Annotated in this window: 52 protein-coding genes (2 of these 52 cut by a window edge); 17 read left to right on the top strand and 35 right to left on the bottom strand. The window is 59.5% G+C overall.

Annotation, left to right across the window (positions count from 1 at the left end):
- From C5J22_RS21820 to C5J22_RS21745, 16 genes are all read right to left on the bottom strand, one after another.
- Positions 1-328 carry the 5' portion of an acetyl-CoA carboxylase gene (locus tag C5J22_RS21820; protein WP_105439957.1) on the bottom strand. The gene continues 74 nt to the left of window position 1, outside the view, so the window shows 328 of its 402 coding nt (coding positions 1-328); the start codon lies at positions 326-328; the stop codon falls past the left edge of the window.
- Entirely contained in the window at positions 325-1,704 is a 1,380-nt protein-coding gene (gene accC / locus C5J22_RS21815; RefSeq protein WP_105439956.1) for an acetyl-CoA carboxylase biotin carboxylase subunit, read from the bottom strand. The genes C5J22_RS21820 and accC overlap by 4 nt, the downstream gene beginning before the upstream one ends.
- On the bottom strand, positions 1,704-2,147 hold the full coding sequence (locus C5J22_RS21810; protein ID WP_105439955.1) for a biotin/lipoyl-containing protein: 444 nt from the start codon (positions 2,145-2,147) through the stop codon (positions 1,704-1,706). Before C5J22_RS21810 ends, accC begins: the two co-directional genes overlap by 1 nt.
- Before the next feature lie 200 nt (positions 2,148-2,347).
- A complete protein-coding gene (locus tag C5J22_RS21805) occupies positions 2,348-3,604 on the bottom strand; it encodes an FAD-binding oxidoreductase (RefSeq protein ID WP_105439954.1) in 1,257 nt (418 codons plus the stop codon).
- Positions 3,605-3,638: 34 nt separating this feature from the next.
- Positions 3,639-5,138, bottom strand: a complete 1,500-nt coding sequence (locus tag C5J22_RS21800) for a tripartite tricarboxylate transporter permease (RefSeq protein ID WP_105439953.1) — start codon at positions 5,136-5,138, stop codon at positions 3,639-3,641.
- Between the two features lie 9 nt (positions 5,139-5,147).
- Complete coding sequence (locus tag C5J22_RS21795; protein ID WP_105439952.1) at positions 5,148-5,606, bottom strand: tripartite tricarboxylate transporter TctB family protein; 459 nt, start codon at positions 5,604-5,606, stop codon at positions 5,148-5,150.
- A complete protein-coding gene (locus C5J22_RS21790; protein WP_105439987.1) occupies positions 5,603-7,978 on the bottom strand; it encodes a molybdopterin-dependent oxidoreductase in 2,376 nt (791 codons plus the stop codon). Before C5J22_RS21790 ends, C5J22_RS21795 begins: the two co-directional genes overlap by 4 nt.
- A 2-nt stretch (positions 7,979-7,980) precedes the next feature.
- On the bottom strand, positions 7,981-8,952 hold the full coding sequence (locus C5J22_RS21785) for a tripartite tricarboxylate transporter substrate binding protein (RefSeq protein ID WP_105439951.1): 972 nt from the start codon (positions 8,950-8,952) through the stop codon (positions 7,981-7,983).
- Between the two features lie 95 nt (positions 8,953-9,047).
- Complete coding sequence (locus C5J22_RS21780; RefSeq protein WP_105439950.1) at positions 9,048-9,827, bottom strand: SDR family NAD(P)-dependent oxidoreductase; 780 nt, start codon at positions 9,825-9,827, stop codon at positions 9,048-9,050.
- Between the two features lie 10 nt (positions 9,828-9,837).
- Entirely contained in the window at positions 9,838-10,785 is a 948-nt protein-coding gene (locus tag C5J22_RS21775; RefSeq protein ID WP_105439949.1) for a 4-hydroxy-tetrahydrodipicolinate synthase, read from the bottom strand.
- Positions 10,786-11,082: 297 nt separating this feature from the next.
- Entirely contained in the window at positions 11,083-11,766 is a 684-nt protein-coding gene (locus C5J22_RS21770) for a TetR/AcrR family transcriptional regulator (protein WP_105439948.1), read from the bottom strand.
- A 160-nt stretch (positions 11,767-11,926) separates the two neighbouring features.
- Positions 11,927-12,394, bottom strand: a complete 468-nt coding sequence (locus tag C5J22_RS21765; RefSeq protein ID WP_105439947.1) for a hypothetical protein — start codon at positions 12,392-12,394, stop codon at positions 11,927-11,929.
- Between the two features lie 133 nt (positions 12,395-12,527).
- Positions 12,528-13,187, bottom strand: coding sequence for a transcriptional regulator (locus C5J22_RS21760; protein ID WP_105439946.1), 660 nt, complete (start codon positions 13,185-13,187; stop codon positions 12,528-12,530).
- Positions 13,188-13,359: 172 nt separating this feature from the next.
- On the bottom strand, positions 13,360-14,598 hold the full coding sequence (locus C5J22_RS21755; protein ID WP_105439945.1) for a D-arabinono-1,4-lactone oxidase: 1,239 nt from the start codon (positions 14,596-14,598) through the stop codon (positions 13,360-13,362).
- Between the two features lie 8 nt (positions 14,599-14,606).
- Positions 14,607-15,374 carry an SDR family NAD(P)-dependent oxidoreductase gene (locus tag C5J22_RS21750; protein WP_105439944.1) on the bottom strand — a complete coding sequence of 256 codons (768 nt, stop codon included), beginning with the start codon at positions 15,372-15,374 and terminating at the stop codon, positions 14,607-14,609.
- 279 nt (positions 15,375-15,653) lie between these two features.
- The gene (locus C5J22_RS21745) at positions 15,654-17,750 is read right to left on the bottom strand and encodes a carboxy terminal-processing peptidase (protein ID WP_105439943.1); all 2,097 of its coding nucleotides are present in this window, start codon (positions 17,748-17,750) and stop codon (positions 15,654-15,656) included.
- Positions 17,751-18,054: 304 nt separating this feature from the next.
- On the opposite strand from C5J22_RS21745, the gene C5J22_RS21740 reads away from it, so the two are divergent.
- The 6 genes from C5J22_RS21740 to C5J22_RS21715 all read left to right on the top strand — a co-directional run bounded on the left by C5J22_RS21740 (position 18,055) and on the right by C5J22_RS21715 (position 25,435).
- Positions 18,055-19,953 carry an ABC transporter substrate-binding protein gene (locus tag C5J22_RS21740; protein ID WP_105403308.1) on the top strand — a complete coding sequence of 633 codons (1,899 nt, stop codon included), beginning with the start codon at positions 18,055-18,057 and terminating at the stop codon, positions 19,951-19,953.
- A 64-nt stretch (positions 19,954-20,017) separates the two neighbouring features.
- Entirely contained in the window at positions 20,018-21,025 is a 1,008-nt protein-coding gene (locus C5J22_RS21735) for an ABC transporter permease (protein ID WP_105439942.1), read from the top strand.
- Positions 21,022-21,882 (top strand): ABC transporter permease, encoded by an 861-nt coding sequence (locus C5J22_RS21730; protein ID WP_105420262.1) that lies wholly within the window; start codon positions 21,022-21,024, stop codon positions 21,880-21,882. The genes C5J22_RS21735 and C5J22_RS21730 overlap by 4 nt, the downstream gene beginning before the upstream one ends.
- Positions 21,882-22,949 carry an ABC transporter ATP-binding protein gene (locus C5J22_RS21725; protein WP_105439941.1) on the top strand — a complete coding sequence of 356 codons (1,068 nt, stop codon included), beginning with the start codon at positions 21,882-21,884 and terminating at the stop codon, positions 22,947-22,949. Before C5J22_RS21730 ends, C5J22_RS21725 begins: the two co-directional genes overlap by 1 nt.
- On the top strand, positions 22,946-23,842 hold the full coding sequence (locus C5J22_RS21720) for an ABC transporter ATP-binding protein (protein WP_105439940.1): 897 nt from the start codon (positions 22,946-22,948) through the stop codon (positions 23,840-23,842). The genes C5J22_RS21725 and C5J22_RS21720 overlap by 4 nt, the downstream gene beginning before the upstream one ends.
- Before the next feature lie 45 nt (positions 23,843-23,887).
- A complete protein-coding gene (locus tag C5J22_RS21715) occupies positions 23,888-25,435 on the top strand; it encodes an alpha-N-arabinofuranosidase (RefSeq protein ID WP_371412659.1) in 1,548 nt (515 codons plus the stop codon).
- Positions 25,436-25,475: 40 nt separating this feature from the next.
- Here the strand turns inward: C5J22_RS21715 and C5J22_RS21710 are convergent, their stop codons facing one another.
- On the bottom strand, positions 25,476-26,402 hold the full coding sequence (locus C5J22_RS21710; protein ID WP_105439938.1) for a transcriptional regulator: 927 nt from the start codon (positions 26,400-26,402) through the stop codon (positions 25,476-25,478).
- Between the two features lie 269 nt (positions 26,403-26,671).
- Here C5J22_RS21710 and C5J22_RS21705 point away from each other — a divergent pair, with 269 nt between their 5' ends.
- Complete coding sequence (locus C5J22_RS21705; RefSeq protein WP_172746741.1) at positions 26,672-27,550, top strand: glycosyltransferase; 879 nt, start codon at positions 26,672-26,674, stop codon at positions 27,548-27,550.
- A 79-nt stretch (positions 27,551-27,629) separates the two neighbouring features.
- Here the strand turns inward: C5J22_RS21705 and C5J22_RS21700 are convergent, their stop codons facing one another.
- Entirely contained in the window at positions 27,630-28,985 is a 1,356-nt protein-coding gene (locus C5J22_RS21700) for an ATP-binding protein (RefSeq protein WP_105439936.1), read from the bottom strand.
- Between the two features lie 196 nt (positions 28,986-29,181).
- On the opposite strand from C5J22_RS21700, the gene C5J22_RS21695 reads away from it, so the two are divergent.
- Entirely contained in the window at positions 29,182-30,093 is a 912-nt protein-coding gene (locus C5J22_RS21695; protein WP_245440495.1) for a MipA/OmpV family protein, read from the top strand.
- A gap of 255 nt (positions 30,094-30,348) precedes the next feature.
- Here the strand turns inward: C5J22_RS21695 and C5J22_RS21690 are convergent, their stop codons facing one another.
- The 3 genes from C5J22_RS21690 to C5J22_RS21680 all read right to left on the bottom strand — a co-directional run bounded on the left by C5J22_RS21690 (position 30,349) and on the right by C5J22_RS21680 (position 35,466).
- Positions 30,349-31,071, bottom strand: coding sequence for a response regulator transcription factor (locus tag C5J22_RS21690; protein ID WP_040124382.1), 723 nt, complete (start codon positions 31,069-31,071; stop codon positions 30,349-30,351).
- Between the two features lie 217 nt (positions 31,072-31,288).
- Entirely contained in the window at positions 31,289-34,345 is a 3,057-nt protein-coding gene (locus C5J22_RS21685; protein WP_105439934.1) for an efflux RND transporter permease subunit, read from the bottom strand.
- Positions 34,342-35,466, bottom strand: a complete 1,125-nt coding sequence (locus tag C5J22_RS21680; protein WP_105439986.1) for an efflux RND transporter periplasmic adaptor subunit — start codon at positions 35,464-35,466, stop codon at positions 34,342-34,344. The genes C5J22_RS21685 and C5J22_RS21680 overlap by 4 nt, the downstream gene beginning before the upstream one ends.
- Before the next feature lie 490 nt (positions 35,467-35,956).
- On the opposite strand from C5J22_RS21680, the gene C5J22_RS21675 reads away from it, so the two are divergent.
- The 3 genes from C5J22_RS21675 (at position 35,957) to C5J22_RS21665 (ending at position 38,690) form a co-directional block, all read left to right on the top strand.
- Positions 35,957-36,226, top strand: a complete 270-nt coding sequence (locus tag C5J22_RS21675; RefSeq protein WP_105439933.1) for a hypothetical protein — start codon at positions 35,957-35,959, stop codon at positions 36,224-36,226.
- Positions 36,227-36,486: 260 nt separating this feature from the next.
- Positions 36,487-37,209, top strand: coding sequence for a response regulator (locus C5J22_RS21670; RefSeq protein ID WP_105439932.1), 723 nt, complete (start codon positions 36,487-36,489; stop codon positions 37,207-37,209).
- The gene (locus C5J22_RS21665) at positions 37,206-38,690 is read left to right on the top strand and encodes an ATP-binding protein (protein ID WP_105439931.1); all 1,485 of its coding nucleotides are present in this window, start codon (positions 37,206-37,208) and stop codon (positions 38,688-38,690) included. Before C5J22_RS21670 ends, C5J22_RS21665 begins: the two co-directional genes overlap by 4 nt.
- Positions 38,691-38,815: 125 nt before the next feature.
- On the opposite strand, the gene C5J22_RS21660 is transcribed toward C5J22_RS21665, so the two are convergent.
- The 4 genes from C5J22_RS21660 to C5J22_RS21645 form a co-directional block, all read right to left on the bottom strand.
- The gene (locus C5J22_RS21660; RefSeq protein WP_105439985.1) at positions 38,816-39,793 is read right to left on the bottom strand and encodes an aliphatic sulfonate ABC transporter substrate-binding protein; all 978 of its coding nucleotides are present in this window, start codon (positions 39,791-39,793) and stop codon (positions 38,816-38,818) included.
- Between the two features lie 41 nt (positions 39,794-39,834).
- Positions 39,835-40,605, bottom strand: a complete 771-nt coding sequence (locus C5J22_RS21655; RefSeq protein WP_105439930.1) for an ABC transporter ATP-binding protein — start codon at positions 40,603-40,605, stop codon at positions 39,835-39,837.
- Positions 40,602-41,342 carry an ABC transporter permease gene (locus C5J22_RS21650; protein ID WP_205837214.1) on the bottom strand — a complete coding sequence of 247 codons (741 nt, stop codon included), beginning with the start codon at positions 41,340-41,342 and terminating at the stop codon, positions 40,602-40,604. Before C5J22_RS21650 ends, C5J22_RS21655 begins: the two co-directional genes overlap by 4 nt.
- Before the next feature lie 115 nt (positions 41,343-41,457).
- Entirely contained in the window at positions 41,458-42,894 is a 1,437-nt protein-coding gene (locus C5J22_RS21645) for a sulfatase (RefSeq protein WP_105439928.1), read from the bottom strand.
- A gap of 153 nt (positions 42,895-43,047) precedes the next feature.
- Here C5J22_RS21645 and C5J22_RS21640 point away from each other — a divergent pair, with 153 nt between their 5' ends.
- Positions 43,048-44,097 (top strand): LacI family DNA-binding transcriptional regulator, encoded by a 1,050-nt coding sequence (locus tag C5J22_RS21640; protein WP_105439927.1) that lies wholly within the window; start codon positions 43,048-43,050, stop codon positions 44,095-44,097.
- 107 nt (positions 44,098-44,204) lie between these two features.
- Here the strand turns inward: C5J22_RS21640 and C5J22_RS21635 are convergent, their stop codons facing one another.
- Both C5J22_RS21635 and C5J22_RS21630 read right to left on the bottom strand, forming a co-directional pair.
- Positions 44,205-45,743 carry an ATP-binding protein gene (locus tag C5J22_RS21635; protein ID WP_105439926.1) on the bottom strand — a complete coding sequence of 513 codons (1,539 nt, stop codon included), beginning with the start codon at positions 45,741-45,743 and terminating at the stop codon, positions 44,205-44,207.
- Complete coding sequence (locus C5J22_RS21630; protein ID WP_105439925.1) at positions 45,740-46,459, bottom strand: response regulator; 720 nt, start codon at positions 46,457-46,459, stop codon at positions 45,740-45,742. The genes C5J22_RS21635 and C5J22_RS21630 overlap by 4 nt, the downstream gene beginning before the upstream one ends.
- A gap of 459 nt (positions 46,460-46,918) precedes the next feature.
- On the opposite strand from C5J22_RS21630, the gene C5J22_RS21625 reads away from it, so the two are divergent.
- Positions 46,919-47,305, top strand: coding sequence for a cytochrome c family protein (locus tag C5J22_RS21625; RefSeq protein ID WP_105439924.1), 387 nt, complete (start codon positions 46,919-46,921; stop codon positions 47,303-47,305).
- 59 nt (positions 47,306-47,364) lie between these two features.
- Here the strand turns inward: C5J22_RS21625 and soxA are convergent, their stop codons facing one another.
- From soxA to C5J22_RS21585, 8 genes are read right to left on the bottom strand one after another with little or no spacing between them, the layout of a single operon-like run.
- Positions 47,365-48,147 (bottom strand): sulfur oxidation c-type cytochrome SoxA, encoded by a 783-nt coding sequence (gene soxA / locus C5J22_RS21620; protein ID WP_105439923.1) that lies wholly within the window; start codon positions 48,145-48,147, stop codon positions 47,365-47,367.
- Entirely contained in the window at positions 48,144-48,461 is a 318-nt protein-coding gene (gene soxZ / locus C5J22_RS21615; RefSeq protein ID WP_105439922.1) for a thiosulfate oxidation carrier complex protein SoxZ, read from the bottom strand. The genes soxA and soxZ overlap by 4 nt, the downstream gene beginning before the upstream one ends.
- A 1-nt stretch (position 48,462) precedes the next feature.
- The gene (locus C5J22_RS21610) at positions 48,463-48,921 is read right to left on the bottom strand and encodes a SoxY-related AACIE arm protein (protein ID WP_105439921.1); all 459 of its coding nucleotides are present in this window, start codon (positions 48,919-48,921) and stop codon (positions 48,463-48,465) included.
- Positions 48,918-49,370, bottom strand: coding sequence for a sulfur oxidation c-type cytochrome SoxX (gene soxX, locus C5J22_RS21605; protein WP_105439920.1), 453 nt, complete (start codon positions 49,368-49,370; stop codon positions 48,918-48,920). The genes C5J22_RS21610 and soxX overlap by 4 nt, the downstream gene beginning before the upstream one ends.
- Positions 49,354-50,622 carry an NAD(P)/FAD-dependent oxidoreductase gene (locus C5J22_RS21600; RefSeq protein ID WP_105439919.1) on the bottom strand — a complete coding sequence of 423 codons (1,269 nt, stop codon included), beginning with the start codon at positions 50,620-50,622 and terminating at the stop codon, positions 49,354-49,356. The genes soxX and C5J22_RS21600 overlap by 17 nt, the downstream gene beginning before the upstream one ends.
- Positions 50,619-50,921 (bottom strand): cytochrome C, encoded by a 303-nt coding sequence (locus tag C5J22_RS21595; RefSeq protein ID WP_105439918.1) that lies wholly within the window; start codon positions 50,919-50,921, stop codon positions 50,619-50,621. Before C5J22_RS21595 ends, C5J22_RS21600 begins: the two co-directional genes overlap by 4 nt.
- A 50-nt stretch (positions 50,922-50,971) precedes the next feature.
- Positions 50,972-53,152 carry a molybdopterin cofactor-binding domain-containing protein gene (locus C5J22_RS21590; RefSeq protein ID WP_105439917.1) on the bottom strand — a complete coding sequence of 727 codons (2,181 nt, stop codon included), beginning with the start codon at positions 53,150-53,152 and terminating at the stop codon, positions 50,972-50,974.
- 10 nt (positions 53,153-53,162) lie between these two features.
- The gene (locus tag C5J22_RS21585) at positions 53,163-53,621 is read right to left on the bottom strand and encodes a (2Fe-2S)-binding protein (protein ID WP_105439916.1); all 459 of its coding nucleotides are present in this window, start codon (positions 53,619-53,621) and stop codon (positions 53,163-53,165) included.
- Positions 53,622-54,097: 476 nt separating this feature from the next.
- Here C5J22_RS21585 and C5J22_RS21580 point away from each other — a divergent pair, with 476 nt between their 5' ends.
- The 4 genes in view from C5J22_RS21580 to C5J22_RS21565 are tightly spaced (each overlapping or abutting the next) and all read left to right on the top strand, a layout consistent with a single transcriptional unit that may run on beyond the window.
- Positions 54,098-55,270, top strand: a complete 1,173-nt coding sequence (locus tag C5J22_RS21580; protein WP_105439915.1) for an acyltransferase — start codon at positions 54,098-54,100, stop codon at positions 55,268-55,270.
- Entirely contained in the window at positions 55,255-56,358 is a 1,104-nt protein-coding gene (locus tag C5J22_RS21575) for a glycosyltransferase family 2 protein (RefSeq protein ID WP_105439914.1), read from the top strand. Before C5J22_RS21580 ends, C5J22_RS21575 begins: the two co-directional genes overlap by 16 nt.
- On the top strand, positions 56,358-57,377 hold the full coding sequence (locus tag C5J22_RS21570) for a glycosyltransferase family 2 protein (protein WP_105439913.1): 1,020 nt from the start codon (positions 56,358-56,360) through the stop codon (positions 57,375-57,377). The genes C5J22_RS21575 and C5J22_RS21570 overlap by 1 nt, the downstream gene beginning before the upstream one ends.
- On the top strand, positions 57,371-57,671 hold the 5' end (the start) of the coding sequence (locus tag C5J22_RS21565; protein WP_105439912.1) for an ABC transporter ATP-binding protein. It continues 1,493 nt past the right edge of the window; only the first 301 of its 1,794 coding nucleotides appear in the window; its start codon is at positions 57,371-57,373; its stop codon lies beyond the right edge, outside the window. The genes C5J22_RS21570 and C5J22_RS21565 overlap by 7 nt, the downstream gene beginning before the upstream one ends.

Below are 57,671 nucleotides of genomic sequence, written 5' to 3'. Positions count from 1 at the left end.
TCAGAATACCCGTGCGGCCGGCACAAAGTGGAAGCAGGACGGGGCCGACGCGAAGGAAGCCGAGGATGTCTGTGGCGGAAACCGATCGCGATGGGCTGCCTGGGTAAAAATGGCCGGCCATCGGCGCCTTGACGACCACCGGCGGCTGAGCCGTCGGCGCTGGCCGAGAGGTCACGGACACATCGATCCCGGCTTCATTCCCCGTGGCAATGACGATGCGTAACCGTCCGCTGGGCCAGGAGATTTCCAGGCCACTTACCCCGGCTGCTGTCAGCGCCTCGGTGAGGAACGCGATCGTCGCGGGATCGCTGAAATCGATCGCGCTCATGGCGCTCTCCGTTGTTTCAGCCATTGCTCGAGATAATGGATATCCGTCTCGCCGCGCGCAAACGCGCTGTCCTCGAAGAGCGCACGCAGGAAGGGAATATTCGTGGAAATTCCGTCCACCTGCGTTCCGGCAAGCGCCTCGCGCATCCTTGCCATCGCCTCCGCCCGCGTCGGCGCATGAGCGATCAGCTTGGCGATCAGCGAGTCGTAATAGGGTGGCACCTTGTACCCCGCATGGATATGGGTATCGACCCGGATGCCCATCCCTTCGGGAAAGGCGAGACTGGTGATGACACCGGCCGACGGCAGGAACGTTTCGGGATCCTCGGCATTGATGCGACATTCGAAGGCGTGACCCTCGCATTTAACGTCAGCCTGGGCCAGTTCGAGCGGATCGCCCTGAGCCACTTTGATCTGCGCCTGCACGATGTCGATCCCGCTTGTCATTTCGGTGACCGGATGTTCGACCTGAAGCCGGGTGTTCATCTCGATGAAATAGAAAGCGCCATCCTCGTAGAGGAATTCGAAGGTTCCGACGCCCCGGTAGCCGATCTGGCGGCAGGCCTCGACACAGGCTCTCCCGACGGGCCGGATCACGTCCGGCGATATCCCCGGTGCCGGCGCCTCTTCCACGACCTTTTGATGGCGGCGCTGCATCGAGCAATCCCTGTGCCCGAGCCAGACTGCATTGCCATGGGTGTCGCAAAGGACCTGGATCTCGATATGGCGCGGATGCTGGAGGAATTTTTCCATGTAGAGCGACGGCGAGCCGAAAGCCTGCCGCGCCTCCTCCCGGGTGAGCGCGACCGCCTCTTGCAGCAGACCGGCCTCCGGCACGACACGCATGCCCCGCCCGCCGCCGCCGCCGGCAGCCTTGATGATGACGGGATAACCGATCTCAAGGGCCAGGCGCTCGACGGCGGCCGGATCGTCGGAAAGCGCCGTATCCGGTCCCGGGACACAAGGAACTCCAGCTGCGATCATTGCCCTCTTTGCCGAGATCTTGTCGCCCATCGCCTCGATCGACGACGCGCTCGGACCGATGAACGCCAGTCCGGCCCTTTCGACCGCATCGGCGAATGCGGCATTTTCCGAGAGAAAACCATAACCGGGATGGATGGCGCCGGCGCCCGTCAAGCGCGCCGCCAGAAGAAGAGCATCCTTGTTGAGGTAGCTTTTTGCCGCGCTCGAAGGGCCGATGCACAGGGCGCTATCGGCGGTCTTGCCATAGGGTGCCTGCCGATCCGCTTCGGAATAGACGACGACGGTCTTGAGACCCAGTTCCCGGCAGGCCTTCTGGATCCTGGTCGCGATCTCCCCGCGATTGGCAATGAGAACCGTATCGAAACGCGGGCGATTGTCGAATGTCTCCGGCATCACGCGATCTCCGCGAGCAGATCACCCGTCTCGACTTCACCGCCGTCGATTTCGGTCAGGCTGACAATGCGCCCGGACCGCGATGCGGCGATCTTGTTGAAGACCTTCATCGCTTCGATAATGAAGAGAGTCTGCCCCTCCGTCACCTCATCTCCAGGCTTGACGAACGGCCCCTCGCCCGGTGCCGAACTGCGATGCAGCACGCCGGAGACCGGCGCTTTTACGGGAATGGCCGACGCGTGACCGACAGCCGACAGTTCATCAGGCCCCATCGACACACCCGTAACCGGCTGTTGCCCGCGCGCCAAATCAACGGAGGCCTCCCCCGCCATTGGCTGCGACCGGAAGATTCGAACCGTCAGGTCCTTCTCGGTCACGGTGAGTTCGGTGATGCTCGATCGACCGACAAAGTCGATCAGGGTCTTGATCTTCGAGAGGTCCATATTCGCGCTCGGTATTTCGAATGCCGCCGCGCGATTTCGGAGATCAAGTCGCGTGATACGGTAACGTTGCGTAACACGATCGCGCCGCCGATGGGGTCAGACGAACTTTTGATGGACCGGTTCAGTTCCGAAATCCGTGCGGACGATCGGGCACCCCGTCGAGTTTCGGCCGTTGCTCATGGCGCGTCAGCCGTTGCAGATCAGCGAAAACGGGCGGCAGACAACGCTGATAGATCGATGGCACATTCGCGCCCGGCGATCAGGTCGGCAACAAGCGCGCCGCTAACCGGTCCGGCTGCAAGGCCGACGTGACCGTGACCAAAGGCATGAACGATATTTTCGGAAGACCGCGAAAACCCGATCACCGGAAGGCCGTCCGCTGTCGAGGGACGATGCCCCATCCACCGGTCGATATTCCTGTCCTCGGATATATCCGACAGCGCGGGATAGGTGTCCTTCGCGTGTTTCAGCAGAATGTCGGCGCGGATCCAGTTCGGTCTTTCCTCGACACTTGCCAGCTCGACCTGTCCGGCAATGCGAAGTCCGGCAAGTGTAGGATTGTTGCCCATCCTGCCGTCGCTCGGCATGATCGGCATCTCCCCCTTCGCCAGATGATAGGGAACGACCACGTGGTAACCGCGCTCGCTCTGCATCGGGATTGTCTCACCGGCGAGCGCCGCTAGCTTTTTCGAATGTATTCCGGCAGCGATGACGGCCTTGTCGCATGCCACGATGCCCGCCTCTGTCCGGACGCTCGAAAGCCGGTTGCCGGTAAGATTGAAACCGGTCGCCCTTGCATTGATGCGCTGGGCGCCAAGATCCACCGCGTGATCCACCATCGCCGCGACATAGCCTCCCGGATCCACGCAATGACCGCCATCCTCGACGAAGGCAGCAAAGGAGTAGCGGGGTGAAAGGTTGGGCTCGAGTTCGTGCAGTTCGGCTGAGGATAGCTCTCGATAGGAAACGCCGTTGTCGCGCCGCAGGCGCCACGCAAAAGCCTCGGCCTCGAAAGCCGCGCGATCCCGGTACACGTAGAGCAGGCCCCTGCGCCGGATGAGATCCGGCCGTCCGATTTTTTCCGCCAGTGCCGCATGCCGGGTTGGCGCATCATGCAGGAGGCTCGCCAGAATTCTTGCGGTCCGTTCGACCTTGGATCCAGTCGAGCCGGCCAGCATGAACCGCAGCAACCAGGGTGCGAGGCGTACCAGATGCCGCCAGCGGATGGTCAGCGGTCCGGAAGGATCGGCAAGATAGCCGGGCACCTTTCTCCAGAGGCCGGGCATCGACATCGGGATGATCGAGGCAGGGCTCAGCCAGCCGCTGTTACCATAACTCGCCGCGTGGCGACCGCCGGGCTGTTCCGGTTCGATAATGGTGACCTCGTGCCCGTCGTTCAACAGTTCGAGTGCCGTCGATGCACCGACGATACCCGCTCCGATGACCACTACATGCATGGCGTTTCACTCTGCGTGACTGGAATAAGCCGGTTCATTCCTGAAACGCCTCTTCGCGGACGGCCTTGATCTTCGGCAGGGCGACCACGGCGATGGCGACCACAGCAAGGACAAGCAGACCTGCCGAAATCGGACGATCGACAAAAACGCTGGGATTGCCGCGTGCGAGGAACATCGCTCTACGGAAATTTTCCTCCATCATCGGCCCCAGAATGAGGCCCATCACCAGTGGTGCAGCGTCGCAATCGAGCTTGGCGAAGACGTAGCCGGCGACGCCGAAGGCGCCGAGCAGCCAAATATCGAAGACCGAGTTGCCGAGCGAGAACGCGCCGATCGAGCAGAACACCACGATAGCCGGAAAGAGATAATGGAAAGGCATCGTCAGCAAGCGGGTCCAGATGCCGATCAGCGGCAGGTTCAAGACCAGCAGCATGAGGTTGCCTACCCACATCGACACAATGACGCCCCAGAAAACGTCAGGATGTTCGGAAATCAGCGTCGGCCCGGGTGCGATACCCTGCATGATCAGGGCGCCGAACATCAGGGCCATGACGGCATTGGCCGGTAGGCCGAGCGTGAGCAGCGGGACGAACGAAGTCTGGGCGCCGGCATTGTTGGCGCTCTCGGGCGATGCCACGCCTTCGATCGCACCACCGCCGAAACCTTCGGGCGGGTTGGCAACGCGTTTCTCGACGGCATAGGCGGCAAAAGCGGCGAGAAGCGCGCCGCCGCCCGGCAGAAGTCCCAGCGCTGAACCGATCCCCGTGCCACGAAGAATCGGCGCAACCATCCGCCGCCAGTCTTCCCGCGACGGGATCATCGAGAAGAATGGTGCGTTGATGGCGGTGCGGCTTTCCGGGGTTTCCAGATCCTTGATCAACTCGCCGATGCCGAATAATCCCATCGCTACAACGACGAAATTGATACCGCTCGACATCTCTTCAAAACCGAGCGTGAAGCGCGGTACGGCAGTTTGCACGTCTTGGCCGACAAGACCGACCAGAATGCCGATGAAGACCATGGCGAGTGCCTTCGGCAGCGATCCGCGCGAAAGCACGACCGAAGCGACAAGCCCGAGGATCATCAGGGAAAAGTATTCCGCCGGGCCAAACAGCAATCCGATTTCGGCAAGCGAAGGCGCAAACAATGCCAGCAACAGCGTGGCGACGGTGCCGGCAAAAAAGGAGCCGATCGCTGCTGTCGACAGTGCCACGCCCGCTCGTCCGTTGCGGGCCATCTTGTAGCCGTCGATCGCTGTAACCACGGACGATGCTTCGCCGGGCAGGTTGAGAAGGATGGCCGTCGTCGAACCCCCATATTGCGCACCATAATAGATACCGGCCATCATGATCAGCGATGTCACCGGCTCAAGTCCGATGGTGAAAGGCAGGAGGATGGCCATGGTCGCGGCAGGCCCGAGGCCTGGCAGGACTCCGACAAGGGTTCCGAGCAGTGTGCCGATCAGGCACCAGAACAGGTTCGTCGGCAGGATTGCCTGGTCAAACCCGAGCAGCAGGGCGTTCAGCGTGTCCATGTGATCTTCCTAAAACCCGAACCAGGGGCCGATGATGGCAATCGGCATACCGAGCCCCTTGATGAAGGCGAGGCTGCAGGCCGCACCGAGTCCGAGCCCGTACAACGCCGATTTTGCCGGCTGCAAAGGACGTGAAGCAAACGAGGAGATGAAGCAGCAACAGAAGATCGCCGGCAGCAACCCGCCGCCGCGAACGACCAGTCCAAACACCACGATCGCTGCAATGATGAACGTGACCTTCGAGGAATAAAGCCTCGGTTGCTTTTTGCCGGCGTCATGTTTTTCGGCCGTGAAGGCGACGATAAGGCCCATGGCGATCAGGGCCGAGGCGATCAGGCCCGGAAATGCACCGGGGCCGATTTTGCGCCAGGTACCATAGGAGAGATCGAGGCTGCCCGACAAGAAAGCGGCGCCGATCAATACGAACAGGAGCCCTGCAATCAGTTGCGGATTGAGACGTGAGGTCATGGGCATTGCTTTCCGTTGGACGCTTTCGATCGCGGATCGGGGACCAGATCCGGCGGGCGATAGGCCCGCACCTCCGGCGGCGTGCCGATGAAGCGGGAAATCTCGACAAGGCATGAGTTCGGGCTTGGCCCTTGTGCGAGACGGGAAGTTCCATGATCCGGCGTCAGTACATTCGGATTGCCGTTCAGTTCCAGCGAACCCGGCTTCAAGGAGTCCGCCGGATCGAACCAGGCGCCCGTCGCCAACTGCACAACACCGGGCATGACGGCGTCGGTAATGGCAACGACCGCCAGGCACGCACCGCGGGCGTTGGAAATGGTGACCACCTCGCCTTGCGCCAGCCCGCGAGCCGACGCGTCATCGGGATGAATGCGCACCGGCTGACGGCCGCCGCTTTTGGTCCGGCGCGACGGTGCTGCATGGTCCCACTGGCTGTGTAGCTTGTCATGCGGCTGGCAGGACAGGAGATGCAGTGGATAGATGGCCGCCAATTCGCCCCCCAGCCATTCGGCCGGTTCCACCCATGCCGGATGGCCGGGGCAATCGGCATAGTCGAAGCCGGCAATGAGCTCCGAGGAGAGCTCGATCAGACCGGACGGCGTGCGCAGCGGATGGGCAACCGGGTCCGCGCGAAACGCAGAAAGGAACGGCCGGTCAGCGCTTTGGCTTTCCACTTCGATCAGCCCCGCATTCCGGAACGTGGGAAAATCCGGTAGGGAAATGTCGCGTAACACAGCGTTCGCCTGCGCGTCGGCATAAAGCTTCTCCAGCCATTCTGGTTCGCTCAATCCGCCCGTGAATGCCGCTTCAGTCCCCAGCTTTTTGGCAATGCGGCGCAGGATCTCGTGATCCGAGAATACGTCCGCAGGTGGTGCGGCCGCGTGTGTCGAATATCCGAAAAAACTCTCGCGGCCGCTGGCAACCAGATCGTCGCGTTCCAGGAATGTCGCGGCCGGCAACACGATGTCGGCATGCCGGGCGTTGGCATTCCACCAGTGCTCGTGAACGATGATCGTTTCCGGCTTCTGCCAAGCTTCGACCAGCCGATGAAGATCCTGATGATGGTGAAAAGGATTGCCACCAGCCCAATAGATCAGCCGTATGTCCGGATAGATCCGTTTCCGGCCGTTGTAGTCGTATTCCGTTCCCGGCGAAAGCAGCATGTCTGCAATCCGCGCAACCGGAATGTAGTCGGAGATGGCATTCTGCCCTTGCGGCAGCGACGGCCATTTCACGGCCGGTGCCGGCTGGCCGATGCCCGATATGGATGCATAACCGAAACCAAATCCTCCGCCAGGCAGACCAATGCGACCGAGCAGCGATGCCACCGCGATTGCCGCCCAATAGGCCTGTTCGCCATGGTCGGCGCGTTGCAGCGCCCATGCCATCATGATGAAGGTTTTTTTCGAGGCCATGGTCCGGGCAAGGGTGAGGATATCCTGCGCTTCAAGGCCGGTAATGCCGGCTGCCCACTCGACATCCTTGACGACGCCGTCCACCTTACCGAACAGATAATCCCGCAATGTCTCAAAGCCGACGGTATAACGTTCGACGAAAGCCGCGTCGTGACGATCCTCCTGGATCAGCACGTGGGCGATGGCCAGCAGCAGGGCGGCGTCGGTACCGGGTCTCAGAGCCATCCATTGGGCATCGAGTTCGCTTGCGGCATCATCCCGGACGGGTCCGATGTTGATGAAATGCGCGCCTGCCTTCTTGCAGTCGAGTAGATACCGTCGGGTTTCATGGCGGGAAACGCCGCCGGCATTGACCTGAGCGTTGCGAAGCGGCGTGCCACCGAACATCACGATCAGGTCCGTATGGCCGACGATCTGGCTCCATGGGCTGTGGCCGGAGATCAGTCCATCGGTGGAACCGATGACGTGCGGCAGGATGACCTCGCCGGCGGCATAACTATAGGTCTGGACGGAACGAACCGAACCGCCATTCATGTTGAAAAAGCGCTTCAGCTGGCTTTGCGCATGATGAAATCGCCCGGCGCTCGACCAGCCGTAGGAGCCGGAAAAGATCGCGCCGTTGCCATGCTCGTCCCTGACGCGGCGGATTTCGCCGGCAACCAGTTCGATTGCCTCCTCCCAGGAAACCTCGACAAATGCCTCGGCTCCCCGCCGGCCGGCACGACTACCCGGTCCCTGCTCAAGAAAGGATCGCCTGACTGCTGGCCTCAGGATTCGGCACGGCGCAAGCCTGTCGGCTGGAAGCTCGCCACCGAATTGAACAGGATCGGGGTCGCCCGCCATCGGACGAATGCCGCCATGCAAGCCATCATGAGTGTAGAACCCCCAATGGGTTCCGACATGGTGCTGGCCTGCTGAAGGCTCCGAATGTCGCGTCGTTTTCGGAGCCTTCGTCATCTTCATTCCACCTTGATGCCGGCTGTCTTGACGATCTCACGGTAACGCTTTGTCTCGTCCACCACGAAGGTCCGCAGATCGGCGCTGCTCTTGTACATCGGCTCGAAGCCGAAGACCGTCAGCTTGTCCTTGAATTCGGTGGAGGTGACAACGTCCTGCAGGACCTTGCCGAGATATTCCCCCGCCTTTGGATCAAGATTTTTCGGCGCCCAGACGCCGTACCAGGAGAGCATTTCCAGTGCAGGCATGCCGCTCTCGGCAACGGTCGGCACATCCGGCGCCAGAGGCGAGCGGGTCAGGCTGGTCACCGCAAGCGGCTTCAGCCGGCCTGCCTTGACATGCGGCAGCGACGACAGGATCGGGTCGGCGATCAGCTGCACCTGGCCGCCAATCATGTCGGTCAGTGCCGGACCGGCTCCCTTGTAGGTGACCACTTCAGTATCGACGCCAGCTTCGCCCTTCAGGACTTCCACAGCCAGATGACCGGCCGAGCCATAACCGGAGGTGGCGAAGTTGTAGGAATCCGGATCCGCCTTCACCTCGGCGAAGAATTCCTTCAGCGTGTTCGCCTTGTCCGACGGATTGGTGGTGATCAGCAGCGGGCCGGCCGCGATGCCGCTGATATGCGTGAAATCGTTGACGACATCGAAAGGCACGTTCTTGTTGATCAGCGGCGTGACCACATGGATCGACGCATTCAGCAGCAGGGTGTAGCCATCGGGAGCAGCCTTGACCACATCGGACGAACCGACCACCCCGCCGGCACCGCCCGCACGGTTATCGACCACGAAGGTCTTGCCGGTCTTGACCGAAAGCGCGGCGGCAAGAACGCGTGCAACGCCATCGACTGCACCGCCCGGCGGATAAGGCACGACGATGGATACAGGCCGGCTGGGATAGTCGTCCGCCTTGGCAAGGCCGGCCACCGGCAGCGTCATCGAAAGAAAAAGCAATGCTGTTCCGAAGCGGTTCATAGATGGATTCCTTCTGGCTCCAAGAGGATGTATGCAGTCGAAAGTCATTTTATGCATCGCGGATTCTTCACGGCGAGCAGCAATCCGCTCCGACCTCAGAACGTTCCGGGATATTGCCCGCCATCGATCAGCAGGTTCTGAGCAGTGACGAAACCGGCATTCGCCGAGCAGAGGAAGGCAATGTAGGCGCCGACTTCTTCGGGGCGTCCGTAGCGGCCAGCCGGATTCTGTGCCGCACGGGCGGCCCAGATTTCGTCGAAAGAGCGACCGCTTTCCTGAGCAAGTACCCCGACATGCTGGCGCTGGCCATCCGAAGCGACAATGCCCGGGAGCATATTGTTAATCGTCACATTGTGGGCGATCGTCTGCCGGGCCAGGCCCGCGACGAAACCGACGAGGCCGGAGCGTGCCGCATTTGACATGCCAAGCTCAGCCTGGGCGATCTTGACGCTCCGAGACACGATATTGACGATACGGCCGAACTCGCGCTCCATCATTCCGTCGACAGTCAGGCGCATCATGTCGATCGGTGTCAGCATCATCCGATCGATGCCCCGCAACCAGTCCTCACGAGACCAGTTGCGGAAATCACCGGGCAGTTCGCCATCGGCGTTGTTGACCAGGATGTCCGGTTTTGGGCAGACAGACAGAACGGCTTCACGACCGGCAAGCGTGGTAATATCGCCGACGACAGCGGTGACGCGGGCGCCGGTAGCCGCTCGGATTTCTGCGGCTGTCGCCTGCAGTGTTTCGGGCGTGCGGGCGATGATGGTCAGATCCACATTCTCCCGCGCGAGAGCCATTGCGGCGGCCTTACCCATGCCCCGGCTTGCGCCGGTAACGATAGCATTCCGACCGGAGATCCCGAGATCCATCGGCCGAGCCTCAGGCGGCCAAGGCCGAAGCGGGCTTCAGCTTCCAGCCGTATTTCTTGTCGAGGCCGAGATCCTGGACGATGCGAATGCCCTTTGCGAGCGCTTCGCCTTCAAGGCCGGTCAATGGCCGCCGCAGTTCGCCAGCCGGCAGTCCGACAGCCTTCATCAGCGATTTCACCGCCACCGGATTGATGGCCGAGTAATTGTAGTGCAGCAGCGGCAGAAGATTCAAATAGGTGTCGCGGAACCCTTCGGCTTCGACATAGCTCGTCCACGGACGTGACATCACCGCCACTTCGGCCGGGGCAATATTGCCGCCCATATTGGCGGTGCCATGACCACCAAGGCTCATTGTTGGCACGACGAGGCCGAGATTGGGGCTGTCGCAGCACATGACCGAAACATCCGGACGCGCGGCGAGAACCTGGGCAACTTGGCCGACACGCGCGGTGGATTCCTTGTGAATGACGTAGTTGGGATGCTTGAAGATGCGCAGCAGGTGATCCCAGTGCAGGTCGCTCTTGACGCGCGGTGGGTTGTTGTAAAGCCCGAGAGGCAGGTCGGTCGCGTCGGCGACCTCCAGGAAATAACCTTCGATGTCGGCTTCCGGGGCGCAGATATACGCTGGAGCAGCGAGAATGGCGCCGTCTGCGCCGTTATCCCTGGCGAACTTCACATTTTCAATCGTAACGTCCGTGTTGTTGCCAGTGCAGCCAAAGAAGATCGGCATCTTAGCCGTTTTCATCTTCGACGTCTCGACGATGATTTTCTTCTTCTCGTCAGCCGACAGCATGGATACCTCGCCGGTCGAGCCCATGATCAAGACGGCAGAGGTGCCGTTCGCCTGGTGGAAGGAAAGCAATGCGCGGAATGCGCCCATATCGACGGCGCCCGACTTGTCGAACGGTGTGATCAAGGCAACGAAGGATCCGGTGATCTTGGGGGCAGCAGCAGTCATTGCACGACTCCAGGAATGTTAAACGATGTTTGAAACATAATTTGAGACGAGGCGGAGTCAATGACTTTAATCGGTCATACCGCCCAAGAATCAAGCAGCGGCCGGCGATTTTGGAAAAGCCCGCATGCGATCGAAGTGATAACCGGAAAGACAGTCTAATCTTGAAATATATGCCCCAACCTTTTTCTCAAAAGGCAATAAAAAAGATTATTATCCAGCGTAGACCCGATTTTGGATAGAAACTGAAGTATATCTCATCGTGAGCAGATTCCAGCTGTAAGTCGAAATCCGGTATCATCACCCGGTGGCAGGTGCCTGGAATCCAGTGCAGATAAACCGCGAGAGCTGACGGATAATCTCTTCGTCGTCATCGGTATCGCAAAGCCCGCCGGACAGCTGCTTGAGGCGGTACGATGCCGGGTCTGAATCGATCAGGACCTGCATGATGGCGCCGATCGAGAAATTGTAACGCCAGAAAATGTCGCGGCGCTGCATATCCGGTAGTGCTCGACTGAAGGCATCGATAAAACGGAACACGGCAGGATCGACGCGGCGTATGAAAAAACGGTTGGTCGATTCACGCGGCCGCGAACGGACCTGCAGGATCAGCCGCGTCAAAGGACGGGCGCCCGAGGCATCGCGGCTGAACTGTACCATCGGCCGGACAAGAGCCCCGACGACGTCCTCCAAAATCGGGAATCCCGGCCGGGCCGAAGCCTCGCATTTTTCCAGAGCTTCTATCCGGGCATGGGTATAGGGCTCCATCATCAGGTTCAGCACCTCGCTGATGAGCTCTTCCTTGGAGCCGAAATAATAATTGACGGCAGCAACATTCACATCGGCCCGCCTCGTGATGTCGCGAACGGTCGCCAGATCAAACCCCTGCTCGATAAATACTTCGCGCGCGGCCGCAACAATCCGCTCCCGCGGCTCATCCGCGCGATCGACTTTGGACGTTCCGCTATCTGCCTTTTTTGCCATGCATCCCAAATTCTTTGCTTCGTGGCTATCGTCGTCGTTTTGTAGCGGACCGACGGGGGCCATCAAGTGCAATTTTGGGGAGCATGAGGATTTGTGGGATCGTCCATGAAGCTTGGCCAAGTTGCATTGGCTGGGTTAGGTGCGGTGGACAACGGCACGTTCAGCGTTCGAACCGCTCCAGCATTCTCTTCAGTTGTGCATTCTGCAGCTGAAGCTTGCGCGCCAGCTGGTCCCGCAGCAGCCTGATCTCTTCATCAAGACGGATTGCATCGTCAGAAACGGCGGGAACGCCTAGAGAGGGTGGCGGAACGGCTTCAATCGGTTCCGTTTTCTTGTGCCGCGTGCTGCGTTTTCGCGTCGCACCTTCGCCAGTCTGGGAAGATTTCAATGCGTCGTGTGCGGCCGCACCGGGATCCGGGGCCGCTGGCACCGCCTCCGATTGTTCGTAAGCGACCGGCTTTTCGTCGACCTTAGGATCGGTGGCGTTCAACCCGTTGTCGGCAGCCGTTTCAGTCGGTTTGGCGATGGCCAATACGTCCGGCTTCACGTCATCGGTCGAGCCGTGTTCTCGGCGCTGCTGACGTCGCGGTGACACAAGCCGGGCAAGAAGTTTCCATGGAGACGCCATTGTATTCGACCTCGTATTCTACCTCGCATGCAGGCTGCGAGCAAAAGCGTTGGCGGCAGGACCAGCCGCCGCCAAGATATTCATCTCGATATAGCCTTGAGAATGCGGCCCGCGCTTGACCGACGGCTGCCGATCAACCGAGGTTGAGCCGCTTTCGCAGATCGGCATTTTCAGCACGCAACTTCTCGGCCAGTTGCTTGCGCAGTCTTTGGTTTTCCTCTTCCAGCTGCAGGAGATCCGCAAACTCGTCGACCGCCGCCGCCGACGGAGCGGTCACTGCCTGCACCGCCTTCGGAGCCCGTTTGACAGGCGCACGCTTGGCGCTTGGCGCACCTTCGTCGGACTTTGCCTTGCGTCCTCTCTTCGGCTTGACCGCTGCGGCATTCGAAGCCGCTGCCGGTTGCGCCGAAACTGCGGCTGAGGCCGTCACAGCGGCCGCCTTTTTGGCGCGAGGTTTGCGCTCCTTCTTCGGTGCGGGCGCCGCAACCGTCGGCGTGTCAGCATCCGTCATCGTATTGTTTTCGTCGGCCATTATGGTCTCCTGTAAAGCCGATGCATTTGTCTCCTGCTCGATCGGCGGTGTCAACAACGCCGCGACCTGTTGTTCGCCGGGTAAAGACACTCCGGCGCTGTCAACCTGAGACGTTTCCGGAAGGAATGGCATTGCCTCGTCCTGCAGATCCTGTGCAACGGACTTGAGGTCCATGTCTCCCCAGATCGAGTTCGGATTGGAATTGAGTTTTCGCCGACCCGATCTGTACTCGACGGCAAAGCTGCGCTGGACTTTTTTCACTTTGAGAGGCCTTGGGTGTCTGCGGTGATGTTTCGGCGACGCTTTCAGCATCGCAACAAGCCCTGCAGATAACCTCTATCGCCCCGCCGGTCCATACCCATGGCGATACCCGGCCCGAACGAGCCTATTGGATCGGCCGAAGCGCCAAGTCGAGGCCCGTCTTGCTTGGCTCTTATCCAAACAACATCTTCAAATGATCGTTTAGGAACCGGCCCTTCGGATCCAAATCCCGCCTCAGTGCTCGAAACTCTTTGGCGCGAGGGTAAAGCCTTGTCACGTCGTCCGTGTCGAGGAAATGCATCTTTCCCCAATGCGGGCGGGAATTGTATCCGCCTAGAATTTGATCCACATCCTTCAGGAAGGGCCAGTAATCAATACCCGGACCACCCGACACCGACAGGGTGATGCTGTCCTGGCGATGAAAGGGGCTCATCCATGCCGGATCGCCGGCCGTGAAGCGGTATTCGATCGGATAGATGCAGTTGGTGTGCTTGTTCAGCATCAAATCCCGGACAGCCCTGATCGCGGCCTTGCCGTGTTCGAGAGGAACAGCATATTCCAGTTCGACGAAATTCGGCACGTATTCGATCGGATAGACCTCGGAACTGTAGGCGATCTTTTCGAATTCGCTCTCCATCGGAGCGGCGTCGGTGATGTCCATCACCTTCATCTCGCAGACATCGGCCAGCTTGTTCGTGCTCGACACCGCAGACGTGTCGGGAAGGCAGTACAGATGGCGGCTTTCCGGCGTCGGGCACCAGAAGAAGCCGAAATGGCGGTGCCTCGAGGCCAGTTCGTCGTGACGCTCCATGCAGGTCTCGAAATCGTCCCGCCAGAGACGCTCGTGCAGACTATAGGCGTCCATGACGTTGAGCGTCAGCGAGGAGATAACGCCGAGCGTTCCCACCGAGACCTGAGCTGCGTGCAGCCTGTCACTGTCGCGACCGTCGATATCGAGGACATCCCCGGCCGCGGTGACGATACGCATGCCGGCAATCGATGAGGCCAGATTTCCGAGCTTGATCCCCGTGCCGTGGGTTCCGGTCGTAAACGCACCGGCAACAGCCTGGCTGTCGATGTCGCCCTGGTTGATCAATGAAAGGCCGTGTTCTTTCAGCGTCCTGCCCACTTCGTTGATGCGTGTTCCCCCTGCCACGGTGATCTGTTTTCGATCACGGTCGATGTTCTGCACGCCGCGCAGATTTGCGAGCGACAGCAACAGCCCGTTGGTGCCGACGACGGGTGTGAAGGAATGTCCCGAGCCCGAAACACGCACCGCCAGATCACGCCTGTCGGCTTCGTGGACAAGCTCCGCCACTTCAGCTTCCGTTTCCGGCGAAGCCTTGAATTGTGAAACGCAATATTGATTGCCGACCCAGTTGCGCCATAGGCCGCCTTTTTCCAGAGCCATGTTTTCCCTCACATCGCTGTAAAACAATTATCGACAAACAGATGGGTACCGCTGACGAAGCTGGCGTCGTCGCTCGCCAGGTAGAGCGCCGCCTTGGCGACCTCGTCCGGCCGGCACATCCTGCCCTGCTGAGCCGCGATCGCCGCATCCGAGACGTCCACGCCGTAGCGGGTCAGTTCGTCGACCTCCTTCTGGCCATGTGGCGTCTGGATGAAGCCGGGGCAAACCGCGTTGCAGCGGATGTTGCGGTCGCGAAACTCGACCGCGATCGCCCGCGCAAACATGTGACAGGCGCCCTTGGTCGTATCATAGAGAACTTCCATCGGTGTCGCGGCGACCGCCGAGATCGACGACGTGCAGACGATGGACCCGCCACCCGCCTTGATCATGTGCGGCAGGACCGCACGGGTCATCAGAAACATGCTGCGGACATTGATGGCCATCAGCCGGTCCCAGTCCGCCACCGAAGTTTCGAGGAATGGCCGGACGATGATCGTTCCGGCATGATTAAACAGCACCGTTATCGGTCCCAGTTCACCGGAAATTGCGTCTACCGCCCGATTCACCTGCAGTTCGTCAGAAACGTCGGCAGGTGCAAATGCTACCTTCAGGCCTTCTTCACGCAGGCGGGCGGCGACAGCCGCCCCCTGGCTATGGGGGAGATCGACAATCCCCACCGCCGCCCCCTCTCGCGCGAAAAGCTCGGTGGCGGCAAGGCCGCACCCACCCGCGCCGCCACTGATGAGCGCGATCTTACCGTCCAGACGACCAGCCATTCAACCTCCAACGATTGCTGATAACGGCCGATCGATGGCTGAGTGGGGCTCTTTTCGAGCCTCTTATTCTCCGGCCGATGAAGGGCAGCTATACTCCTGCTTGATAGCAAACTGGCCTAATTTTGCGCCGTGGTCTATTGCTGACTTGGTCCATCTGTTCAGGTGCGTCGGGTGGCCGGTCAATCTGACTTCGTCCCCCTACGAAAGGACTTCTCCCAAGGCGGAACGCTTTCCGTTCGGGGTTTGGAAGCCCACGCTCTGAGTGTAGGCATTCCCCATTTACCGAGTGCCGGTCTTTCGCGCATTTTCCGCCAAATCGGCCTGATCGGCAACAATGGAGGCTGCTTCGTTTCTCAAGACGTCCTTGGCGTTCTTGCGGGCATTTTCAATCGCGATATCGGCATTCAGGCTCCGCTCATTTGCTTGCAGGCCATCGTCTTTATCGGGAACCAAACCATCGTTTGCCTGCTCGCGCGCCTTGAGACGGGTCGTAAGGGCAGTGAGTTCGTTCCGACGTTCAACTTCATTGAGGGAGATGACACGCTTTTCGCGTTGCACCTTCAGCTCTGCGGCGTCTTCTGCGAAACGTTGAAAATCCCGATCGCTTTGTACCCGAGCATCATGCCGGCTTTGCAGTTGCTGCAGCAACCCGCTCCTGTTGCCTGCGGCCGCATAATTCGCAGGCTTGATCTGACCCCATGGCAGCGCATTGTCATAACTCGCTTCACCAAGGGTCTTGGGGTCCGAGAGGCCCGGCAAGCTGATGTCGGGTGTCACGCCGCGCAGCTGTGTCGTGCCGCCGTCGACACGGAAGAATTGGGCGATCGTCAGTTTCAATTGGCCGAATTTTGGTTTGCTGTTGTGGGCCACCTGATCGAGATCGACGACCGTTTGCACGGTACCTTTACCGAAGCTAGGTTCGCCGACGATCACGCCGCGACCGTAATCCTGTATCGCTGCGGCAAAAATTTCCGAGGCCGACGCTGAGCCGCGATTGATCAATACCCCGAGCGGACCCGCCCACGCGGGCGTCGGCAGATCATCGCTTTCTACCTTGATCTTGCCATCGGCGTCGCGCTGCTGAACCACAGGGCCTTTCCCGACGAACAGGCCTGTCAAATCAATCGCTTCGGCCAACGAGCCCCCACCGTTGTCGCGCAAATCGATCAGAACGCCGTCGACCTTTTCCCGTTTCAGTTCGCCAAGAAGCTTGGCAACGTCTCGGCTTGCGCTTCTGTAGTCTTTCTCGCCTTTTCGCCGCGCTTCGAAGTCCTCATAGAACGCCGGCAAGGTGATCACACCAATTCTGCGCGCGACACCGCGGTCCTCCAAGGGCAGGATGGTCTTTTTTGCAGCCTGTTTTTCGAGGCTGATCTTGTCTCGCACCAGGCTGATGACGCGGCGGCTTCCGTTCTCTCCACCATCCGCCGGCAAGACATCCAGGCGCACAACGGAATCTTTCGCCCCGCGGATCATTTGCACGACTTCATCAAGGCGCGTGCCCACGACTTCCTTTATGGCGCCATCATCACCTTGACCGACACCGACAATGCGGTCGCCGACGGCCAGCATTCCGGACAATTGCGCAGGTCCACCCGGCACGAGCTCACGGACCGTCGTGTAACCATCTCGCTCCTGCAACACCGCGCCGATACCGACCAGCGAGAGCTTCATCGAAATGTCGAAATTAGCCGAAGCGGCGGCACCAAAATAGTCCGTATGCGGATCAACGGACGTGGTGTAGGCGCCCATGAATGACTGGAACGCGTCGTCGCTCTTGTAGGTATAAACGCGCTCCAGGATATTCTTGTAACGTTTGTCGAGGGTATCGCGAATAGCTGCGTCGGCTTGGCCTGCCAGTTTCAATCGCAGCCAGTCGCCTTTGACGCGCTTGCGCCAGAGGTCATTGCTCTGCTCTTCGGATTTCGGCCAGGGCTCTTTGTCGCGCGACAGGGAATAGTCTTCCCGCACGCTGAAATCGAAGCCCTGTTTGAGCAGGTTGCGCGCATACGTCATGCGGTCCACCACTCGCTGCGAATAGACGTTGAAGATCGAAAACGGAACCTTCAGGTCTTCGCCGACGATGGCATCGTCGATCTTGGTGCTGTCGGCCGCGAACTTGTCGATGTCGGCTTGCAGGAAAAAGCTCCGGTCGGAATCCAGAGACTCGATAAACCGATCCATGATTTTAGCCGACAAGGCATCGTTAAGCGGAACAGGCTTGTAAGCATATCGCGTCAGGAATTGTGCACTCAAATGCGCGGCTTGCGCCTGCTCCTGCAGTGGCGACAGGACCGGCGGCGGTCCAAGTTCCAAGGAGTAGGCCGACGGTGCGATTGCAAGGAACAGGCCAAGGAAACCATATCGTATGCGCATTCAGCTTTGATCCCATTTGCAAAATCGAGTCTATACTACGCAATGGTGGTGCAACAATGATGCCCTCTTGGCAACCGGATGAATAAGCAACATCTCGTGTTCATCATGGAAAATGAGACTATGCCTTTGGCCATAGTTCGCTTGCTCGTCCCTTCCACGCACTCGTGACCTTTGCCGTGCAAAATGGCACTATATCCGTAAATATGATATAGATCACAAATTCGGTTGACATTTTTAGTCTCTCAGGCAGTATCGAGGCCATTCGGATAGCCGATTAGCACGCTGGAACTGGGAGGATAACGGCATGCTTTCGAGAAGGACGTTTATGTGGCTCGCGGGGACATTTCTCGCGACCAGGCCGGCGCTTGGGCAAGTGCCGAGCAACGATTTGCCCCGAGAACAGCTGCTGATTCTCGAAAACCCGGAAGGGACGATCAAAAACGCCGGATGGTTCAACATTTGGGCCATCAACGCCGGCGGTCAGTCGACGGGTCTCCATCAGAACGTGATGGACACTTTCTGGTACATCGACCCCGATCACGGCATCGACGGTGTCTGGGACAATTCCCTTGCGACCGAAAAGCCGATCTATAACAAGAATTTCACGGAGATGACCGTGAAGCTCCGCTCCGGCGTCTTCTGGAGCGACGGCATCGAGTTCACCGCGGACGACGTGGTGTTCACCATCGAGACCCACATGAAGACCAGCGGCCTGCGCTGGAGTGCACCGGTCCAGATCAACGTCGCGGCGATCGAGAAGAAGAGCCCGACGGAAGTGCTCTTCAAACTCAAAAAGCCCAATTCACGCTTCCATGCGCTGTTTACGGTTCGCTGGAACGCCATGTGGATGATGCCGAAGCACGTGTTTGAGAAGGTCGGCGACGTTCTCAAGTTCGACTTCAACCCGCCGGTTGGGCTGGGTGCCTATACGCTCCACAATTTCGACCGCGGCGGCAAGTGGTTCATCTGGAAGAAACGCGAGGATTGGAAGCGTACCTCGGTCGCCCGGTTCGGCGAACCCGGCCCCGGTTACCTCGCCTATATTGACCCGGGACCGCCCGAAAAGCGGGTTATCGAGCAGCTCAATCATCGTCTCGACGTCATCCATGACCTGTCCCCCGAGGGCATGTTCACGCTCGCCAAGGACTCGCCCTCGTCGGTCAGCTGGTTCAAGGGGTTCCCCTATGCACATCCTGATCCGACATTGCCTTCGGTCATCTTCAACAATCGGCTGGAAAAATTCCAGAACAAGGACGTCCGCTGGGCGCTGGCGCTGCTGATCGACATCAAGGCCGTCAGCATGGCCTCCTATCGCGGCGCAGCCACTATCTCCGCGATCGGGGTGCCGCCCACCGGACTTTATCCGAAATACTATTTCGCACCCATGGAGCAGTGGCTGACTGGTTTCGAGCTCGACACGGGCAAGCGGAAGATCAAGCCCTACGATCCGACGATCGGCAAACAGATCGCAGAAATGCTGCGTCCGTCCCTCAAGGACCAGATACCAACGGACCCGGCAGATATTGCGACCGCGTTTGGCAGGGGATGGTGGAAACCTGATCCGGAGGCGGCAACCGAACTTCTCCAGAAAGCCGGCTTCACCAAACAGGGGGACCGCTGGTTTCAACCGAACGGGCAACCGTTCTCGGTGAAGGTCATGGTCGAAGGCGATCTCCGGCCGGTCATGACGCGCGCCGGATCGATCATCGCGCAACAATGGCGGCGTTTCGGCATCGATGCGAATATCGACGTCGCCCAGGGAACGATGCTTGACCGGCGAGGCGTCGGCGACTTCGACACCTTCATAGGCTGGAGCGTCGAGACCTGGGGTGGTCACCCTGACCTGTCGTTCTTCCTCGACAGCTGGCATTCCCAGTTTGTTGTCGATGTCGGCAAGGTGCAACCGCCGAGAAACTGGCAACGTTGGAAAGAACCGAGGCTGGACAAGATCATCGAGGAGATCCGCACGATCGATTTCGACGATCCCCGTGGGGTCGAGCTTGGTCTCGACTATCTGAAGCTGGCCGCGGAAGAAATGCCGATCATTCCGCTCATGGCTTACAACGTCTTCGCGACCATGGACACGACCTACTGGACCGGTTTCCCGAGCCTCGCAACGAAGCCATACACGAACCCGGTCGCCAACTGGGGCAACACTAAATACATGATGGTCAATTTGAAGCCGACCAAGCCGGCAAAGTGAGAAACTGCCGCCCGGAGCCTCCAAGGCACCGGGCGGAGACCTCATCCCGAAATACGAGGCATCAATGCGATCCTATGCCATCTACGTGGCCAAGCGCGTCCTGCAGCTCGCGCTGGTCGTTTTCGTCGGCATCAGCATCACGTTTCTGATCACGCATCTTACGCCGATAGATCCGGTCGAGCATGCCGTCGCACAAGTGAGCACATTTGGCTTTTCCAGCCCCGAATCCATCGAGCTTCTTCGGCAGTCCCTCAAGGAACTCTACGGCGTCGGAGACAATCTGTGGGAGGAGTATCTGATTTTCTGGCGTCGACTTGCCATGCTCGACTTCGGCCCCTCACTGTCGGCATTTCCGACGCCCGTGAGTGAACTGATCGGGAGAGCCATTCCCTGGACGATTGGTCTCCTGACAGTGTCCACCATATTGAGCTGGTTTATTGGCAATATCCTTGGCGGACTGGCGGGCTACTACAGCCGCAATCGTATCCTTCGGATCCTTGGCATGATCATGATGGGGCTCCATCCGGTGCCCTATTACATTGTTGCCTTCGTCCTGTTGATCGTCTTCACATTCCTCCTGCCGATCCTGCCGAGCAGCGGCGGCTATGAGATGAACCTTGCGACCGGCTGGACGCCACAATTCGCGGGCAGCGCGCTGTTGCACTCCATTCTGCCATCGCTTTCCCTCATCCTCGTCGGTGTCGGCAGCTGGTTCATGGGAATGCGGGCGCTGGTCTCGAATATCGTTACCGACGACTATGTCACCTACGCTGCACTCGCCGGCGTACCGGACAAAAAGCTCGTAACGTCCTACGTCATGCGCAACGCCTTCCTGCCGCAGATCACCGGCCTTGCGATGTCGATCGGCGCAATCTTCAACGGTGCGGTGATCACGGAACAGGTTTTCGGCTACCCGGGCATCGGGCGCCTTCTGGTCGAGGCAGTTCATGCAGCCGATTATTCGCTCGTTCTGGGGATCACGTCGATTGCCATCATCGCGGTCTCGGCAGCCGTCTTCATCATCGACATCATCTATCCCCTGATCGATCCGCGCGTACAGGTGACCCAATGATTGCCGTCCTGAGAGACCTGTTCCGCTATAACGGCGAGTTCGCGATCGGATGCATGATCATGGCGATCATCCTCGGCATCGCCGCCGCCTCCTTCTTCTCCCCCTACGAGCCGATCGACTCCTATCTTGTGGCCTTGGATGCGCCACCGTCGCTGGAATATGTATTCGGCACCAATTCGCGCGGTCAGGATATTTTCTGGCAATTGACCTTTGCGATTCGCAATACCCTCGCCTTCGGCTTCATCGTGGCGCTCATCAGCCGGATACTCTCCCTGGTGATCGGGCTGATCTCCGGTTATATGGGCGGAATCGTCGACCGCATCCTGATGTCGATCAACGATACGTTTATTGTCATTCCGCTCTTCCCGCTTCTGGTCCTGCTCTATTTCGTATTGCGGGACGACATGACCTGGTTCGTGCTTGCGCTCGTCATGGCGGGCCTCGGATGGGCCTATGACGCGCGGCTTATTCGATCGGTGATGATCAGCCTCAGAACCCGTGAATTCACCAACACCAGCGTTTTCTCCGGCATGTCCATGCCGAGGATCGTCACGCAGGAACATCTACCCTATGTGCTGCCGATCGTCTTCTCGACATTCATGAACAACATGAACTGGTCGATCGGGCTCGAAGTCACGCTTGCTGTCCTGGGGTTTACAGATGTCGACACCCCTACCATCGGCGGCATGATCTTCTGGGCCAACCAGCACAGCGCAATGGTGTCCGGAGTCTGGTGGTGGTACTTCTTTCCCACCCTCTTCGTGACGTTGACGTTCATCGGGCTCTTCCTGCTGGCCATCTCGATGAATGAATATATCGATCCGCGAAGCCGGCTCGATCGGATGGGGAATTCCTGATGACGCAAATCTCAGCCTCAGCCGGCCGCGAGCACGCCCACGTTCTGGAAACGAGCGATCTTCGCGCCTACTACCGGATGAAATATTTTGGGATCGACCGCGAGGTAAGGGCTGTCGACGGGATCTCGATGCATGTGCGCAAGCACGAGATCTATGGCATTGCAGGTGAATCCAGCTGCGGCAAGACCACGTTCATCAAAGCGATCGCGGCTGCGATCAGGCCTCCGTTGGAAATTGTCGGCGGCCAGGTGAACTACAGCTTCATCGACGATGATCTCTATGCGTTGCCCCCGGCACGACGCACGGCCATACGCTGGCGGCACCTCTCCTACATCCTGCAAGGCTCGATGAACGTGCTCAATCCCGTTCGTCGCATTCACAAAACGTTCGAGGATTTCGCCTTCCGGCACATGCATTTGCCACGCGCCGAGTTCGACCAGGAGGTGCGCCGCCATCTGGAACGGCTGCGCCTTCCTGCTGAGATCCTCCGCTCCTATCCGCACGAACTCTCGGGCGGGATGCGACAGCGCGTTTGCATCGCGCTCGCAACGCTTTGCAAGCCGGAGTTCATCATCGCCGACGAACCGACGACCGCGCTCGATGTTGTCGTCCAGAAAGACGTCCTGGCGATGATCCGGGAAACACAACATGAATTCGGATCGTCAATGATCTTCGTGACCCACGACCTGACGGTTCATGCAAATATCGCTGACAGGCTCGGCATCATGTATGCCGGCCGGCTTGTCGAAGAAGGGCGAACCGCCGACGTTTTTGCCAACCCTTTGCATCCGTACACGGCCCATCTGATCGCCAGCCTGCCGACGCTCGGCGACAGGCATACACGCGACGGGCTTCACGGAACCCCGCCGAACCTCGCCGATCCTCCAAAAGGATGCCGCTTCCATCCGCGATGTCCACTGGCGATGGAGATTTGTCGACATGAGAATCCCGCCCTTACCACCCTCGCCAAAGATCACAGGGTGGCATGTTTCGCAGCGAGCTCGGACGTCCTACCGACACTTGATGGAAAACCAAACCGGCACGAGGAATTGGAGATAGAGCGATGACGGCTCCTCTTCTGCATCTCGACGGCGTCACCAGGCTCTACAAACGAGGCGGCCTGCTTGGCCGTCAGGAATTCCGGGCCGTCGACAATGTATCATTCCGCCTGGAGGGCGATGAACCTCAGGTCTTCACGATCATCGGCGAATCCGGAAGCGGCAAGACGACACTTGCGAGGATGATCCTCAACATGGTCCGGCCAAGCGCGGGGACGATCTTCTTCAAGGGCGGCGACCTGGCTTCGATCCGTGGGACGGGAGCGCGGCGAAGATTCATGAAAGAGGTCCAGCCGATCTTCCAGAACCCCTTCGAAGCGTTCAATCCACTGAAACGCGTCGATCGCTATCTGTTCATGACGGCAAAAAATTTCACTGACGCCCATTCACCCGCGCAGCTGGAAGCCGTTGCCGACAGGGCGCTGAACAACGTCGGCCTGTCGATTGCCGAAGTCCGCGGCCGGTTTCCCCATGAGCTCTCCGGAGGTCAGCTCCAGCGGGTGGCGATTGCCCGGGCGCTTATCCCCGGCCCGTCGATGCTGGTCGCGGACGAGCCGGTTTCGATGGTCGATGCCTCGCTGAGAATGTCGATCGTCAATCTGTTTCGTGCCCTGCGCGATGATCTCAAGGTTTCGATCATCTACATCACGCACGATCTTGCGACGGCCTATTACGTCAGCGACAGGATCATCATCATGCGCAAGGGTGAAGTCGTCGAAAGCGGCGAGGCTCGCTCGGTCCTTGACAACCCCCAGCATCCGTATTCGCAACTCCTGAAGTCCGCCATCCTGTCTCCCGACCCGAACGGTCGCGGCGTGCTGACCGGCGACAGCGCCGCGTCCCAGCAAGCGCGCGCATCACCCCAGCCGTCGATCGAAGAGACAGAGCTGCAGTCGCACTAGCGGCGAATTACCCATTTCCTGAAGCAAAGTGAGATTTGAGAGATGATCAAGGCCCAAGCCCGGTTCGACCGGGACTTTATCATTGGTGAAACCGACAACCGTCTGTTCGGCGCATTCGTCGAGCATCTTGGCCGCTGCGTCTATGGCGGCATTTTTGAACCTGGACATCCAACGGCTGACGAAAAGGGGTTCAGGCGGGATGTTCTGGAGCTCGTGCGCGAGCTCAATCCCACCATCATGCGCTACCCCGGCGGCAATTTCGTTTCCGGTTACAATTGGGAGGATGGAGTGGGCCCGGTCGAGCAGCGCCCACGCCGCCTCGACCTGGCATGGAAATCCGTCGACACCAATCATTTCGGAACCAACGAATTTATGGACTGGTGCCGGGTTGCCGGTATCGAACCGATGTTGGCTGTCAACCTCGGCACGCGCGGACCGGACGAAGCCCGCCATCTGCTTGAATATTGCAATCATCCTTCCGGCACCCACCTTTCCGAACTTCGCCACCAGCATGGCTGGGAGAAACCGCACGACATCAAATTCTGGTGCCTGGGCAACGAAATGGACGGCGGCTGGCAGATGGGAGCGAAAACGGCCGAAGAGTACGGCCGGATCGCCGCCGAGACCGCAAAGATGATGCGGATGACCGATCCGACGATCGAACTGGCGGCCTGCGGATCCTCCGGACGAAAAATGGCGACCTATGGCGAATGGGAGAGGATCGTCCTCGAACACACGTTTGATCATGTCGAGTTCATATCGTTGCACACCTATCTCAACAATTATGCCGATGACACGCCGTCGTTCCTGGCAAGTCCCGACCTGATGGACAGCTTCATCGAAGAGGTGGTTTCGATCGCCGATGCCGTCGCGGCCCGACGTCGCTCCCGCAAGCGCATCATGCTGAGCTTCGACGAATGGAATGTCTGGTATCGCACCCGGCGCGGCGAACAGAACCGCGTCAAGGAAGGCTGGCCCGTCGCCCCACCGATACTGGAGGAGGAATACGACATGCAGGATGCGCTTGCCTTCGGCGGCGCCTGCATCTCGCTCCTCAATCACGCCGACCGCGTCAAGGCCGGATGCCTGGCCCAGCTTGTAAACGCCATCGCCCCCATCATGACGGAAACCGGTGGTCCGGCCTGGCGGCAGACGATCTTTTGGCCCTTCTCGGACTTCAGCAATCTTGGCAGGGGCAGCGTCCTCAGGACCCGCGTCGATACGCCGACCTATGCCACTCGCTACTACGACCCCACGCACACGGAAGACCTGTACGACAAGATCGACGCCGTTCCTTACCTCAAGTTCTCGGCGGTGCATTCGGAGGAGAACAAGACGGTCACCCTCTTCATCCTGAACCGGCATCTTTCCGACGATATGCAGATTGACGTCGCGGCAACCGGCTTTGGCGGACTGAAGCTGCAGCGAGCACATTCGCTGCATCACCATGACCTCAAGGCGAGCAACACCAAGAATGAGCCGAACAAGGTGGCTCCTCACGATCTGAGGGACATAGACGTGACGAATGGCAGCGTCACGGTCACCGTTCCTCCGGCGTCATGGAGCGTCGTCCGGTTTGGCGCTTCCCTGTGAAACCGAAGTCGAGGACGGGTCGTAGCGCCCCTATCTGCCGTCAGGCAAGATAGAGCCGCATGATGATATCCTGGTCGTAGTTGCCGAACCCGCGACCGAAGACGTTGATGCCCCCCGGATGGGGGGCATTTTCTTCTATGCCGATCTTCATCCTGATCGAATGATGCTCGGCCAGGCCGATGTCGTCGATTGTGACGTTGGAGATCGATACGCCGTCGATAAATGATCCCTGCTTGGTAACGCGCCAAGTCTTCAGCTTGCCGTATTGAGAACCTTCAAGCTTCCACCACTGTGGCGTATAGACCCCGCGCTTGTCGCCATAGTCACCGGGTGACGTCCAGGTCCCGATGCGATGTTCGTTTATCCACAGGGTTATGTCGGAAGGCCAATTGACATTCGTGCCGGGCACTTCCGACGAGAGCTCCATCGAAAACTCGATTGCCTCGACCGCCGACTTAACAAGCTTGGCATTGTTTGGAAATTTGTATTCGACATTGCCGCGGCCGAACCAGATCAAGGCTGCCTGTACCCGGCCGGGATCGAGAAAGAAATCAGGAACATCCAGTAGGCCGATGACACCTTCCGGTGAGCAAAGCCCGCATGGTGCAGAAACTTCGCAGCTCGTGTAGAGCCCGAGAGGCATCGCGACCTCGATCTGGTTGTTTCTGGTCGCTTTTTCAGCGGTGTCGAACCGGACGATGATCTCGTCGTATTTGGCGCTGCAAACCTTCTGATTGCCTTTGGTCGCCTTGACGGACGAGGTCTCGATGAGGCCGGCCTCTTCAAGGGTCAGAATATTCACCGCGACCGTCGACTGCGGCAGCGAGAGTGCCGCGCTGATCTCGTTGACGTTCAGCTTTCCCCGATCATGGAGAAGTTGAAGGATGTTGACCCGGATTGGTGACGCCAGGCCTTTGAGAACCAGGCTGCCGGTGTTGGCGGATATTGAGAGAAAATTCGGCTTCATACTTCAGATCATGCTGTTGCCCGTCATCTATATCAAGATTTTTGATTTAGTGAGAGCGAATTTTCCGGTGGCCTGGGGTCGGCCGATCTGACCTTGTTTGGCCAGTATGGGCCGAAGCAAATTGATCGCACGTATCTTCAGCCGGGGCACTATCGGTTCAGCCGCACCGCCGACATCAATGACAATATTCGGCAACATCATATAACAACTATAAACAATCACCCGCACCAAAGTCGCTTAAACCGTCTCCAGATTATTGATGGAGCGGCATGTTGGTTACGATTGTTTGCATGAAATGGGGTACGGCTTTCACCGCCAGCCATGTCAATGCTCTTTATGCCGGCGTATTGCGCAATATGGAGGAGCCGTTCGACTTTGTCTGCCTGACGGACGATCGTCGCGGCCTTGCTTCCAGCATTCTCACTCGTCATATCCCGAACCTCGGCCTGCCTGAGCAGGCGTGGAGACGAGGGTGCTGGCCCAAGATCGGAGTGTTTGCCCCGGGTCTTTTCCCGCCCGGAGACGTCGTGCTTTTCCTCGATCTCGACGTCATGGTCCAACGATCACTCGCCCCGCTGATCGGCTTGCTTCGGGAGCGCCGTCATTTTGTGATCCAACGGGAATGGAATCCGGATCTCTGGAGCCTGCTCCCAAATAACTTCAGGCCTGACAGGGGTGCGCAGTCATCCGTCTTTGGATTTCATGCCGGAAATGTCGATGGAATTTACCACGACTTCGTAAGCAAAGCCGACGCGATCATCGCGCAATTCAAGAACGACCAGTCCTACCTGACGCATGCGGTGCGGCAAAAAAGTTACTGGCCGGCAGGTTTTTGCGTCAGCTTCAAGAGAAGCTGCACGAAATACTTTCCGATCAATCTGCTCCTGCCGAGGATCAAGCAGCCGCAGAACGCGAAAATCATCGTCTTCCACGGAAAACCGAGGCCCTGGGATACGATGGTCGAAGAAGGCCAGCGATGGGGATCGAAAAGGCGATTTGGCGTCGGTCCCGTCCCATGGATCAAACAATATTTCAATCAGGCGGACGCGATGCTGGCTTCTCTCGCCAATGCCGCAAACAATTTCGAGGCGGCCGCCCATGGCTCCACAGCAAATGTCGGCCTGGAACGGGCAAACGCCGAGTTATAGCAATAGCTAAGGTTACCACGCAGATAGGCGAAGCCAGAAAACACGCCCGCAGGCCGATCAAAGCCATTCGCGCAAGCGTTCACCGAACCTGCGCGGTGACGCCGTCAGCCTGCAGATCTGCTGGAAACGTCAACCGCGCCAAGAGCCCGGATGGCTCCCCGTCCAACAGTTCCAGCGTTCCCCGGTGAGCTTGCACGACTTCCGCAACGATGGACAATCCCAGCCCGAACCCGGCGTTGCCATCAGTCCTCGCCGCATTCAGCTTGAAGAATGGCTCCAACACCTGCGCACGTGATTGCTTCGGTATCCCGGGGCCATTGTCCGATACGTCGACAACCACCTTGTCTCCGCTTCGCTTCAGCTCGATTGCGACCTTGTCGCCAAATTTCACGGCGTTTTCGCAAAGGTTGGTCACTGCACGCGTTATCGCGAGGGGTTTGCAATTGGCGGACAGATGATTGGGGCCGATATAGTTGATCTTGTGACCCACATCGTCAAATTCGCTGCAGATCGTCTGCAGCGTCGTTGCCAAGTCAATACTTTCCACCTGCTCTCGATGATGGTCATCACGCAGATAGCTGAGGCTCTCTTTGAGAAGACTATCGATGCGAGAGATATCCGCCAGCAACATATCGCGCAATTGCCCGTCGCCGACCCGCTCCACTCGAAGTCTCAGTCTCGTCAATGGCGTGCGCAGATCGTGGCTCACCCCACGCAGCATCCGCGTCCTGCCTTGGATCATATCGGTGATGCGATCGCTCATCCCGTTCAAGGAGCGTGCAACAGCGACGATCTCCACGCTGCCTTCCTCGTCGAAGATTACCCGGCCGGACGTGATGTCGGCATTCGCAGCCGCTGAAGCAATCTTCCGCAGCGGTCGCGTGATCGCCCGGACCCCGAACGAAGAAAACAGCACGATCAAGGTGATGAGCGCCAGTAGATAGTGTGGCCCCCGGACGAGGACCTCGCTCCAGAACGCCGTGCTTGGAAGACCGCCCAAAACGAGGATTGTTTTATCGTCAACCTCGGTTGAGAGGACGCGCTTGTCATCGACAAAGGTTTGCCAGCCACCGAGTGGCGTCTGCCTCCCGTCGGGGGAAAAAAGCCAATCTATCGTCGCGTCCAGGACGCTTTCCTGCGGTGATGAGTTCTTGAACGTTTCCGCCAAGGCGCGCGGTCGCAGATTGAGATCCCAACCGGCACGATTGGCTGCCCGAAGAACGATGTCGCGCTCTTCGGGCGTGGCAGTTTTGAGGATGGAACCTATCGTAAACACACTATCGGCGAGTTCCTCAACGTCAACCATCGGATATCCATTTCCAACACGCTGCTCGAGAAAAGAGCCGCCTAAAACGGTGATGGTGAGGCCGAGAACAATAACGCCCGTGATCTGACTATGGATCGTCGATAGGCCTGGAAGCCGGCGGAAAAACATGAGCACCCGTTTGGCTTGTGAAGCGCGCTTGAGCCGAGGTCGATCGGCGAAGCAGGAATATAGGCGATTTCCCTCACAAGATCCCGCGTTTCCTGCTGCGCGATTATTACGTTTTGTAACGGCAGGGCTGCCTCTTTGCCGATCGCTCGGGCTGCAACAAAGCGTAACAAAAAAACATGCACCGGAGGGCTCTGGCATGAAACACAAGTCGTCGCAGGCTCCTCTGTTGGGGGGACTGATAACCTGTTCTGGAGCCCTTATGCTACATTTAAAAAAAGCCAAGCGGCGTCTTTCGCCCCTCGCCTTATGCACCGCATTCTGCGTTGCGGGATTTTCCCCAAACGCCTATGGCGCCGACCAGACCGCCACGGAACAGACGCCGGAGCCACCTTTCGACAAGCAGCGTTTCGACAAACGCCAACCGGAGCGCAATTGGAGCCTGATCATTGGTGCCGGCGCTTCTTACGACCCCAAATACGAAGGGAGCGACGAATTTGAAGTCAGCCCTATTCCCTTCGTGGTGTTCACCTATGGCGAATGGTTGGAAATCGATCCAGGTGGGATCAGCGTCACCGTCCTGGATCAAGACGGATTTTCCATCTCCGCTGCGGTTGGTTACGAATCGGGACGGGATGAGGGTGACGGTGATCGCCTCCGCGGTCTCGGCGACATCAACTTCGCAGCAACAGTCGGTGCAAAAGTCGGCTATGATTGGGGCCCGGTCGAAATCTATGCGAGCGTCGACCAGACCATCGGCGGCAGCGAAAGCCTGATTGGAAAGTTTGGGGTAGAATACTCGGCCCCGGTCACGGAACGTCTCATTCTGGGCGCACGCGCCGAAGCCACCGTGGCCGATGGCAAGCACATGCAGGCCTATTTTGGCGTCGATGCCGCTCAATCGGCACGTTCAGGCCTGCCTGAATATAAAGCAGAAGCGGGCCTGAAGCGTGTCGATTTCTCTGCCTCCGCCACATACGCACTGAGCGATCATTGGTTGGTGCGTGGTGAAGCAGGCATCGGCGTGCTCACCGGAGATGCCGCGGATAGCCCGATCGTCGAGAAGAAGATCCAACCTTCCGTTTCTGCTTTTGTCGGCTACAAGTTCTGAAGCCGGGGAGAGAAAATAGATGACGTGTCGCCTGCACGGATCGCTTCCGATGCAGCAGGCGACACGCGTTGCCGTGTGGCAAGACTTTTGACTCCAAGATGCAATGCCGTGGCCGCTGGGAGCGGGCACCCAAGCGCCGGCTCCCAGTCATAGCATCGGGCTTGCACCAAGCGATCTTGCTCGCTTATCTGTGCTGGCCCTGCAACCGCGGCCGCATGGCAATTGGGGCGCCGGAGAAGGATTGAGGCATCTGTATCAGACTTCCTCCACCGACGCGGTGAAAGTATATCCTCCCAGCCTGACCGTCTGCAGGAGCGTTGGCTCGCGAGGATCAGCCTCGATCTTTTGACGGAGGCGGCTGATATGCACGTCAATACTGCGCTCGATCGGCCCCGCCAGCCCGGAATGGGTAAACAAGAGCAGCTCCTCGCGGGTGATGACCCTGCCCGGATTTCTGCAGAACGCCAGCAGAAGATCGAATTCCGTCGTTGTCAAAGCGATGCGAGCGTTGCCGGGGTCGTGAAGCCGGCGCCGCATCGGGTCAATCACCCATCCGTCGAAGCGCAGCTTCCTTTGAGCAGAGCTGCTTGTCAGGCCGTAAGAGGCGCGACGCAGGAGACTGCGAATCCGAGCGACCACTTCTCTTGGGCTGAAGGGCTTTGTAATGTAATCATCGGCGCCGACTTCCAGTCCCACGATCCGGTCGACCTCCTCTCCGAGTGCCGTCAGCAGGATTATCGGGATCGTTCTTTCCGAACGGATGCGTTTGCAAATGCTCAAGCCATCTTCGCCCGGCAGCATGACATCGAGGATGATCAGATCATAGGAATTGCTGCGAAGCAGGGATTGCATCACGTTTCCGTCCTCAGCCACGGTCGGCAGCATCCCGCTTTCCTGAATTGTCGACGCCAGAAGATTGCCGATTTCGAAGTCGTCTTCCACGATCAATATCTTCGCGGATGCTGAATTGGGCTGCATAGGTTTTTTCCTGTTTGAGGACCCTACAATGGGCCGGCTGCTGGTCCTCGAATGTTTCGCTTTATTAAGTTTTGTTACGGTCGCTGCTCGCAGTGATACCAAACGTGCCCAGCCATGGCGATAAGCGCCGCAACCGCTCGGCGATACGGCAGGGCCGGCCAGGTGGTTGGCCGGCCCTCCGCTGGTAGTGCAAGCGTCCTTGCGGCGCCTGCAACCTTCAGATCTCGGCCGACTGGAGGAAGGGCTTGAAGATCCGAGCGGTACGATCGCCAAAGTCGGAAACGATCAGGTGGAGCGACGGGATGACGACCAACGATAGAACCGTAGACACGAGCAGACCGCCAATCACCGCGATCGCCATCGGCGCCCTGAATTCGCCACCGTCCCCTACCCCGAGCGCGGAGGGGGCCATTCCCCCGATCATAGCAAACGTGGTCATGATGATCGGGCGAACCCGCTCCGAGCAGGCTTCGACGATCGCATCGACCCGAGACAGCCCATGGGCTTCGCGTTCAATGGCGAAATCCAGGAGCATGATGGCGTTTTTCGTCACGATCCCCATCAGCATCAGGATACCGATGACGACGGGAAGCGAGACAGCGTTGCCACTTAGCATGAGGCCAGCTGCAACGCCGCCGATCGACAGGGGAAGGGAGGCCAGAATGGTCCAGGGCGCCAACACGCTTCCGAAGAGGAGAATGAGAACGACAAGCACAAGCATGACACCCGATCCCATCGCCACCGCAAAGCTTGAGAACACCTCGCCTTCGGTATCGGAATCCCCCGTCGCTTGAATGCGCACGCCCGCCGGCAGGCTCTTGACGCTATCGAGTTGTGCCAGCCTGTCGAGACCCTGGCCCGACGTCATGCCGTCAGCCATATCCGCTGAGATTTCGATGCGACGCTGGCGATCAAATCGCTCGATGGCGGCGACCCTCTCATCGAAGCTGACGTCGGCGATCGAAGACAACGGAACCGACGTCCCTCTCGTCGTCGGTACCGAGAGCATTTCAAGGGTTGGCAAATCGTCGCGAGCATGCGTCTGGAGCAGCACACGGATTGGAATCTGTCGGCCGGCATCAATGAAGTTGGGCAGTCGGCTGTCGACGTCGCCCACAGTCGATACGCGGATCGTGCGGGCAAGTTCTGCCGGAGATACACCGATCGTTGAAGCCTTGTCCGCATCAATTTTCACCCGCAGTTCTGGGCGCGTTACCGCGTTGTCGGCGGTCGGGTTGACGAAATTTTCGTCGGCGGCGAGCTCCTGCAATATGTTGTCTGCGGCGCGCTGAGCCATGGCGCCATCCGCGGACAGGACAGCGAAAGATATGTCCCGCCCACCGCGTGTGTTGAGAAAACGCAGCCTGACGTCCGAAATGGAGGAAAGCGCCTTTTCAAGATCGGCTTGTATCGAGAACGATGAACGGTCGCGCTCGGATTTGTGGAACAGATCGATCAGGACGACCGCATATCGTACGTCTTCCTGTCCGGCCGTACTCGACCCCGCCCTGACGAATACGCCTTCCACCGCGGAATCCCGCCGGACCAAGGCGGCTATTTCATCCGTCGCTGCTCTTGTTTCGTGCAAAGCCGTCCCGGGGGGCAGCTCCACCGAAAGGGTCAACCGCCCCGTATCCTCTTCCGGCAAAAAGGCGGTCGGCAGCGAGGTCAGGACATATAAAGCCAGTGCGAAAGCCGCAAATGCGGATCCGACCGTCATCCATCGCCACCGCAGACTGACTTTCAGCAGTCCCTCATAGGCCGACATCAGGCGCCCTTTCCGAATGTGGGACGGAGGAACGTTCGTCATGATGTATGCCGCCATGATTGGGGTTATCAATCGAGCCACCAGAAGTGAAAAGAACACCGCTATCGCAACAGTCAGCCCGAATTCTCGAAAGTACAGCCCGACCACCCCGCTCATGAAACCCACGGGTGTGAAGACAGCCATGATCGTTGCGGAGATGGCTATGACAGCAAACCCTATTTCGTCAGAGGCGTCCAATGCAGCTCGGTAGGCGGATTTGCCCATGTCGCGGTGACGCACCACGTTTTCAATTTCAACGATCGCATCGTCCACGAGAATTCCCGTCACCAGGGTGATCCCAAGTAGACTGAGGATATTGAGGGAAAAGCCCAGGAGATCGATGGCAAAAAAGGTCGGGATGATCGAAAGCGGAAGCGCGATTGCGGCTACGACCGTGGCCCGCCAGTCGCGCAGGAATAGGAAGACGACGACGATTGACAATGCCGCGCCCTCATAGAGGGTATGCATGGCCGAGTTGTAGTTGCCCGCCGTGTAGGACATATTGTCGTCGACCAGCTTGAAGCGGATCGACGGCTGTTCGAGATGTAGCTTCTCCAGTGCTGTGGCCACTTCCTCCGCAACAGCTAGCTCGCTCGAACCCTTTGAGCGATAGACCGCGAAACCTACGACGTCCTCCTGATCCAGAGTCGCAAAGGCGCGGGCTTCGGCGATCGTATCCTGGACGTTTCCGACATCCCCCAGTTTCACACTGGCGTCGTCCGACAGGAGGATGCGAGAACCACCGAGTTCTGCAATCGTCTGCGCCGCCGCAGCGGTCGTCAGCGTCCGCTCTCGGCCATTCAGGTTGCTGCGGCCCCCGGAACGATCCAACTGGCTTGCGATGAGGCTTTCGTTAACGGCATTCGCCGTCAGGGAAAGCGCCTGCAATCGCGAAGGATCGAGTTCGACATGGATTTCCCTGTCAGCACCTCCGACACGATCAATGCGGCCAACGCCCTTCAGACCCTGCAACTGCCGGGCAACAACATCGTCGACGAACCACGAAAGCTCTGCAACGGTCATGTCCTGGCTTGTCACGGCATAGGTCACGACCGCCTGCGCGTCCTCCTCGGCCCGTTCGATGACAGGCTCATCTATTCCATCGGGAAGGTCGCTACGGATTTTGGCAACTGCGTCGCGGACGTCACCCATGGCGCGGTCTGGCGAAATCACGCCCAACTCGAATTCGACAGCGGTAACGGAACGGCCTTGAGTGACGGTCGACTTGATCTCTTCTACGCCTGCAAGAGACGCTACCGCGTCTTCAACAAGACGAGTAATTTCAGTCTCCAACTCACTCGGCGCGCCCCCGGGTTGGTCGATGATCACATTCACAGCCGGCTCGTCGATGGTCGGGAAGTAAGTGACGGGCAGCCGTGAGAAGCTGTAGCGACCGGCGGTGACAAGGATGAGGAATAGGAGGATCGAGGGAAGCGGATTGCGGATCGCCCAGGCCGATATGTTCATTGAAGTCGAGCTCCGAGCCGATTTGGGGTAGATATGGACGCGTCGGCGCGCGTTGCCGGCGTCGCGGCCAATACGGGCCTCACCCGCTCCTGTGCCTTCAGGAAGGCACCTGATTTCAGGACGACCTCCTCTCCCTCCCGGATGCCGTCGAGGATTTCCACGAAGCCGCTTTGCTGTGATCCGATGCGAACCGGGCGGATATCCACGAGCCCGTCTGAAACGACGTAAACGTTGTGGCCAGCCGCTGTGCTTTTGACGGCCGTTCCCGGGAGGAGAACATTCTGCCGGTCTTCGACACTGATGCTACCGCGCGCAAAGACGCCTGGGACAAGTCTGGCCTTGTCCGCAAGTTCGATCCGCACCGTCCCGCTTCTTGTCTTGGGATCGAGTTGCGCGGCATTCAGCCGGACGGTTCCTGCGATGGCTTGGTCGCGTCCTGGCAAGGTAATTTCGACGCTCATGCCTTCGCGCAGCCGAACGAAGCTTGTCTCCGTCACCTGCGCCACGAACTCGATATCATCATCGTCAGCGATGACAAAAAGAGGTTCGGCGGAACTCGATGTCATCGCACCGACACGCGCTTTCCGGCTCAAAATCCGACCCGAGCTGGGGGCCCGCAGGGTGCTTCTCTGGACAGTCAGTTCGATTTCCCGCCGCTCGCTGGCGATCAGCTGTTGATCTGCGTTGGCGAGCTCCAACGATTGGCGCGCCAGTCGCAACTCCGCGACGGCTCGGGCGTGAGCGTTCAAGTCTTCCTCGAGGACGTTGTCGGCGATCGCACCTTTTGGCTGTAGCGAGCGGCTGCGTTCAAGCTTCTTGCGCGCTTCGGCTTCGGTGACCGTTGCCACATCTATCTTGCTGCTCTCAACCGCCGCGGCAGCACGCGCGCGAAGGAGGCTCACCGCATTCTTGTCCAGCAACATCAGGGCTTCGGTCGTGTCCAGGACCGCGAGCGCCTGGCCGCGTTCAACATGTTGCCCGGCCTCTACCAAGATCTGTCGCACCTCCTTGCCGAGGACGGCGGGGTAGACCTCGATCTCTTCCCGCGCTGCGAGCGAACCAACCACCTCGATCCTTTCCGTCAGCGCACCTCGCTTGGCGACGATCGTCGTCACCGGCATTTGGGCGTCTGCGAACGCCACGGTCGAAAACACACATGCGAGCATCGCTGCTTTACCGAAAAGCGCGCAGCAGCGTCGAAGCGTGGATGATACGGTCGATAACGCGATCATTGAGTGGACCTTTTAAGTGGGCCGCAGAGCGCCCTGGCTTGCTTGGTCACACGATAGCGATGGGGCGGAGCCGCACTGTGTAGTCACATTAAGAAATGTTACGGCACGCTCGTGCGTCAGAATCTTGAGGGGCGCGGCCCACTAGATGGAGCGGCACAGACCGCTTTTGAGCCCTCACGGGCAGCCTGGCGACGTCTCTCAGCTTGGGCCGACAATGCAGTCGGCGTGCATAAAATCGTCTGTCTCGACATTCGGGAATGGAATGTTGCGCTGCGATACTTTGCGACAATTTCCCTGTTCTGCGGCATACGCGTGCGACAAACACCTTCTATGTTTGGGATGCGTCAAGGAGACGCTATCGAAACTGAAGGAGAAACTCATGACCAAGATCTTCCTATCCACCGCTATCGCTGCTCTGCTGGCTTCGGCCACGTTCGCCGTCCCGGCACTTGCCGAGGGTGACTATTATGAAGGCGCCTCCAAGAGCGGCGCTTCGCCGCGTTCTGCCGATCCTCTGCGGGCCGACAGCACCAGGACCTTCGGCTATCCGAACCAGTCCGGCCAGTCGCTGTTTGGCAAGACCACCCGCGATGATCGTCGCCCGTTCGACAGCGGCGACTATTATGAGGGCGCCAATCGTCCGAACTAACAGCTCGCAGTTCATTCAAGGCACCGTCCGCGGCAAGGTCGCAAATATTGCCGCGGCGGCCCCTCTCCGGTCTGAACAGAATTCAGGCGGATGAGCGGGAACGAAAGTTATCAATTTCGCTGCAGTCCCACCCCGCCCTATGCCAGCCCACGCCCAATCCTGCGGCACGTCATGGGAGCCGGGCCTGGGAACTTGCTACAGAATTCGATGGAAGGGCTTGCCGATGCAATGCTATAATTTCCGGGTCTAGAGGGCAGTTCATGCAGGCATCATCCCATATCGCAGTTGTCGATGATCATCAGGACATCAGGGATCTGGTCGGGAAATATCTCGGACAGCAAGGCTATCGCATCAGCTCCGCCGACAGCGGCGCCGCCTTGCGCAAGATCCTCGAGCGGAACGCTCTTGATCTCATCATTCTCGACATCATGATGCCCGGCGAAGACGGCCTCTCGGTCTGCAGGCACATACGCAGCACGACGGACGTGCCCATCATATTCCTGACCGCCATGGCGGATGATACCGACCGCATCATAGGCTTGGAATTGGGAGCGGACGACTATGTCGTGAAGCCGTTTAATCCGAGGGAATTGCTCGCCCGCGTCCGCGCCGTCTTGCGGCGAGCAACCACCCTGCCAACGCAGCAGCGCGACAACATCAAGGCAAAAGTCATCAGGTTCGACCAATGGCGGCTTGATGTCGGCCGGCAAGAACTGACCGACGAGGACGGCGTCGTCGTGTCCCTGAGCACCGTGGAATTCCGTCTGCTCAAAGCTTTTCTCGAACATCCCGGGTTCGTTCTCACGCGCGATCAACTTCTTGATCTGACTGCCGGCAAAGCCGCGGAGATCTTCGATCGCAGCATCGACCACCAGGTCAGCCGCTTGCGCAAGAAGATCGAGGCCGATCCCAAGAACCCGACAATCATCAAAACCCATTGGGGCGGCGGCTACAGTCTTTCCACCGATGTGGTGCTGCAATGATACGGTTTTGGACCAGAAGTCTCGCTGCACAGTTCATCGGCTTCATGCTCCTCGCGCTCGCGTGTTCCCAGGCACTGTCGTTCCTGATCTCCTGGGACGAACGCGACAAGGCGCTCAAGGCGGTATCAAAAAGCGAGTTCTTCAGCCGCACGGCGACCATTACCAGGCTCATGGAGTCGATTCCGCTCAATCTGAGGCAGGACGCCCTCGCCGCCAGTGAAACCAGCTATGCCCGGTTCTGGCTGAGCGAGCAGGCTCCAGATGACGCCGATGCCTGGCGGGGACGCGCCGTCGAAGAGCTTGCACGTCCCCTGCCGAACCTCCCGAACTTTCCGCCAGAATGGCGCGTTCAGCCGGCAGCCATCGACAGGCCCGAGGAACGCAGGAGAATTGCCGCGAAAAACGCAGGCGAGGCCTGGGTCACGCCTGCCTCTGGTTTGTGGAACCTCTCACAGCCGGCAAAGTTCGCCTATATAGGCCGGTCGGACGGGTTTGGCCTTGCGGTCCAGCTTCAAGACGGGCTGTGGCTGAACTCTGCCTATTACAAAGTAATTCCCAACAACTGGTGGACTTCACAATCCCTCTTCACCTTGTCGATAACGGCTCTTGTCCTCTCGGTCATCGGGGTTTTGACGGCAAACCGTATCGCAAGACCGCTTCGACGGCTTGCCGTGTCGGCGGAGGCTTTAGGCCGCGGAGAGTCTCTCCCGCCCCTGCCGGAGGAAGGGCCCGACGATATCCGACGGACCGCAGAGGCATTTAACCGGATGCAGCAGAGCCTCCACCGCTTCGTGGAAGACCGGACCCGGATGCTGGCCGCAATCGGCCATGATCTGCGTACTCCGCTGACATCCTTACGTTTGCGCGCCGAGTTTGTCGGGGATCCGGAACTCCAGCAGAAGATGCTGGTCACGATCGACGAGATCCAGGTCATGACCGAGGCGACTATCGCGTTCGCAAAGGGCGAGGCGACGGTCGAGGAAACAAAAACGGTGAACCTCAATGCATTGGTGGAGAGCCTGTGTGCCGATCTGGAAGAAATGGGCCAACGGGTTGAGTATGTCGAAAGCAGGAAGATAACCTACAGGTGCCGCCCCGACGGGCTACGCCGCGCTGTCCGCAATCTCATCGAAAACGCTATCCGCTATGGCGGGCAGGCCAAGGTCTTCGTGCGCCAATCGCCATCCGCGACTGAAATCGTCGTAGAGGATCCCGGCCCCGGCATCCCTGATGCGATGCGCGAGAAGGTCTTCTCTCCCTTCTTCCGCCTGGAGAAGTCTCGCAACCGTGAAACCGGCGGTGTCGGTCTGGGCTTGTCAATCGCCCGTGCCATCGTTCGGCACCATGGCGGGGATATCGTTCTTGCCTCGAACAATCCGGGCTTGAGAGCCTCGATCTCTCTTCCCGTCATAGAGCGACCCGAACTGTCACCGGCGGCTCGACGTCCGCGAGAAAAAATCGCCGCCCAATGGACGCTCTAGTTTTTGCCTAGCGGACGAATATCAATATCGACGATCGAAACGAGTCGCTCAAGCCCGATGGTTTCCCGCAACCCTCGTCGAGGAGAACTTTCCGCCGTCACCGGCGGAAAGTGAAGGCCTAACGATCAGGCGCTGGTGAAGAGGTCGCCTGTATAGAATTGTGCCGGCGGCAGCGGCTCCTTGATGGTGCCGAACTCCTGGAACATCTTGTTGAATTCCGTCAGCCACTTATTGACGGTGCCGTCTTTCGTGAAGGCGTCCAGTTCCTTGCTCGTCAGCATCTTGCGGCTGCGCGCCACCTTCTCGGTCACCTCCACCGGAGCGTTGAGGAATGCGGTGGTGATCTGGATGGATCGATCAAGGTTTGCGACGCGATAGTCCATTGCCTTCTTCATGACACGCAGGAATTTCCTCACGAGATCCGGGTTTTGCTGGACGATCTCATTGCGGGCGACGAAGGTGTTGATGAACGAGGTCTGCGGGTAGAAATCCTGGTTCGAAGCCAGCTCCTTCATATCCGGCACGCGCGGCTTGATCGTATCGATCAGCGGATACCAGATGCCGGCCCCGTCGATTTGCTTGGAAGTGAAGGCGGCAACCACCGTGGACGGATCCATGGGCACGACCTGGATGTCGCCTATGGTCATGCCGGCCTTGGTCAGCGCCATCCGGAGTATCATGTCGCCGGACGTGCCCTGCGGGACGCCAACCTTTTTGGCCTTCAGATCCGCGATCGAGGCAATCCCGCCCTGGACGATGACGCGGTCGGAGAAGCCTATATCGTTGACGCCGATCACCTTGGCCCGACCGCTGGCGGGCAGCCAGAGTGCGCCGGGCCCGATCGTGCCAAAATTCAGGCTGCCGGCGCCCATCGCCTGGATCTGGATCGGGCCGTTGGTGAAAACCTTGACGGATGGCGTGATGCCTTCCGCTTCCCAGAGTTTCTGATCCTGCGCGATCGCCAGGACGCTGGCATTCGGAAAGTCGGCAATATATCCGATGGTCATGTCGGCAGATTGGGCGCTTGCCTTTCCTCCGATGGAAAAAGCGCTCGCGGCAGCGACGGCCGCTGTCGTCTTCACCAAATTTCGTCTCGTCAGCATGTTCATCTCCTCCTTGTAACAGCCGATAGTGATTGCAGGTTTCAGGCCGCGGCCGGGTGGTACACCGACCGCCACACCTCATTGCGCAAAGCCGTGAATTCCGGCGAAAGGCGCATCTCCTCGGTGCGCGGATAGGGCAGATCGACCGGAATGATCCTGTGAAGCCGGCCGGGCCGGGCGGCCATGACGACGACGCGGCTCGCGAGATAGACCGCCTCGTCTACATCGTGGGTGATGAACATCACCGTACGCCGCTCCTTGCTCCAGGTGGCCAGCAACTGGCCCTGGAGCTGCACGCGGGTCAAAGCATCCAGCGCGCCGAATGGCTCGTCCATGAGCAAGATCTTTGGATTGACGGCATAGGCGCGGGCGATGGCGCATCGTTGCTTCATGCCGCCGGACAATGTCTTCGGAAGCGAATCGGCAAAATCGGAGAGCCCGACGAGGTCCACAAAGCGGTCCGCGATCCTCCGGCGGTCCGCCTTCGGGTATCTGGCGATCTTCAACCCGAACTCGACGTTCTCGCGAACCGTCAGCCAGGGGAAAAGCGCATATTGCTGGAAGATCACGCCACGCTCGGGACCCGGTCCCTTGACCGGCACGCTGTCGACCAGGACCTGCCCTGAAGACGGACCTGTGAGGCCTGCGGCAATGTTCATGGCCGTAGACTTGCCGCAGCCGGACGGCCCGACCACCGTGATGAACTCTCCGTCTTCGATGTCCAGGTTGAGACCTTGGAGCGCGTTGAAGGATGTCTGCCCGGCGATGATGAACGTCTTGGAGACGTTCTGGAACGAGATCTTGATGCTCATAGCTTTTCCTGCCATGCGGTCAGAACGCCATCGAATGCGATGACGATGCGGTCCATGATGAGACCAAGCACGCCGATCGCGATGAGACTGACGAAGATTGTCGGAAGATCGTAATAGAGCTGCGCCTGCTGCATGCGGAAACCGAGGCCAGACTGCGCAGCAATCAGCTCCGCCGCCACGACGGTCGCCCATGACGAACCGAGGCCGACGCGGACGCCGACCATGATATAGGGCAGCGATGCCGGGACAATGACCCGCCGGAAGATGGTGAAGTCGTTGGCACCGAGCACACGGGCGGCATTGATCAGCGTCTTGTCCACGTTGACGACACCTTGATATGTCGCGACAACGCTCGACAGGAAAGACCCCAGGAAAATGACGAAGATCTTGGGAGTTTCGTCAATGCCCATCGTAACGATCGCCAGGGGAATGATGGCAAGCGGCGGGATCGTCCGAAAGAACTGGACATAGGGTTCGATGATGCCGCGGGCGATGCGGTACCAGCCCATCAGGAAACCGACCGGGATTGCTACCGCAATGCCGAGTGCAAAACCGGTAAAGACGCGTCCGAGGCTCGCCAGGGCGTCGGACCACAGGAGGCCGCTCTTTGCCTGGATCACCGCTTGCGTCGCCACGGCAAGTGGTGTCGGCAGGCCGACGATGCCTTGCGCCGTTACGGTCGCCCAGACCAGAACACCGAAGATGACCGCGGCGAAATTGATCGCCAGCATGCCCATCGGGTGCGACAGCAAAGAGCGCCTCGGAGCTCGTTCGGGCTTTTCCTCAATCGTTGAAATTGACAAGGTCATGCCTCCCTCGCGAAAACTTGCCGGTTCTGCTGATATCGGTGGTTCATCGCATCCCCACCATGACGTCGCGTGTCTTGAAATTCGATTCGATCAACCAGTCGCGCATCACATCCAAAAGTTCGCGCTTCTGCTCGACACAGCCTGGATCGTTCCAGAGGTTCTTCACTTCCTTCGGATCGTTTTCGAGGTCGAAGAGCTGCCCGTCGCTTGAGCCCTTGAAGTGAACGAGCTTCCACCGGTCGCTTCTGACGCCGGTCATGAACTCGACACCGCCTGCCATCGCTACGTCGCCGATCTGCTCGCAGAACACATGAGAGCGCGGCTTCCAGTCCTCGCCCTCCAGCGCCGGCTTCAGGCTTTGCGCTTCGAAGGATATCGGCGGCGTGATGCCGGCATATTCCAGGATCGTCGGGCCGAGGTCGAAGAGTTGGCATAGCCCATCCACGGCGCGGCCGCCCTCGAACCGGTTCGCCGTCGACCAGATGATGGTCGGCACGCGGGTGACTATGTCGTACATCGACCACTTTTGAATCAGCCCGTGTTCGCCGAGGCATTCGCCATGGTCGGAGGTGAAGATAACGATCGCATCCTCCAGATAGCCGCGCGCTTCGAGCGCTTCGAGCAACTCGCCGACCTTTTCATCGATCAGCGTGACATTGCCGAGATAATGCGCCCACAGCCGCTGCATCTGGTCTTCTCTCGGATCAAGGCTCCAGACGACGGAGTCATGGTCAACCTCGACGTCGTGCTGGCGTTTTTCCTTCAGCTCCTGGTGAAGCGAATCCAGCTCTTCCCTGGTCGGCTTCGGCAGCGGAAGGTCGTTACGCTTCAGATAGGGCTCTACATAACGAGCAGGAGGATCGAACGGCGGGTGGGGGCCTGGAAAACCGACCTGAAGGAAAAGCGGCTCGGTCGGCGGATAGGTATTGACCCACCACTTCGCCATATTGCCGACGAAGGCATCGGAATGCAGCGCCTCAGGCAGTTCCCATTCAAAGCAGCCCAACCGGTCGCGGTAATCCTCGAGCTCACGGTAAAGTTCGCGCTGTTGCTTGACGAGGCCGTTGGCCGCAAGCGCCTTGTCCCACTCGTCGAAATACCAGCGGCCTTCCATGTAGCGGTCCTTGTTTTCCACGACATAGCGCTCATGAAAACCGGAATCCGAATTGTATGGAATCGTGTGCATCTTGCCGACGTTGACACAGCGATAGCCTGCATCGCGAAGCTGCTCGACCCAGGTATGCTGCCATTTCTGGCCGTTCGCCAGAACACCCGTCGTATGCGGATAATAACCGGTGAACAGGCTCGCACGAGACGGAACGCAGCTCGGTGCGGTGATGTGGCAATTGGTGAGCGCCACGCCCTTCTCGACGAGCGCGTCGATATTCGGCGTCATGGCATAGGGGTATCCGAGCGCGGCGATCGAGTCGTAGCGCTGCTGGTCCGTCATAATCAGAATGATGTTTGGCTTTTCAGCCATATTTCCTGCTCCTCCACATGGCCGATACCGACCAGCGCTCCTAATCAGGCGGAAGAATGGGCTGCTGCCCGTCTTTCGCTTGCCTCTCCTTCAAAACGATGGCATAAAGTTATCGTTAACGCAACGATCACTCAGAGGATTTTTTAGAGCCGAATGACAGTTGACCTTTCCGAGGGTGCGGGGCGCACCGTCCCGACCCTTGCTTCGATCGCCGAGCGTGTGGGCGTTTCGGTCAACACGGTCTCGCGCGCGCTGCGCGCTCCGAACACGGTCCGCGTCGAACTACGCCGCCGGATCAATGCCGCCATGGAAGAGCTGAACTACGTGCCGAACCGGCTTGCCGGCGGGCTTTCCGGGACGCGGTCGGATATTGTCGGGGTCGTGGTAACCTCGCTCTACTATTCGGAGTTCGCCAACATCATCGATTCGCTGCAATTGGCTTTGCTGGAGCACGACCTGCAGGTCATGCTCGCCAATACCAGGTACAATCCTGACCAGGAGCTGCGGCTCGTCCGGTCCATCCTGAGCTGGCGCCCCGCGGCGGTTGCCATCATCGGCGTCGATCATCCCCCGAAAGTCGTCGAGCTTCTCAAGGCAGCCGGCATCCCGATTGTCGAGATGTGGGACACGGGCGGAGACGTGATCGATACCGCTGTCGGTTTCGACCACGCAAGCGTCGGGGCGGCCCAGGCCAACCATCTGATAGCTCAAGGATATAGGCGCTTGGCCTTCGTCGGCAGTGTCCGCGAAAACGATAAACGCGCCCAGAAGCGCCTGAGCGGGCTGGAAGCCGCAGCAACCAAGGCCTCGCTCCCCGACGTCGTCAAGCATACGGCGCAGCAGGGCGGCAATCCGGAACTCGGAGAGCGGCTCGCGACCGAGCTTCTGCAAAGCCATCCGGAGATCGATGCGATCGCCTGCAACAGCGATGTGGTTGGGTTCGGTGTGCTGCGCGCGCTCAGGAAACTCGGCCGGCGCGTACCCGAAGACATCGGTGTCATTGCATTCGGTGACAACGAGGCGGCGAGCTGCGTCAGCCCCTCGCTGACGACAGTTCGCCCCGACCGCGAACGCATCGGCAGATTGACGGCGGAGGCGATCGTCTCGCGGATCAATGACGTCACGCCTTATACGACACTTGTGGAATGGGAGCTTATAGTCCGAGAAAGCACGTCTCGTATGCCCCCACCATCGCCGTCTTGATGCAACACCCCGGCGCGGCGCCATCGGATTTACGGATCAATCCCGCCAGGCCGCCCAAGAGCTTGGAAACCACCGGCTCCTGCATCTGCGACGACCCTCGTGCGGGACTAAGCGGACCGCCGTGACGGAGAAGCAATTTTACCGGGTATTCCCGCGATTTGCGAAGAAGCCGGCGCTCGCGTCAGTTTCCACCCGCGGCCTTGGTGAAGGGGTACCGGATCGACTATCCCTTCTCGTGGAAGGGAGATGATTGTCTGCATTCCCCTTTCACCGCAGAGGAACGAGATGTCGCCACCATGTTGCCGCACGATGGCGCGGGCGATCGACAACCCCAGGCCGATACCGCCAGTATCCTTGTTCCGTGATACTTCAAGACGGAAGAAGGGAGCAAAAACCTTTTCCCTCATGGCCTCGGGTATCCCCGGTCCGCGGTCCTCGACGACGATATCGACTGTGGTTGCCGTGTGCCGGATGAAGACCTTGGCTTCGCCGCCATATCGTACGGCATTCTCCACGACGTTTCGGACCGCACGGCGGAGCCCATCCGGCCGACAGCGATAAGGCGTCTGTTCCGCCTCCACGTAATTGACCGGATGTCCAAGGTCCGACTGGTCGTCGCAGATACTGCCGATAAGAGCATCGAGTTCGATGTCACGGGTTTCTTCTACCGTCGATTCCCCGCGCGCAAACGCAATGGCGGCTTCCGTCATTGCCTGAATTTCGTCAATGGTAGACAGCATCTTCTGTTGGGTTTCCTGATCCTTGACGAATTCTGCTCTCAAACGAAGCGAGGTCAGCGGCGTTCGCAAATCGTGGCCGATCGCCGCAAGCATTTTGGTCCGGTCTTCGACAAAACGGTGGAGGCGGCTTTGCATCCTGTTGAAGGCTTCCGCCGTGCGCCGGATCTCTCCCGGCCCGCCCTCGGGAATAGGCGGAAGGTTTTCTCCGCGCCCAAGCGCCTCCGCCGACCGCGCCAGATTGCGCAAGGGGCGGGAAATGCGGCTTGCGATGAAGACCCCGATCAACGCCAGGATCAGCGCTGTCAATCCGACCGAGGTCAGCGACTTGGAGTTCCACCATCGGCCGGTGTTCTCCTGGTACGAAGCAAAATTCAGCCAGCGTCCATCGCCAAGCTGGACCGCAAGACCAAACCCTCTGCGCCGGTCGAAATAGGTGAATTTCGCGGGTTGCGGCAGGTTCCACAGGATCGGCGGCGGGCTCGCCCATTCCTCGTCGGTATTTTCACGCGCGACTTCCTTCGGATCGGGCAATTGCGGCTTGGAGGGAGCAGTCCAGTCAACCTGCTTTGAAAGATCGACGAAGTTTTCGAGTTGGCGGGAAAGCTGCCCCACCGCCTGCAGGCGCCAGGCGCTGGCTTTCTCGGGTTCCTGGTCCGTCAGCCAGATTTTCGAGTAGTTGGTTTCGCTGGCGTAAAGAGCTTGGGCGCGGATCTGCGGGGGTATCAACTCGACCAATCGGGTTATGGACGCGCCCCGGCTGAAGAATTCGCTTTTCGCCGCGGCTCTCAACGCCATCGTGCGCTCGTCCCACGAGATCAGAAAAGCCAGCGCCTGCGAGATGATCAGGGCGGCAAGCATCAGTCCTATGAACTGCGCCGCCAGGCTTTTTTTCCAGAGCTTGATCATTCGAATGCCACCTCGACCGACAGGCTGTACCCGCCGCCCCAATGGGTTTTGATGATTGAAGGGTTTTTGGGATTTTCTTCGATCTTCTTGCGCAGGCGGCTCACCTGGTTGTCGATGCTGCGATCGAAGATATCGGCACTTCTTCCGGTGGTGAGGTCGAGAAGTTGTTCGCGGCTCAAGATCATGCCCGGCCGTTCGATGAAGACCTTCAGCAAGCGAAACTCTGCCGTGCTCAAAGGTATGCCGACGCCGTTTTCTCCGGAAATTTCCTGGCGACCCATATCGACCCGCCATCCCGCGATGCGCAGCTTTTTGGACTGCCGTGCTGCGACCGGGACCGCGGGATTGGAAGCCCGGCGCAGAACAGCCCGAACACGCGCCAGCAGTTCGCGGAAATTAAATGGCTTCACGAGGTAATCATCCGCCCCCAGTTCGAGGCCGAGGATCCGGTCGGTATCTTCGGCCATCGCCGTCAGGAAGATGATGGGAACGTCCAGAGTGGCACGAACCTGCCGACAGACCGACAGCCCATCCTCACCCGGCATCATGATGTCGAGGATGATGAGATCGACGGTATGGTGCTCGAGCACCCGCCGCAGCACCGAGCCGCTTTCGGCGACGCTGACCTTATAGCCTTGCTGCTTGAGATATTGTCGAACGAGATCCCGGATATCGCTGTGATCGTCGACGACCACGACATGCGCCAAGTCATGCATTTTGCGTAACCTCTGTTCAGCATTCTATATAAGAATATCCCCCTACCCCGCACCAAGAAAAGTGTATCAAAGTTTCGCAAGCCTGCTGTCCGGCGGCTACGTTCCGTTGACCTTCCGATGACCTTACGGGACGTTCCGGAATGCCTTCGTCCGCCTCTTTGCGGGCTTTATCGTTCTTTTAGGCAGTCATGCGCGGCTTCGCGGATCGGAGAACGTTGCAGAGACGCAAGACCAACCACCAAGTTTTGCGACATCTTGCGACAAAATTCCTGCCTGACGGCACAGTTGTGCGACAGGGGTAAAGTATCAATCGGCAGACCAGCTGGAAGGGCGAGCGTTTGTTCTGGCGCGCCCCGACGCATTGCTTCCCAAACTAAACAGAGAGCAAACATGGCAGTCCCACACCCAGAGAATACCGAAAGCCCGGGCGCTGCGCGCCGAAACACCGCAGGTAAAGGCATGCAGCGGCTGGTTGTTGTTTTGATTCTTGGACCTCTCCTGCAACCCGGCAGCGCGCTGGCGCAGAGTCCCGAAGCCGGTGAGCGCGTTTTTGTGCAATGTCGGGCGTGTCACCAGGTCGGCGAGACCGCACGCAATGTTACGGGTCCCCACCTCAACGGGCTTTTCGGACGCACCAGCGGCAGCGTGGAGGGCTACGCCTATACGGAGGCAAACAAAAATGCCGGAATCACCTGGACCGATGCAAGCTTTCGTGAGTTTGTGACCAACCCAAAGGCAAAGATCCCGGGCACCAAAATGATCTATGCGGGGATCAAGAATCCCGACCAGATCACCGACCTGATCGCCTATCTCAAACAATTCGACGCATCCGGCAAAAGACAGTAGCCGTTGTCGGCGGCGTGTCGTTGCCTCGACGCGAGGTGAACAGGCGTCACCCGGTACAGCTACGGCCTGATGGCGGGCGTCTCGACCGCCATGCCTTTCGCCCGAGACATCAGAAACAACTCGAGTGCGATATATTCCCGCGCGCCATAGGCGTAGGGCTCCGCACGGACCCCGATAAGGCAGCCTCGCAGCCGCCGCTGCAACGATCCGATACCCTGCCACTCCAATCTATAGAGCGGATAACCGGTCGGATGCCCCTGGGGGATGGGCGAGCCGGCCAGACGCCGCCCTGCATGATCCTCATGACAGTTGGCGCAGGAGAAATTGAGCTGTCCCTGCCGCATGTTGTAGAGCGCTTCGCCTTGTCTGCGCGACGGCTCGAGCCGCACATCGTCCGGCGGCGCGATGGGCATACCTCGCGACTGCTTGGCGACATAGGCCGAGAGCGCGAGCAATTCCGGCCCCTCAAGCGGAAACGGCGGCGCGCTTTGACGGGTCTCGCGGCAGAGATTGATCTGTCCCTGCAGATCGACCGGCCCGTTCCGTGCCGTGCTGAAGGACGGATAGCGCGCTGCGACGCCTCTCATGCTGACCTCGGCATTCTGGTGGCAATCGGCGCAAGACGTTTTCCGGCTGCCGACTTTCGCCCTCCATAATTCCTCGCCCTCCAATACTGCAAACATGCCGGGATTGGCAGTATCGTCGCGCTGCATTGCCTGCGATTCTCGGCTCATGTCTTCGAACCCCGATCGCCGGGGATCTCGTGTCTGGGCGGCGGCAATAACGGTTGAAACCGCCACCGCACAGAGCAGCATCGAGGTGAAGGCGACGGAGGGCATCATTCGACGATGAAATCTGCGGTTTCTGTTTGCGACGTACCGCGGTCGTCGATCCACGCGAAGGCCATGGTGCCGCCCTCTTCCGCCTTGATCGTGAACGCGATGAACGGGTTTGCTGCAATCGCCGGGAATAGATCGGCGCGAAAAACCTCGATGTCATTCAGCTTGCACACGAAATTCCGAATGATATCGCGCGGGAACGACGTGCCATCCCCTTTCGGGCGATAGCCGGTTTCCATCGGATGCTGGATCAACGTCCTGATCTCGACGATCTCGCCCCGCTTCGCCTTTGGCAGATTGATCAGGACGCGCGCCATGTCAATTCTCCGCGCAGGCCGGAAGGGTGACGATCAATTCGACCGAGCCGGACCAAAAACTGCCGTCGCTCATCTGGGCAATCGCCGTGATGTTCTGGGAATCGCCGAGCCGGATGCGTGTCGATACGAACGCCCGGCCGGATCGAGGACTCAGATGGAAAACGCCGATGTTCGGCTGCGGGTTCTTCTCGTTGAAGACCGCAATCGCCTTGATGAAGTCACTTTCTGTCATCGGGCTTTCGACGGTGATCGCAAGTGGCACGGAATTGCCGTTCTCAACGAGCGGGGGAATGTCCATCTTCACACGGCCAGCCTTGACCGGGGCACTTCCGATGAAATCGCGGATGGCGTCCTGCATAGCCTCCGGCGTGGCACGCGCCGGCCGCGCCACGATCAGTGCAAGGCCGCCGACAAGTGCGGCGCGGCGAGAAAGCTTTGGTTGGACCGATCTCTCCGTCATGGCGTATCCTTCAACGTCAGCAGGAAGGCCACGACGTCCTCGACTTCCTCAGCCGACAAGACGGGCTTGCCCTGCCAGGCGCCTCCGACGCGCGTCAGACCATCGAGACGATAATAAGCCGGCATGATCGTCGACGGGTTCACTTTGCTGCTGTCGACCAGACGCAATCGCAACTGCCCCTCATCCCACCTGCTGCCGGCGCCGCGAAGATCCGGCGCGAGATTGCCCTGAAACCGCTGTTCGGGGAACGGTCCGGTATGGCACAGGAGGCAAAGCCCCTTCTGGCGGTCGGTGACGACGGCGCGGCCCCGCGCCGCGTCGCCGGCCTTCCCGGTCAGCGATTGCGGAATGGCGTCGCCAACCACGGTGAAGGCGCGCAATTGTGCTATCGCCGGCGGGGCGACGGATAACGCAGAAATGAGAACCAGCCATCTAACCAAAGACTTCATCCGTGATGGTGCGGAACCAGGCATCGGCGTGCGAGGCTTCCCGCGAGCGGAAGGCGGCCGAACTATCGGCCGGGCTGACGCCGCCTGCCCCCTCCACGTCCGTCAGCACGCCGTTAACGGGCCGATAGACACCCGCGACCGTGATGCCGTAATCGGGTGCAACGAGGCTGTAGCAGGTGTTGATCAATTTCGGCGTCTGCGGTGCCTGGCCACCGAGCAGACTTGCGATCGCTGCGGCACAGACTTTCGCTTGCGCATTCGCTGCGAACGCCGACTTGGGCATGCCGCCGGCGACGCAGGCGTCCCCGATGATATGAATGCCCGCCTGCTGTCGCGACTCGAAGGTGACCGGATCGATCGGACACCAACCGCTGCGGTCGGTGGCACCAGCAAGCGCGGCAATCTCGCCCGCGCGCTGCGGCGGAATGACATTGGCGACGTCGGCCTTGTGGCGGCCGAACTCGGTGACGAGTACCCTTTGCCCGCCATCCACCTCGATGACCTTGCCGCCCGACGACATCGAGACCCATTCGAGGTTTGGGTAAAGCGCCTTCCACGCCGCCTGAAACAGCCCCTGCTTCGAAAACGTGTCCTTGGCGTCGAGAATGATGAGCTTTGCGCGCGGCTTTTGGATTTTGAGATAATACGCGATCAGGCTCGCCCGCTCATACGGTCCTGGCGGACACCGATAGGGATTTGCCGGCACTGAGATTATCACTGTACCGCCATCCGGCATCGCCTCGATCTGGCTGCGCAGCAGCGAGGTCTGCTCACCGGCCTTCCAGGCATGCGGCATGATCTGCGCGGCGTCTTCCGAGTAGCCGGGCAGTGCGTCAAAGCGCAGGTCGATGCCCGGCGCGAGCACGAGGCGGTCGTACCCGAGTATTGTACCATCCGATAACGAGACGCGCTTCTGCTGCCCGTCAATCTTTGTCGCATGCTGCGCGACAACCGCCAACCCGTCCTTCTTGAGTGCGTCATAGGTGAACTGCTGCCGCGACAGCGGCCGCAAGCCGGCAAGCACTCCGTTGCTGAACGGGCATGCCGTATAGGTGGTCGATGGCTCCACAAGTGTCACGTTGAAACCGCCGCGCTTGAGTTCGCGCGCGCAGGTTGCCCCGGCGAAGCCGCCGCCGACTACCACGACGCGGCCAGCCGACTGCGCAATTGCAGGCCACGCCAGTGCCGCGGCTGCGCTGAGAGCCGCACCAGCCTGAAGCACTGCCCGACGATTGAAGGAAGCTCGTGTCATTCGTCTCCCCTTGCCAGCCATTCCGCGATGGCCCGCATCTCGCCATCGCTAAAGCCCTTTGCGATACGACCCATGACCGTTGCCTCGCGTTGACCATTGCGGAAGGCTTGCAGAGCGCCAAGGATGTCGGGCGCAGAAAGACCCTGCAGCGAACCGATCGAATGGCCGACGGCTGACGGTGCATGGCAACCCGAGCAGGATGACGCGCCCGGCGGCGCCGCAGCCGGACTAATCGCCGGCTGCCCCATCGCAGGAGATGACGCCACTAGAAGACCGATCGAGATCCAAACTTCCCTCATGCGCCGCACCCGTTTCATCGATGCCACTCACTTTGCGACAATTGGTGTGCTTACGCCTTCTTGAGGCTGGTTTTCGATAGCGGAACCTGCCGCACCCTTATGCCGGTTGCAGCAAAGATGGCGTTCAGCACCGCCGGTGCCGCGACGAAAATCGTCGGCTCGCCCACACCGCCCCAAAAGCCGCCTGACGGCATGATGATCGTCTCGACGTCGAACATCTCGTCCATGCGCAGCATCTGGTAGGTGTCGAAATTTTCCTGCTCGACCCGGCCGTTGGCGACGGTGATCTCGCCATAAAGCGCTGCGGTAAGGCCGTAGACGAACGAGCCTTCGACCTGCGCAGCGATCTGCTGCGGGTTGACGGCATGGCCGCAATCCGTCGCTGCGACGATGCGATGGATCTTCAAGATGCCCGCCTCGCTTACCGAAACTTCGGCGCAGGCCGCGACGTAGCTGCCAAAGCCCATCTGCTGTGCGATGCCGCGATAGACACCGGCAGGCGCGGGCGTGCCCCATCCTACCTTCTCTGCGACAGCGTCGAGCACCGCCCGATGTTTCGGATGGTTCGCCATCAACTTGCGGCGGAACTCCAGTGGATCCTGTTTCGACGAATGCGCGAGCTCATCCAGGAAGCACTCCAGATAGATGGCGTTCTGGTTATTGTTGACGCCGCGCCAAAAGCCTGCGGGTACGTGCGGATTCCGCATCGCATGCTCGATCAGCAGGTTCGGAACGGTATAACCCAACTGGCTTTCCGGCCCCTGGGGGTTGAGACCCTGGAATGTCGCCGCATCGCGACCATTTTGCAGACGGTCAGGATTGAGGGTTGCGAGGATGGATTGGCCGGAAATCCTCATGTGCAACGCGCTCAGATTATCTTGGTCGTCAAATCCTGCGACCAGGCGGCACTGCGTGGCGGGATGATACCAGCCATGGGTCATGTCTTCTTCGCGCGACCATATCGTCTTGATCGGCGTGCCCGGCATCTCCTTGGCGATCAGCACGGCGTAGCGCACGAAATCGTGGCTCGACGAGCGTCGGCCAAATCCGCCGCCCAGATGCAGCCGGTAAACCTCGTTCTTGTCGATCGGCAGGCCGGAAACCTCCGCGGCGGTCGCGAGAGCTGCTTCGGCGTTCTGGGTGGCCGTCCAGACCTCGCATTTCTCAGCCGTCCAGAGCGCCGTCGCGTTCATCGGCTCCATCGTGACATGGTGCTGGTGCGGGACGGCATAGACGGCCTCGACGGTACGCCTGGCGCTCGCAAGAGCCGCCGGTACATCGCCGTTCTTGCTGCCGAGAATGGCTTCGCGGGCCGTCAGCCCTTCTTGCTGTGCCGCAAGAATATCGGCCTGCTGCACGTTGGCGTTCGGGCCTTCATCCCATTCGATCGGCAGGGCGTCGAGTGCGGTCTTGGCGCGCCACCAGGTGTCGGCGATCACAGCGACGCCAGTATCACCCAGCCTTACGGCTTTCCTGAAGCCAGGCATCTTCTCAATCTGGGTGACATCGAAGCTCTTGATCTTGCCGCCGAATACCGGACAGACCTTCAGCGCGGCATTCAGCATGCCCGGCAGCTTCATATCGATGCTGTAGACCTGGCGGCCGTTCAATTTCTCCGCCGTGTCCAGACGCTTCAACGGCCGGCCGGCGATCGTCCAAGTTTTCGGATCTTTCAGCGTGATGCTGTCGGCCGCGAGCGGCGTCAATAAGGAAGCCGCCACTGCAACCTTGCCATAACTGGTCGAGCGGCCCGTGCCCGCATGCGTGATGACGCCCTTGGCGACGGTGCATTCGCCGACCGGCACCTTCCATTCATTCGCCGCGGCCTGTATCAGCATCATGCGCGCCGCCGCGCCGCCCTTGCGCACATATTCGTTGGACTGGCGTATGCCCTGGCTGCCGGCAGTGCCGAAGTTCTGCCAGACCCTGCCGCGTCTGACATTCTCGCCAGGCGTCGGATACTCCCAGGTGACCTTTTCCCAGTCGCACTCAAGCTCTTCGGCAACGAGTTGCGCGAGACCTGTCAGCGTGCCCTGCCCCATTTCGACACGTGCGACGCGCACCACCACGGTGTCGTCGGGCCTGATAACCACCCAGGCATTGACCTCGGGGGTGACGGACTGTGCAGAAGCGTCACCGGCAAAGGGTATGTGAAAGCCGAGCGTGAGGCCCGCGGCGGCCGCAGCGCCGCTGGCAAGGAAGCCGCGGCGGGAAACAGTGATCGTGTTCATGGTATCCTCCTCAGCCGGCCATCGTGTTGGATGCAAGTTCGATCGCGGCCTTGATCCGATTGTAGGTGCCGCAGCGGCAGATGTTGGTCATCTCGTCACGAATCTGCTGCTCGGTTGGCCGGGCATTGGCGCTCAGCAAGGCTGTCGCCGCCATGATCTGGCCGGACTGACAGTAGCCACATTGCGGCACGTCAAGTTCCAGCCAAGCCTTTTGAACAGGGTGCGTCAGGTCCGGCGAAAGGCCTTCAATGGTGACGATCTTCTGCTGCTCGGTCACGCTGGAGACCGGAATGGCGCAGGAGCGCGTCGCAACTCCGTCGATATGAACCGTGCAGGCACCGCATTGCGCAATGCCGCAGCCGTATTTGGTACCGGTCAGCCCGACCTGTTCGCGGATGACCCATAGCAGCGGTGTGTCAGGCTCGACGTCAACGTCACGGATGATATCGTTTATAGAAAGCCGAGCCATGAAACCTCTCCCATGTTGAGTTGTCACCGGCGCCAGCACGTTATTGCTCCGGCGCCATCGATCACATGGAAGACCTACCGGAGGTTTGTCGCACAGATGTGCCGCGGGCGTCCGAATTTGTATAAAAGTGTATCGGTGAACGCGCTCCTGAAACGGCTGATGCGGCCATCAGGCACGGTTGCTGAGCGTGCGATCTTGTCGATCAAGCCGCACCGGGAATCTGGCGCCGCATCGGAAGATGGTCCCGGAGCAGCGGCCCACAACGTGCGGTCGAAAACTCTGCGCCTGCGAATAGGACTAAAGGCTGCCCTATTGCGGGGCTAAAGTCTGAAGCGGCGTGGGCGGCCACAGTTTGGTCGGATTCCACCTGAACTTTTCGCAGTGCAAAAGTAGTTTTCGGGTTCCAAACAAAAGCACGGCGGCAAAATTCGAGCGAGGCGGGAGTTATCACAAGTTCTGCGCAACTGGGGGGCTCCATGCTTCATGCACGCGACCGACAATTGGATGGCCTTAGAACCCTTGCCGTCTCGATGGTTCTGTACGCGCATTTTTTCGCGGCCGATGGGTCGCACTGGGGCCATATCGGCGTTCGCCTGTTCTTCGTTCTCAGCGGTTTCCTGATAACCCGGCTTTTGCTGGAAGCGCGCTCTGCCACCCAGTACGAACCAGGCACCGCGATAAGATCATTCTATATTCGCCGGGCGCTGCGTATATTCCCGCCGTACTTTGCAGTGCTCAGCTTCGTCTGGCTGGCCAACCTCGAGCAGGCCCGCGGAAGCATCAAATGGCACGCCCTTTACCTCTCGAATTTCTGGTACGCCCTTCGCGATGAATGGACGCCCTGGGTGCTTTGTCACACCTGGAGCCTGAGCATCGAAGAGCAGTTCTATATCGTGTGGCCGCTCGTCATCCTGCTCGCCTCGCGCCGCTGGCTTGAGCCGATCTGCATCGCTCTCATCGCATGCTCGCTTGCCTATCGATTCTATTGGCCATTCACGGGGACGCCGTCGCTTGCGCGGGACCTTCTGCCTCCGGCGTCGATGGACGCGCTGGTGGCGGGCGCGCTCCTTGCACTCCATCGCACGCGGTCACGGACATTGCCGCACTGGATGCGGCTGAGTTCGGCACCCTTGCTCGTTGCGACAGCCATCTTGATGTGGCTGAAACCGCTCCCCCTGTCGCCGACGCTTGCCTGGATGAATTGGATCGGCTTGGAGGTTCTTCCTCTTATACCTCTTACAGTACTGGTCGGATACTGTTCCTCGGGTCTGCGGGGAGCTCCCGGCCGTCTATTGGAATTGCCCCCGATCACCGCTGTCGGACGTGTCAGCTACGGGGTTTACCTGTTCCATCCGATCGTCCTCTCCTTCGTCGTAAGTGCACAACCGTGGATTCCGTTCAACGTCTCGGAACAGGGTTTCGGACGCCTCATCTTAGGAACCACGGGTACGTTGGCGTTGGCCGCGATCTCGTGGCTGGCCTTCGAAAAACCACTCAACCGGCTCAAGCGCTATTTCCCGTACGTCCCGCCAAGAAAGCTTGACCCGACGTGTGACGCGCCGTCTGCCACAGCCATTTCGGAGGCTGCGCAAATGCAGGAACTCCGATTTGCCACGCCATTGCGAGTCGAACGATGTCCTCCCCGCTGATCTCCGTCGTATTACCCGTCTACAACGGCGAACCTTATCTCGCGGCCGCGGTCGAGAGCATCCTGCGCCAGGACTACAGACACCTTGAGATCGTCGCCATCAATGACGGCTCGAACGATCTCTCGCTGGATATTCTGCACCGATATCAGAAGCTTGACGATCGCCTTCGCATCGTCTCGCGCGAGAACCGCGGACTGATCGCGAGCTTGAACGAGGGCATAGCCCTGGCTAGAGGTGACCTGATCGCCCGAATGGACGCGGACGATATCTCCTATCCAACCCGCTTTTCCCGTCAAATCGCGCTCTTTGAGCAGCAGCCTCAGCTTGCGATCTGCGGAACGGAAGTCGATCGGCTTCTCGGCAGCCGCGTCGTGCGCAGCACGCCAAATCCCATTTATCAGTCGGGGGATTGGCACATATTGTCGCTGTTCTTCACGATCTTCCTGCATTCGACGGTGATGTACAATCGCAACATCATTCCCGAGGATATGCTGGTTTATGACGCAAGCTATGTCCACGCGGAGGATTTCGATCTCTTCAGGCGCATTACCCGTGAGTTTCCGGCGGCGATGATCGATGAGAGCCTGATCGCCTATCGTATCCACAGCGACAGCGTTACCAACAAGCACAGGCGGCAAATGCGCCGAACCCACCTGAAGATCGTCGCCGAGAACCTTGAACGACAGGCTCTTACCGACGATCCCGACGCTCTTCTTGCTATCGGCGCAGCCGTTACGCCGGATACGGTGCGCCGAGCCGCCGATTGCATGCTCGCGATCGAAGAAAAGGTCGCCAAGCAAGTTGGTGCGAGCGCCAGCAGCTACGCAGAAGGAGCCCTGTGCTTCTTCTATTTTCTCTACCAATTCATTGCTGACGAGCTGCGTCCGGCGTTGACCCACGCATTTCTTATGCGAACGGGAAAATGGGATGTCATCCGGCGGCGGGAACGCTACGGCCTTCGAGCCGCGGTCGCGGCACCCTGGTTGAGCCGCATGTCGGAAGAGGCGATCCGGAGGCTCGATGGGGTGGCACGGTACTATCAATCGGTGCCGGCCAAGACGGTGTTACCGCTTCGAGGGCTCGCCTGATGTCCAGGGAGCACGAGCAACCCGTACGCGCCAGCCCCCGCTTGTCCCCCGACGCGCATCACCCTGTCGACGCAAGCTTTATCGTCTGCACCCGCAACAGAGCGGCCGCGCTCGAGGCATGTATCCGCTCGATCGAAGCCGCCTGCGAAGCCTGTTCCCTAAGCTGCGAGCTGGTGGTGGTCGACAATGGATCCACCGACGATACAGCCGCGCGTTTATCCCGTATCGCGGCCAAATCCGCTGTTTCCGTCAGGTGGATGGTGGAGCTACGGCCTGGCCTCGCTGCCGCGCGCAATACGGGAATGGAGCGGGCGCGAGGCAGGCTTCTGATCTTTATCGACGATGACTGCATCGTCGAGCACTCCTACCTGCAGGATCTGAACCGGCATTATTCGGCAGGCGAGCGGTGTATCGTCCGGGGTGGCCGCGTCGATCTCGGCAGCCCGCGCGATCTGCCTTTCACAATCAAGCGGTCGCGATTCCGGGCCCGTTTCACGCCGGATGTTCATCCGGGCGGGTTCGTGCTCGGCTGCAACATGACCATGCATCGAGAAGCGGCAGCCCGCATCGGGCGCTTTGACGAGCGGTTCGGGGCTGGCGGGCCGCTGCGGTCCGCAGAAGATACGGATTACCTCGTCCGTGCCCATCAGCTCGGCATTCCAATCGAATATGTTCCCGACATGACGGTCCAGCACTTTCACGGCCGAACCACACGCGATGCAATCGAACGGCTTCACCGGGATTACAGCTTTGGAAACGGCGGCCTTTGCGTCAAGCATGCGTTCAAGGCCCCCTGGCTGCTTCGTCATTTCTGCTGGACGACCCGATCGGCCTGGCGGGAACTGTTCGGCGGCTACCGTTTCGATCCGGAGATTTCCCTGTCCCACCTGACGATCGTGGCCATGAACCTGGTCGGAGCAGCCAAGTTTGCCTTGCTCGCCGTTCGGTGGCCGAACCAGGCGGATACCGACACGCCCAGCCGTCTGCCCCGCCCGCAACGGGAAACGCCGCCATGCTAGATTTCCTCACATCGAGTTCTCACCTCCTGCGCGAGGCTCTGGGGAAAAACACCGGCCTGCTGGCTATCGTGGTTGTCCTGGGACTGAGCAGCGCCGTGCTCGAGGGCACCGGCATCGGTCTTGTCATCCCCATGCTCAGCATCATTGCCGGTGAGAGCGATGCTTCGGGAATGGCCGGCCTTTCCGCCGTTTTTCAGCGAGTGGGAACCGGATTGGACGATCAGACGCGGCTGATCGTCATAGCGGCCGCCATTCTCGGATTGATCACCGTCAAGAACGTGCTGGCCTTTGCCA

The sequence above is a fragment of the Neorhizobium sp. T25_13 genome, assembly GCF_002968675.1.
GTDB lineage: Bacteria > Pseudomonadota > Alphaproteobacteria > Rhizobiales > Rhizobiaceae > Neorhizobium > Neorhizobium tomejilense.
This window is presented reverse-complemented; position numbering and strand designations above follow the sequence as displayed.

Coding starts and splice junctions, on each gene's coding strand:
- C5J22_RS21740 (WP_105403308.1), top strand. CDS start 18,055: ATGCTTTCGAGAAGGACGTTTATGTGGCTCGCGGGGACATTTCTCGCG.
- C5J22_RS21570 (WP_105439913.1), top strand. CDS start 56,358: ATGTCCAGGGAGCACGAGCAACCCGTACGCGCCAGCCCCCGCTTGTCC.
- C5J22_RS21705 (WP_172746741.1), top strand. CDS start 26,672: ATGTTGGTTACGATTGTTTGCATGAAATGGGGTACGGCTTTCACCGCC.
- C5J22_RS21680 (WP_105439986.1), bottom strand. CDS start 35,466: ATGCCGGTGACGACGATCGTCGCCAAGCGAGGTGCGCTGACGGAAAGG.
- C5J22_RS21610 (WP_105439921.1), bottom strand. CDS start 48,921: ATGACGGAGAGATCGGTCCAACCAAAGCTTTCTCGCCGCGCCGCACTT.
- C5J22_RS21575 (WP_105439914.1), top strand. CDS start 55,255: ATGTCCTCCCCGCTGATCTCCGTCGTATTACCCGTCTACAACGGCGAA.
- C5J22_RS21685 (WP_105439934.1), bottom strand. CDS start 34,345: ATGAACATATCGGCCTGGGCGATCCGCAATCCGCTTCCCTCGATCCTC.
- C5J22_RS21675 (WP_105439933.1), top strand. CDS start 35,957: ATGACCAAGATCTTCCTATCCACCGCTATCGCTGCTCTGCTGGCTTCG.
- C5J22_RS21645 (WP_105439928.1), bottom strand. CDS start 42,894: ATGGCTGAAAAGCCAAACATCATTCTGATTATGACGGACCAGCAGCGC.
- C5J22_RS21765 (WP_105439947.1), bottom strand. CDS start 12,394: ATGGCGTCTCCATGGAAACTTCTTGCCCGGCTTGTGTCACCGCGACGT.
- C5J22_RS21640 (WP_105439927.1), top strand. CDS start 43,048: ATGACAGTTGACCTTTCCGAGGGTGCGGGGCGCACCGTCCCGACCCTT.
- C5J22_RS21670 (WP_105439932.1), top strand. CDS start 36,487: ATGCAGGCATCATCCCATATCGCAGTTGTCGATGATCATCAGGACATC.
- C5J22_RS21805 (WP_105439954.1), bottom strand. CDS start 3,604: ATGCATGTAGTGGTCATCGGAGCGGGTATCGTCGGTGCATCGACGGCA.
- C5J22_RS21700 (WP_105439936.1), bottom strand. CDS start 28,985: ATGTTTTTCCGCCGGCTTCCAGGCCTATCGACGATCCATAGTCAGATC.
- C5J22_RS21750 (WP_105439944.1), bottom strand. CDS start 15,374: ATGGCTGGTCGTCTGGACGGTAAGATCGCGCTCATCAGTGGCGGCGCG.
- C5J22_RS21600 (WP_105439919.1), bottom strand. CDS start 50,622: ATGACACGAGCTTCCTTCAATCGTCGGGCAGTGCTTCAGGCTGGTGCG.
- C5J22_RS21795 (WP_105439952.1), bottom strand. CDS start 5,606: ATGACCTCACGTCTCAATCCGCAACTGATTGCAGGGCTCCTGTTCGTA.
- C5J22_RS21790 (WP_105439987.1), bottom strand. CDS start 7,978: ATGACGAAGGCTCCGAAAACGACGCGACATTCGGAGCCTTCAGCAGGC.
- accC (WP_105439956.1), bottom strand. CDS start 1,704: ATGCCGGAGACATTCGACAATCGCCCGCGTTTCGATACGGTTCTCATT.
- C5J22_RS21755 (WP_105439945.1), bottom strand. CDS start 14,598: ATGGCTCTGGAAAAAGGCGGCCTATGGCGCAACTGGGTCGGCAATCAA.
- C5J22_RS21720 (WP_105439940.1), top strand. CDS start 22,946: ATGACGGCTCCTCTTCTGCATCTCGACGGCGTCACCAGGCTCTACAAA.
- soxZ (WP_105439922.1), bottom strand. CDS start 48,461: ATGGCGCGCGTCCTGATCAATCTGCCAAAGGCGAAGCGGGGCGAGATC.
- C5J22_RS21745 (WP_105439943.1), bottom strand. CDS start 17,750: ATGCGCATACGATATGGTTTCCTTGGCCTGTTCCTTGCAATCGCACCG.
- C5J22_RS21655 (WP_105439930.1), bottom strand. CDS start 40,605: ATGAGCATCAAGATCTCGTTCCAGAACGTCTCCAAGACGTTCATCATC.
- C5J22_RS21595 (WP_105439918.1), bottom strand. CDS start 50,921: ATGAGGGAAGTTTGGATCTCGATCGGTCTTCTAGTGGCGTCATCTCCT.
- C5J22_RS21580 (WP_105439915.1), top strand. CDS start 54,098: ATGCTTCATGCACGCGACCGACAATTGGATGGCCTTAGAACCCTTGCC.
- C5J22_RS21710 (WP_105439938.1), bottom strand. CDS start 26,402: ATGAAGCCGAATTTTCTCTCAATATCCGCCAACACCGGCAGCCTGGTT.
- C5J22_RS21785 (WP_105439951.1), bottom strand. CDS start 8,952: ATGAACCGCTTCGGAACAGCATTGCTTTTTCTTTCGATGACGCTGCCG.
- C5J22_RS21630 (WP_105439925.1), bottom strand. CDS start 46,459: ATGCATGACTTGGCGCATGTCGTGGTCGTCGACGATCACAGCGATATC.
- C5J22_RS21690 (WP_040124382.1), bottom strand. CDS start 31,071: ATGCAGCCCAATTCAGCATCCGCGAAGATATTGATCGTGGAAGACGAC.
- soxA (WP_105439923.1), bottom strand. CDS start 48,147: ATGATGCCCTCCGTCGCCTTCACCTCGATGCTGCTCTGTGCGGTGGCG.
- C5J22_RS21780 (WP_105439950.1), bottom strand. CDS start 9,827: ATGGATCTCGGGATCTCCGGTCGGAATGCTATCGTTACCGGCGCAAGC.
- C5J22_RS21810 (WP_105439955.1), bottom strand. CDS start 2,147: ATGGACCTCTCGAAGATCAAGACCCTGATCGACTTTGTCGGTCGATCG.
- C5J22_RS21800 (WP_105439953.1), bottom strand. CDS start 5,138: ATGGACACGCTGAACGCCCTGCTGCTCGGGTTTGACCAGGCAATCCTG.
- C5J22_RS21650 (WP_205837214.1), bottom strand. CDS start 41,342: ATGGGCATGCTGGCGATCAATTTCGCCGCGGTCATCTTCGGTGTTCTG.
- C5J22_RS21665 (WP_105439931.1), top strand. CDS start 37,206: ATGATACGGTTTTGGACCAGAAGTCTCGCTGCACAGTTCATCGGCTTC.
- C5J22_RS21695 (WP_245440495.1), top strand. CDS start 29,182: ATGAAACACAAGTCGTCGCAGGCTCCTCTGTTGGGGGGACTGATAACC.
- C5J22_RS21775 (WP_105439949.1), bottom strand. CDS start 10,785: ATGACTGCTGCTGCCCCCAAGATCACCGGATCCTTCGTTGCCTTGATC.
- C5J22_RS21770 (WP_105439948.1), bottom strand. CDS start 11,766: ATGGCAAAAAAGGCAGATAGCGGAACGTCCAAAGTCGATCGCGCGGAT.
- C5J22_RS21725 (WP_105439941.1), top strand. CDS start 21,882: ATGACGCAAATCTCAGCCTCAGCCGGCCGCGAGCACGCCCACGTTCTG.
- C5J22_RS21735 (WP_105439942.1), top strand. CDS start 20,018: ATGCGATCCTATGCCATCTACGTGGCCAAGCGCGTCCTGCAGCTCGCG.
- C5J22_RS21660 (WP_105439985.1), bottom strand. CDS start 39,793: ATGCTGACGAGACGAAATTTGGTGAAGACGACAGCGGCCGTCGCTGCC.
- soxX (WP_105439920.1), bottom strand. CDS start 49,370: ATGAAGTCTTTGGTTAGATGGCTGGTTCTCATTTCTGCGTTATCCGTC.
- C5J22_RS21635 (WP_105439926.1), bottom strand. CDS start 45,743: ATGATCAAGCTCTGGAAAAAAAGCCTGGCGGCGCAGTTCATAGGACTG.
- C5J22_RS21590 (WP_105439917.1), bottom strand. CDS start 53,152: ATGAACACGATCACTGTTTCCCGCCGCGGCTTCCTTGCCAGCGGCGCT.
- C5J22_RS21625 (WP_105439924.1), top strand. CDS start 46,919: ATGCAGCGGCTGGTTGTTGTTTTGATTCTTGGACCTCTCCTGCAACCC.
- C5J22_RS21730 (WP_105420262.1), top strand. CDS start 21,022: ATGATTGCCGTCCTGAGAGACCTGTTCCGCTATAACGGCGAGTTCGCG.
- C5J22_RS21585 (WP_105439916.1), bottom strand. CDS start 53,621: ATGGCTCGGCTTTCTATAAACGATATCATCCGTGACGTTGACGTCGAG.